General features: G+C 55.8%; 56 protein-coding genes, 4 tRNA genes and 1 other RNA gene (1 of these 61 running past the window's edge). 25 read left to right on the forward strand and 36 right to left on the reverse strand.

Annotated elements, in window-relative coordinates; all coding sequences use genetic code 11:
* Positions 1-177: 177 nt before the first annotated feature.
* Both IEX96_RS02425 and IEX96_RS02430 read right to left on the reverse strand, forming a co-directional pair.
* Positions 178-251 (reverse strand) — tRNA-Gly (locus IEX96_RS02425).
* A 72-nt stretch (positions 252-323) separates the two neighbouring features.
* A tRNA-Tyr gene (locus tag IEX96_RS02430) sits at positions 324-408 on the reverse strand.
* 141 nt (positions 409-549) lie between these two features.
* Here IEX96_RS02430 and rlmB point away from each other — a divergent pair.
* Positions 550-1,461: a 23S rRNA (guanosine(2251)-2'-O)-methyltransferase RlmB gene (gene rlmB, locus IEX96_RS02435; RefSeq protein ID WP_229773481.1), complete on the forward strand. Its 912-nt coding sequence runs from the start codon at positions 550-552 to the stop codon at positions 1,459-1,461.
* Positions 1,462-1,550: 89 nt separating this feature from the next.
* Here rlmB and IEX96_RS14180 read toward each other — a convergent pair whose 3' ends face one another.
* The 4 genes from IEX96_RS14180 to IEX96_RS02450 all read right to left on the reverse strand — a co-directional run bounded on the left by IEX96_RS14180 (position 1,551) and on the right by IEX96_RS02450 (position 3,985).
* Positions 1,551-1,679: a hypothetical protein gene (locus IEX96_RS14180; RefSeq protein ID WP_268238491.1), complete on the reverse strand. Its 129-nt coding sequence runs from the start codon at positions 1,677-1,679 to the stop codon at positions 1,551-1,553.
* A 98-nt stretch (positions 1,680-1,777) separates the two neighbouring features.
* Complete coding sequence (locus IEX96_RS02440; RefSeq protein WP_188873435.1) at positions 1,778-2,737, reverse strand: hypothetical protein; 960 nt, start codon at positions 2,735-2,737, stop codon at positions 1,778-1,780.
* On the reverse strand, positions 2,734-3,615 hold the full coding sequence (locus IEX96_RS02445; protein WP_150004112.1) for an ABC transporter ATP-binding protein: 882 nt from the start codon (positions 3,613-3,615) through the stop codon (positions 2,734-2,736). The genes IEX96_RS02440 and IEX96_RS02445 overlap by 4 nt, the downstream gene beginning before the upstream one ends.
* Positions 3,608-3,985, reverse strand: a complete 378-nt coding sequence (locus IEX96_RS02450) for a GntR family transcriptional regulator (RefSeq protein WP_373293747.1) — start codon at positions 3,983-3,985, stop codon at positions 3,608-3,610. The genes IEX96_RS02445 and IEX96_RS02450 overlap by 8 nt, the downstream gene beginning before the upstream one ends.
* A 527-nt stretch (positions 3,986-4,512) precedes the next feature.
* Between IEX96_RS02450 and IEX96_RS02455 the strand changes: the two genes are divergently transcribed.
* The 4 genes from IEX96_RS02455 to wecB all read left to right on the forward strand — a co-directional run bounded on the left by IEX96_RS02455 (position 4,513) and on the right by wecB (position 9,339).
* Positions 4,513-4,588, forward strand: a tRNA-Thr gene (locus IEX96_RS02455).
* A 248-nt stretch (positions 4,589-4,836) separates the two neighbouring features.
* Positions 4,837-6,198, forward strand: coding sequence for a bifunctional UDP-N-acetylglucosamine diphosphorylase/glucosamine-1-phosphate N-acetyltransferase GlmU (gene glmU / locus IEX96_RS02460; RefSeq protein ID WP_188873436.1), 1,362 nt, complete (start codon positions 4,837-4,839; stop codon positions 6,196-6,198).
* Positions 6,199-6,220: 22 nt separating this feature from the next.
* Positions 6,221-8,044 carry a glutamine--fructose-6-phosphate transaminase (isomerizing) gene (gene glmS, locus IEX96_RS02465; RefSeq protein WP_188873437.1) on the forward strand — a complete coding sequence of 608 codons (1,824 nt, stop codon included), beginning with the start codon at positions 6,221-6,223 and terminating at the stop codon, positions 8,042-8,044.
* A gap of 113 nt (positions 8,045-8,157) precedes the next feature.
* The gene (wecB, locus tag IEX96_RS02470) at positions 8,158-9,339 is read left to right on the forward strand and encodes a non-hydrolyzing UDP-N-acetylglucosamine 2-epimerase (protein ID WP_150004114.1); all 1,182 of its coding nucleotides are present in this window, start codon (positions 8,158-8,160) and stop codon (positions 9,337-9,339) included.
* Between the two features lie 150 nt (positions 9,340-9,489).
* Here the strand turns inward: wecB and IEX96_RS02475 are convergent.
* A tRNA-Ser gene (locus tag IEX96_RS02475) sits at positions 9,490-9,579 on the reverse strand.
* A 268-nt stretch (positions 9,580-9,847) separates the two neighbouring features.
* Here IEX96_RS02475 and IEX96_RS02480 point away from each other — a divergent pair.
* Positions 9,848-10,219 (forward strand): energy transducer TonB, encoded by a 372-nt coding sequence (locus IEX96_RS02480; protein ID WP_150004115.1) that lies wholly within the window; start codon positions 9,848-9,850, stop codon positions 10,217-10,219.
* 86 nt (positions 10,220-10,305) lie between these two features.
* Here IEX96_RS02480 and IEX96_RS02485 read toward each other — a convergent pair whose 3' ends face one another.
* Entirely contained in the window at positions 10,306-10,626 is a 321-nt protein-coding gene (locus tag IEX96_RS02485; RefSeq protein ID WP_188873438.1) for a DMT family transporter, read from the reverse strand.
* A 291-nt stretch (positions 10,627-10,917) separates the two neighbouring features.
* On the opposite strand from IEX96_RS02485, the gene IEX96_RS02490 reads away from it, so the two are divergent.
* Together IEX96_RS02490 and IEX96_RS02495 are read left to right on the forward strand one after the other, a co-directional pair.
* On the forward strand, positions 10,918-13,311 hold the full coding sequence (locus tag IEX96_RS02490) for a DUF8508 domain-containing protein (RefSeq protein ID WP_150004117.1): 2,394 nt from the start codon (positions 10,918-10,920) through the stop codon (positions 13,309-13,311).
* A 79-nt stretch (positions 13,312-13,390) separates the two neighbouring features.
* Positions 13,391-13,984 (forward strand): peptidoglycan-binding domain-containing protein, encoded by a 594-nt coding sequence (locus tag IEX96_RS02495; RefSeq protein WP_150004118.1) that lies wholly within the window; start codon positions 13,391-13,393, stop codon positions 13,982-13,984.
* Between the two features lie 21 nt (positions 13,985-14,005).
* On the opposite strand, the gene IEX96_RS02500 is transcribed toward IEX96_RS02495, so the two are convergent.
* Positions 14,006-14,581: an SRPBCC family protein gene (locus IEX96_RS02500; RefSeq protein ID WP_150004119.1), complete on the reverse strand. Its 576-nt coding sequence runs from the start codon at positions 14,579-14,581 to the stop codon at positions 14,006-14,008.
* Between the two features lie 144 nt (positions 14,582-14,725).
* Here IEX96_RS02500 and ssrA point away from each other — a divergent pair.
* Both ssrA and IEX96_RS02510 read left to right on the forward strand, forming a co-directional pair.
* Positions 14,726-14,801, forward strand: a transfer-messenger RNA (tmRNA) gene (gene ssrA, locus IEX96_RS02505).
* A 298-nt stretch (positions 14,802-15,099) separates the two neighbouring features.
* Entirely contained in the window at positions 15,100-15,648 is a 549-nt protein-coding gene (locus tag IEX96_RS02510) for a DUF1353 domain-containing protein (RefSeq protein WP_150004120.1), read from the forward strand.
* A 66-nt stretch (positions 15,649-15,714) separates the two neighbouring features.
* Here the strand turns inward: IEX96_RS02510 and hmpA are convergent, their stop codons facing one another.
* Positions 15,715-16,968 (reverse strand): NO-inducible flavohemoprotein, encoded by a 1,254-nt coding sequence (gene hmpA / locus IEX96_RS02515; protein WP_150004121.1) that lies wholly within the window; start codon positions 16,966-16,968, stop codon positions 15,715-15,717.
* A 78-nt stretch (positions 16,969-17,046) separates the two neighbouring features.
* On the opposite strand from hmpA, the gene IEX96_RS02520 reads away from it, so the two are divergent.
* Positions 17,047-17,472 (forward strand): Rrf2 family transcriptional regulator, encoded by a 426-nt coding sequence (locus IEX96_RS02520; protein WP_150004122.1) that lies wholly within the window; start codon positions 17,047-17,049, stop codon positions 17,470-17,472.
* A gap of 112 nt (positions 17,473-17,584) precedes the next feature.
* Here the strand turns inward: IEX96_RS02520 and IEX96_RS02525 are convergent, their stop codons facing one another.
* The 4 genes from IEX96_RS02525 to IEX96_RS02540 all read right to left on the reverse strand — a co-directional run bounded on the left by IEX96_RS02525 (position 17,585) and on the right by IEX96_RS02540 (position 23,461).
* A complete protein-coding gene (locus IEX96_RS02525) occupies positions 17,585-19,792 on the reverse strand; it encodes a 3-hydroxyacyl-CoA dehydrogenase NAD-binding domain-containing protein (RefSeq protein ID WP_188873439.1) in 2,208 nt (735 codons plus the stop codon).
* A 23-nt stretch (positions 19,793-19,815) separates the two neighbouring features.
* Positions 19,816-21,024: an acetyl-CoA C-acetyltransferase gene (locus IEX96_RS02530; protein ID WP_188873440.1), complete on the reverse strand. Its 1,209-nt coding sequence runs from the start codon at positions 21,022-21,024 to the stop codon at positions 19,816-19,818.
* 125 nt (positions 21,025-21,149) lie between these two features.
* Positions 21,150-22,940 (reverse strand): acyl-CoA dehydrogenase C-terminal domain-containing protein, encoded by a 1,791-nt coding sequence (locus IEX96_RS02535; protein ID WP_188873441.1) that lies wholly within the window; start codon positions 22,938-22,940, stop codon positions 21,150-21,152.
* Between the two features lie 23 nt (positions 22,941-22,963).
* Positions 22,964-23,461: a MerR family transcriptional regulator gene (locus IEX96_RS02540; RefSeq protein WP_188873442.1), complete on the reverse strand. Its 498-nt coding sequence runs from the start codon at positions 23,459-23,461 to the stop codon at positions 22,964-22,966.
* Between the two features lie 260 nt (positions 23,462-23,721).
* Between IEX96_RS02540 and IEX96_RS02545 the strand changes: the two genes are divergently transcribed.
* Complete coding sequence (locus IEX96_RS02545) at positions 23,722-25,329, forward strand: lysine--tRNA ligase (protein WP_150004123.1); 1,608 nt, start codon at positions 23,722-23,724, stop codon at positions 25,327-25,329.
* 82 nt (positions 25,330-25,411) lie between these two features.
* Here the strand turns inward: IEX96_RS02545 and IEX96_RS02550 are convergent, their stop codons facing one another.
* The 7 genes from IEX96_RS02550 to ubiE form a co-directional block, all read right to left on the reverse strand.
* Positions 25,412-26,014 (reverse strand): carboxymuconolactone decarboxylase family protein, encoded by a 603-nt coding sequence (locus IEX96_RS02550; protein ID WP_150004124.1) that lies wholly within the window; start codon positions 26,012-26,014, stop codon positions 25,412-25,414.
* Positions 26,015-26,070: 56 nt separating this feature from the next.
* Positions 26,071-26,838 (reverse strand): HesA/MoeB/ThiF family protein, encoded by a 768-nt coding sequence (locus IEX96_RS02555; protein WP_150004125.1) that lies wholly within the window; start codon positions 26,836-26,838, stop codon positions 26,071-26,073.
* 176 nt (positions 26,839-27,014) lie between these two features.
* Positions 27,015-27,467, reverse strand: coding sequence for an RrF2 family transcriptional regulator (locus IEX96_RS02560; protein ID WP_150004126.1), 453 nt, complete (start codon positions 27,465-27,467; stop codon positions 27,015-27,017).
* A gap of 99 nt (positions 27,468-27,566) precedes the next feature.
* Positions 27,567-28,031, reverse strand: a complete 465-nt coding sequence (gene dut / locus IEX96_RS02565) for a dUTP diphosphatase (protein ID WP_150004127.1) — start codon at positions 28,029-28,031, stop codon at positions 27,567-27,569.
* 55 nt (positions 28,032-28,086) lie between these two features.
* Positions 28,087-29,310 (reverse strand): bifunctional phosphopantothenoylcysteine decarboxylase/phosphopantothenate--cysteine ligase CoaBC, encoded by a 1,224-nt coding sequence (gene coaBC / locus IEX96_RS02570; protein WP_150004128.1) that lies wholly within the window; start codon positions 29,308-29,310, stop codon positions 28,087-28,089.
* Positions 29,311-29,431: 121 nt separating this feature from the next.
* Positions 29,432-30,988: a 2-polyprenylphenol 6-hydroxylase gene (ubiB, locus tag IEX96_RS02575; protein WP_229773482.1), complete on the reverse strand. Its 1,557-nt coding sequence runs from the start codon at positions 30,986-30,988 to the stop codon at positions 29,432-29,434.
* A gap of 15 nt (positions 30,989-31,003) precedes the next feature.
* Entirely contained in the window at positions 31,004-31,804 is an 801-nt protein-coding gene (gene ubiE / locus IEX96_RS02580) for a bifunctional demethylmenaquinone methyltransferase/2-methoxy-6-polyprenyl-1,4-benzoquinol methylase UbiE (RefSeq protein WP_150004130.1), read from the reverse strand.
* Positions 31,805-31,902: 98 nt separating this feature from the next.
* Between ubiE and mutM the strand changes: the two genes are divergently transcribed.
* The 4 genes from mutM to dnaA all read left to right on the forward strand — a co-directional run bounded on the left by mutM (position 31,903) and on the right by dnaA (position 36,195).
* Positions 31,903-32,745, forward strand: a complete 843-nt coding sequence (gene mutM / locus IEX96_RS02585) for a bifunctional DNA-formamidopyrimidine glycosylase/DNA-(apurinic or apyrimidinic site) lyase (RefSeq protein WP_150004131.1) — start codon at positions 31,903-31,905, stop codon at positions 32,743-32,745.
* A gap of 129 nt (positions 32,746-32,874) precedes the next feature.
* Positions 32,875-33,651, forward strand: a complete 777-nt coding sequence (locus IEX96_RS02590) for an enoyl-CoA hydratase (RefSeq protein WP_150001234.1) — start codon at positions 32,875-32,877, stop codon at positions 33,649-33,651.
* 144 nt (positions 33,652-33,795) lie between these two features.
* On the forward strand, positions 33,796-34,062 hold the full coding sequence (gene rpsT, locus IEX96_RS02595) for a 30S ribosomal protein S20 (protein ID WP_150001233.1): 267 nt from the start codon (positions 33,796-33,798) through the stop codon (positions 34,060-34,062).
* 636 nt (positions 34,063-34,698) lie between these two features.
* Positions 34,699-36,195, forward strand: coding sequence for a chromosomal replication initiator protein DnaA (gene dnaA / locus IEX96_RS02600; protein WP_229773483.1), 1,497 nt, complete (start codon positions 34,699-34,701; stop codon positions 36,193-36,195).
* A 47-nt stretch (positions 36,196-36,242) separates the two neighbouring features.
* On the opposite strand, the gene IEX96_RS02605 is transcribed toward dnaA, so the two are convergent.
* From IEX96_RS02605 to IEX96_RS02615, 3 genes are all read right to left on the reverse strand, one after another.
* The gene (locus IEX96_RS02605; RefSeq protein WP_150004132.1) at positions 36,243-36,539 is read right to left on the reverse strand and encodes a winged helix-turn-helix domain-containing protein; all 297 of its coding nucleotides are present in this window, start codon (positions 36,537-36,539) and stop codon (positions 36,243-36,245) included.
* Between the two features lies 1 nt (position 36,540).
* Positions 36,541-37,116 carry a hypothetical protein gene (locus tag IEX96_RS02610; protein ID WP_188873443.1) on the reverse strand — a complete coding sequence of 192 codons (576 nt, stop codon included), beginning with the start codon at positions 37,114-37,116 and terminating at the stop codon, positions 36,541-36,543.
* 164 nt (positions 37,117-37,280) lie between these two features.
* On the reverse strand, positions 37,281-37,472 hold the full coding sequence (locus IEX96_RS02615) for a hypothetical protein (protein WP_188873444.1): 192 nt from the start codon (positions 37,470-37,472) through the stop codon (positions 37,281-37,283).
* An 82-nt stretch (positions 37,473-37,554) separates the two neighbouring features.
* Here IEX96_RS02615 and dnaN point away from each other — a divergent pair, with 82 nt between their 5' ends.
* Entirely contained in the window at positions 37,555-38,667 is a 1,113-nt protein-coding gene (dnaN, locus tag IEX96_RS02620; RefSeq protein ID WP_150004134.1) for a DNA polymerase III subunit beta, read from the forward strand.
* 128 nt (positions 38,668-38,795) lie between these two features.
* Here the strand turns inward: dnaN and IEX96_RS14185 are convergent, their stop codons facing one another.
* The gene (locus IEX96_RS14185; protein WP_268238492.1) at positions 38,796-38,930 is read right to left on the reverse strand and encodes a hypothetical protein; all 135 of its coding nucleotides are present in this window, start codon (positions 38,928-38,930) and stop codon (positions 38,796-38,798) included.
* Positions 38,931-38,979: 49 nt separating this feature from the next.
* On the opposite strand from IEX96_RS14185, the gene recF reads away from it, so the two are divergent.
* The 3 genes from recF to IEX96_RS02635 all read left to right on the forward strand — a co-directional run bounded on the left by recF (position 38,980) and on the right by IEX96_RS02635 (position 44,599).
* Positions 38,980-40,140: a DNA replication/repair protein RecF gene (gene recF, locus IEX96_RS02625; RefSeq protein WP_229773484.1), complete on the forward strand. Its 1,161-nt coding sequence runs from the start codon at positions 38,980-38,982 to the stop codon at positions 40,138-40,140.
* A 65-nt stretch (positions 40,141-40,205) separates the two neighbouring features.
* Entirely contained in the window at positions 40,206-42,638 is a 2,433-nt protein-coding gene (gene gyrB, locus IEX96_RS02630; RefSeq protein WP_188873553.1) for a DNA topoisomerase (ATP-hydrolyzing) subunit B, read from the forward strand.
* Between the two features lie 311 nt (positions 42,639-42,949).
* The gene (locus IEX96_RS02635) at positions 42,950-44,599 is read left to right on the forward strand and encodes a transglycosylase domain-containing protein (RefSeq protein WP_373293748.1); all 1,650 of its coding nucleotides are present in this window, start codon (positions 42,950-42,952) and stop codon (positions 44,597-44,599) included.
* Here the strand turns inward: IEX96_RS02635 and IEX96_RS02640 are convergent.
* Both IEX96_RS02640 and IEX96_RS02645 read right to left on the reverse strand, forming a co-directional pair.
* Positions 44,596-45,318 carry a M48 family metallopeptidase gene (locus IEX96_RS02640; RefSeq protein WP_150004136.1) on the reverse strand — a complete coding sequence of 241 codons (723 nt, stop codon included), beginning with the start codon at positions 45,316-45,318 and terminating at the stop codon, positions 44,596-44,598. The genes IEX96_RS02635 and IEX96_RS02640 overlap by 4 nt on opposite strands.
* A gap of 60 nt (positions 45,319-45,378) precedes the next feature.
* A complete protein-coding gene (locus IEX96_RS02645; protein WP_150001226.1) occupies positions 45,379-45,597 on the reverse strand; it encodes a DUF3126 family protein in 219 nt (72 codons plus the stop codon).
* Positions 45,598-45,965: 368 nt separating this feature from the next.
* Between IEX96_RS02645 and IEX96_RS02650 the strand changes: the two genes are divergently transcribed.
* The gene (locus IEX96_RS02650; protein WP_150004137.1) at positions 45,966-46,604 is read left to right on the forward strand and encodes a cell wall hydrolase; all 639 of its coding nucleotides are present in this window, start codon (positions 45,966-45,968) and stop codon (positions 46,602-46,604) included.
* A 132-nt stretch (positions 46,605-46,736) separates the two neighbouring features.
* Positions 46,737-48,059, forward strand: coding sequence for a hypothetical protein (locus IEX96_RS02655; protein ID WP_150004138.1), 1,323 nt, complete (start codon positions 46,737-46,739; stop codon positions 48,057-48,059).
* A 7-nt stretch (positions 48,060-48,066) separates the two neighbouring features.
* On the opposite strand, the gene IEX96_RS02660 is transcribed toward IEX96_RS02655, so the two are convergent.
* From IEX96_RS02660 to IEX96_RS02670, 3 genes are all read right to left on the reverse strand, one after another.
* Complete coding sequence (locus IEX96_RS02660) at positions 48,067-48,615, reverse strand: ActR/PrrA/RegA family redox response regulator transcription factor (protein WP_150004139.1); 549 nt, start codon at positions 48,613-48,615, stop codon at positions 48,067-48,069.
* 49 nt (positions 48,616-48,664) lie between these two features.
* Positions 48,665-50,029 (reverse strand): ActS/PrrB/RegB family redox-sensitive histidine kinase, encoded by a 1,365-nt coding sequence (locus IEX96_RS02665; RefSeq protein ID WP_188873446.1) that lies wholly within the window; start codon positions 50,027-50,029, stop codon positions 48,665-48,667.
* Positions 50,030-50,099: 70 nt separating this feature from the next.
* Positions 50,100-50,684, reverse strand: a complete 585-nt coding sequence (locus tag IEX96_RS02670; RefSeq protein WP_188873447.1) for an ankyrin repeat domain-containing protein — start codon at positions 50,682-50,684, stop codon at positions 50,100-50,102.
* A gap of 154 nt (positions 50,685-50,838) precedes the next feature.
* On the opposite strand from IEX96_RS02670, the gene IEX96_RS02675 reads away from it, so the two are divergent.
* From IEX96_RS02675 to IEX96_RS02685, 3 genes are all read left to right on the forward strand, one after another.
* A complete protein-coding gene (locus tag IEX96_RS02675; RefSeq protein ID WP_188873448.1) occupies positions 50,839-51,447 on the forward strand; it encodes an SCO family protein in 609 nt (202 codons plus the stop codon).
* Positions 51,444-51,905 carry a YcgN family cysteine cluster protein gene (locus tag IEX96_RS02680; RefSeq protein ID WP_150004144.1) on the forward strand — a complete coding sequence of 154 codons (462 nt, stop codon included), beginning with the start codon at positions 51,444-51,446 and terminating at the stop codon, positions 51,903-51,905. Before IEX96_RS02675 ends, IEX96_RS02680 begins: the two co-directional genes overlap by 4 nt.
* Positions 51,906-51,980: 75 nt before the next feature.
* On the forward strand, positions 51,981-52,337 hold the full coding sequence (locus tag IEX96_RS02685) for an Mpo1-like protein (protein WP_150004145.1): 357 nt from the start codon (positions 51,981-51,983) through the stop codon (positions 52,335-52,337).
* Here IEX96_RS02685 and IEX96_RS02690 read toward each other — a convergent pair.
* From IEX96_RS02690 to IEX96_RS02715, 6 genes are all read right to left on the reverse strand, one after another.
* Positions 52,328-53,392 (reverse strand): quinone-dependent dihydroorotate dehydrogenase, encoded by a 1,065-nt coding sequence (locus IEX96_RS02690; RefSeq protein ID WP_229773485.1) that lies wholly within the window; start codon positions 53,390-53,392, stop codon positions 52,328-52,330. The genes IEX96_RS02685 and IEX96_RS02690 overlap by 10 nt on opposite strands.
* Positions 53,389-53,748, reverse strand: coding sequence for a DUF952 domain-containing protein (locus IEX96_RS02695; protein WP_188873449.1), 360 nt, complete (start codon positions 53,746-53,748; stop codon positions 53,389-53,391). The genes IEX96_RS02690 and IEX96_RS02695 overlap by 4 nt, the downstream gene beginning before the upstream one ends.
* Positions 53,749-53,904: 156 nt before the next feature.
* Complete coding sequence (locus IEX96_RS02700; protein WP_188873450.1) at positions 53,905-54,654, reverse strand: GNA1162 family protein; 750 nt, start codon at positions 54,652-54,654, stop codon at positions 53,905-53,907.
* A 14-nt stretch (positions 54,655-54,668) separates the two neighbouring features.
* Entirely contained in the window at positions 54,669-55,082 is a 414-nt protein-coding gene (locus tag IEX96_RS02705) for a DUF4810 domain-containing protein (protein WP_150004146.1), read from the reverse strand.
* A 46-nt stretch (positions 55,083-55,128) separates the two neighbouring features.
* Positions 55,129-55,428, reverse strand: a complete 300-nt coding sequence (locus IEX96_RS02710; RefSeq protein ID WP_150004147.1) for a hypothetical protein — start codon at positions 55,426-55,428, stop codon at positions 55,129-55,131.
* A 23-nt stretch (positions 55,429-55,451) separates the two neighbouring features.
* On the reverse strand, positions 55,452-55,769 hold the 3' portion of the coding sequence (locus IEX96_RS02715; protein ID WP_150004148.1) for a CsgG/HfaB family protein. 621 nt of this gene lie beyond the right edge of the window; 318 of the gene's 939 nt are visible here — the last part of the coding sequence; its start codon lies beyond the right edge, outside the window; it ends in the stop codon at positions 55,452-55,454.

Genomic DNA, 55,769 nt, shown 5'->3' on the forward strand with positions numbered 1-55,769 from the left:
GGTCAACATGGCCAATCGTGCCAATGTTCACATGCGGCTTGCTCCGCTCAAACTTTGCCTTCGCCATTGCCCAGTCCTATTAATTCGTTCTCACCGCGCCCATCGGGGCGATTCATTGCGCAAATTCCGACGGATCGGCAGCGACGGGCCCAGAGAGGCATATGTGCCCCCTAAATCTGGAGCGGGTGACGGGAATCGAACCCGCATAACCAGCTTGGAAGGCTGGGGCTCTACCATTGAGCTACACCCGCGAACCCGGCCGGCAACCTGTCCGGCTCCCTCAATGTCTGACCGTTATCTGTCTGAACATTGCGGGAAAAAAGTGGTGGAGGGGGCAGGATTCGAACCTGCGTAGGGAAACCCGGCAGATTTACAGTCTGCTGCCTTTAACCACTCGGCCACCCCTCCAAAACACATGACGGCCCGTTCACTTCCGAGCCGTGTGGGGCCGGACTATCCGCAAATGGAAGGCCTTGTCAACATTCCTCTTCGGGAAATTCATCACCAAAAGCATTTTCCCATGATCCGCAACGGCACCCCCCATGGTGGATGCTTGCGCCCAAAGCCCGTTATGCCTATAGCGAAGCCATGGCACAGCAAAAAAAATCTCGCAGAAAAACACCCGGGCGCGGCCCCGCTCCAGAGGCCAGAAAAGCCCCGGAAAAACGGCGCACCGCCTCCACAGAAGCCAACCGCCCCAGCAAAAGGGCTCCCGGATTATTGCTGTTCGGAAAACACGCGGTTGCCGCAGCGCTTTTGAATCCAAAAAGACAGGCCAAACGGCTTTATGCCACCAAAAACGGCTTGGACGCCTTAACCTCCCTATGCGCCTTACCCACGGGCCTTCCTGTCGAAATCACCGACATGGACAGTCTGAAGTCTTTGGTGTCCGGCCCCAATGCCACCGGCGATTCTCCCACCCAGGGCGTGGTGTTGGAGGTCTTGCCGCTTCCCGGATATTCCGCCCTGGATTTCCCGCCCAAAGCGGCCGAACGCTCGGTGATCATAGTGCTGGATCAGGTAGAAGACCCCCATAATGTAGGCGCTATCTTGCGTTCTGCTGCCGTATTTGGCGCCCAATGCCTTATTACACAGGATCGCCATGCCCCGCCGGAAAGCGGTGTGCTTGCCAAATCGGCGTCTGGTGCTTTGGATGTGGTGCCATGGGTGCGGGTGACCAATATCGCCGCAACGCTGGATGAACTGGCGCAGATGGGCTATTGGCGCGTCGGACTTGCCGGCGAGGGCGAGGCGACACTTGATTCGATCGACCTTGGTCCGGCTTTGGTTCTGGTGCTGGGCGCAGAAGGCCGGGGCCTGCGCCCGCTGGTGCGCAAGCATTGCGATATGCTGGCGAAAATCCCGTTGGCTGCAACGGGCGGGCTGATCGATAGCCTGAATGTATCCAATGCCGCCGCTGTGGCCCTTTATGCCCTGACACAAGGAATGTCAGAGCAATAAGCGCATATAAAAAGGCCACGCCTTGGATAGGCCCGGCCTTTCGCAAACCCGTCTGGGCTTGAAGAATAGCAACCCTCGTCCTGATAAACTCAGGATCGAGCCTCATTCGCATGGACAGCCCGGCGATTATTATAATGACGCTGGGCGTGACGAATCAGTGTCAGGGGAACCGTGCTGTCCGTTTCCGGTGTAACTTTCGCTTGCAGAACGTTTTTCATGGTCTTGTCCTCGTCAGATACTGTCATGGATAGATTGTTTTGTTTTTGAAGGTCTTCACCGCCCTTCCCCAGAGCAGTGAAGACAAGGATTAAGTGCGTCAGAGATTGTAACGGCGGAACCAGATCGCGCCGTAGATGAGACCGGCGGCAATCGCCAAACCGATCCACAAATCCACAGAACCGAGCGTAGAAAACACCGCACCCAGATCGGGTTTGCTCATTTCCTGCATGAAGATTTCAAGGTCAGCCTCGCCTCCCCCGTCATATCGCGCACCGTCCGCGATCGGCTCTCCAATAGAACGGATCACCGGAGCTGCGGACAGATGGGTGCCGATCCATGTAATGAAATAGTTTGAGCGCAAAAACAGGCCCTCAGCCACCGCCACCACCACAGGCGGCAGCACGGCATACATGAAGGGGGCGCGGGGGGCATAAGCACCGCAAAAAAGCACCCAGGCAAAAACCGGTAAAGACCACAGAGCCCACATCATCAACACCAGCGGGGATTGCAGCCAGTTTATCAAAATCACGTCGATTTGCCACACAGTCCACACCGGCCCGCCTTGCACGCCGCCAATGACAGAGATCACCAACAGGGTCAGAACCTGCATAGCCATACTGACGACCAGGAAAACCAGCGGTGCCAGCACCATGCCTGCGGCCACTTTGGCCAGAACTTCTTGCGTATCCGACACCGGCATGGACTTCCAAAACAGGAAACTCCTGTCGCGCCGTTCTTCATAAAGGCTGCCCAGTAGAATGAAAAAAATCACAAAGGGCAAAATCAGCAAGGCTGGAGCGGACATCATGGACAGGAAAGTGACCACCAGCCCGCCCCGCATCAAAGGAGCTTCCGCCGCCAGCCTGTTCAACAAGCCTGCTATGGAGGCATATTCGTTTTCAGAGCCATGCCAATCGGGCACCATGATTCCGGCACCGATGCTCAGTGATGCAACCGCCACGACCAGCATCAATCCCGTAATGATCGCCGGTGCATAAACAATGCCGGTCCGGTGCTCGATCAGTTCGCGCTTGGCCAATGCCAAAAATTTACTCATGCCCCGTCTCCCGACATTTTGGCGACAAAGATATCGGCCAGCGACATCCTGCGAACGTCGCCCAATTGTTTCAACGCGGCGCGATCCGCCCCTTCATAGACAAAGGAGCAGCGCCCCAAAGAGCGGCTTTCTTGGATCGGGTTCAAAGCCCTTGCCGCATCCGCATGATCAGTGTCGGTGATCAGTTCGAAAAACCGCTCATTCAAATCTTCGGCCGGAGCATCCAGCACAATCTCGCCGTCGCGGATGAACATCACATCGCTCAGGATATGTTCAATTTCCTCCACCTGATGGGTGGTGACGATGATGGTGCGCTCTTCATCGAAATATTCTTCTAAAAGATCCCGGTAAAAGGCTTTGCGAAACAAGATGTCCAGGCCCAGGGTCGGCTCGTCCAGCACCAAAAGGCGAGCATCGATGCCCATCACAATGGCCAGATGAAGCTGCGTCACCATGCCTTTGGACAGGGCCTTGATCGCCTTGTTTTGCGGGATTTTCGTGCGCTCCAGAAAATTCAGCGTGGCCGTACGCGAAAAACGCGGATGCACACCCTCCACATAATCCAGAAGCTGCGAGACTTTCATCCAACGGGGCAAAGTGGCCACATCGGCGATAAAGCAGACCTCTTTCATCAGTTCATCGCGCTGACGCCCCGGGTCTTTTCCCAAAACCCGCACATCGCCATCAAAGGGAATCAGCCCCAAAATGGCATTGAGCAAAGTGGTCTTGCCCGCGCCATTGGCACCAATAACGCCATAGATCCGCCCGAGAGGGATGGTAAAATCAACGCCCTTCAAAGCCGTAAATTTCCCATATTGCTTGGCAAGTCCGGTGACTTCGATCACCGGATTTCCGGCATGTATTTTGTGGTCATTCATTACGGCCCCCTGTTTTTTCAGCGCTTGTTGCGAGCAAGTCTTGTGGATCGATTCCCAGTGAGTCTATGCGTTCCAGAATGCGCGGCCAGTCTTCTTCCAAAAACCGGCGGCGCTCATTGGACAAAACCTTGCCGCGCGCACCTTCAATGATGAACATGCCCAGGCCCCGACGTTTTTCCACCAGATCTTCGGCTACCAGCTCCTGATAAGCCTTTGATGCAGTGATCGGATTGATTTGCAGGTCCACGGCGATTGCTCGCACCGAGGGCAGTGGCTCCCCTTCCTTCAGGTCGCCGTCAATGATGGCATTCACCACCTTGTCTCTTAATTGCCGGTAAATCGGCTGATCGTCCGTCCAATCTGACGTGATCATGATGTTTCTTTCTTTGGCATTCTTTCATCTTATCCCCGGTTCGTCCCCATGGCGCCGTTACGATATGCCAAACAGGGTGGGCACAGGGGCGATTCGAAAATCATGCCGCCGTGTGGGAACCAAGCGGTTTATCCGCCGGTTTCCTTTAAAAGAGTCGCTTATCCTCGCTGTCGTGACCATCGGGCCTCTCCTTTTCGGAGTTTATCGCTTGCTGTCGTTGTTTGGCGGGAGGGTCATGCCCATCGCCTTAGTGTGTTACATATGTATAACACCGGAACGCGCATGTCAACAGGTGTTGTACTCTCCTACATCACCACAAAAATCATCCTTATTCTTCAATGAGATAATTTCATTTTTCATGCACCAGGCGATCTCTATCCGGATGTTATTTCGCATTAAACTAAGAAAAAAGAACAGACTCTGCCTTATCAACCGCCCGTACAGGCATTTTTTCAATTGATTCTCGGCGCATCGCCGCATAGGTTCCCAGCCGCGCGGGTGCTTCAGCCCCATATAAGCGCAGGGCCGGCTTAGCTCAGTTGGTAGAGCAGTGGTTTTGTAAACCGAAGGTCGGGGGTTCGAGTCCCTCAGCCGGCACCATTTCCCCCCTTAGTCCCGACCAGTCCGACTCGCACATAACGCTCTCTCGAGCGCTGGACATGATGGGGTAACGCGTGGCTGCCCATACCAGCTCCCCTCTTCCCCCTAAGAGACTGACAGAGAAAAGTGCCCTGCCGTCCATGATTGGGTTTTGAACTGGATCACGCCCTGTGGCACCCTGCGCTTGTTTTTAGACACTATGCTCACCTATCCACGATCGTCGCTCATTAAAAGAGGTCCATTCTTTCATGACCAGCCGCGCCATTGCCGCCGTCATCCTTGCTGCTGGCAAGGGCACCCGGATGAAATCAAGCCAACATAAAGTGCTGCATCCCTTGGCAGGGCAACCGATGATCCATCACCTTTTGGCAACGCTTGATCATGTGCAAACCAGCCGCACAGTGATGGTGGTGGGGGCCGGCCGCGACCAAGTGGAAACGGCGATGGCAGGCCGTGATATCCGCTTTGCCGTACAAGAGCCGCAATTGGGTACAGGGCATGCGGTGATGGCAGCCCTCCCCGAACTGGACGGCCATGAGGGCGATATTTTGGTGCTTTATGGCGATACGCCACTGATTCCTGCTGATATTCTGGCGCAAATGCTCAGCCGTTTGCACAGCACACCCCCAAATGGCAGCGGCAAAACCGGCCTTGTGGTGCTGGGCTTCCGTCCCAAAGACCCGGCACAATATGGCCGACTGGTTCTGGATGACGATGGCGCGCTCGATCGCATTGTCGAATATAAAGACGCCACCCCGTCTGAACGCGCCATATCCTTGTGCAATTCCGGGGTGATGGCTTTTGATGGCGCTTTATTGCCCGACCTGCTGTCACGCCTGACAAATTCCAATGCCAATGGCGAATATTACCTCACCGATACGGTGGCCATCGCTCGCAGCCTGGGGGCAAGCGTGCAAGTGGTCGAGGCTTTGGAAGACGATCTGATCGGGGTCAATTCACGGATGGATCTGGCCAAGGCGGAAGCGGTGATTCAAAAGCGCATGCGGGACGCCGCCATGGCAAATGGAGCCACCTTGATTGACCCCGCGAGCGTTTATTTCAGCCACGATACCAAGCTGGGCCGGGATGTTCTGGTGGAACCCCATGTGGTATTCGGCCCCGGCGTCCATATTGCCGATGGCGCAACCATCCGCGCTTTTTCGCATCTGGAAGGCGCACATGTCGCGGAAAATGCCACAATTGGCCCCTATGCCCGGCTGCGGCCCGGTGCCGAGATCGGCATTGGAGCAAAGGTGGGAAATTTTGTGGAAATCAAAAAGGCCAAAGTGGAAGAGGGCGCCAAGATCAGCCATTTAAGCTATATCGGCGATGCCAGTATTGGGGCCCATGCCAATATCGGCGCGGGCACCATCACGTGCAATTATGACGGCTTTTCAAAATACCATACCAGCATCGGCGCCGGAGCCTTTATCGGCTCCAATTCCGCGTTGGTAGCCCCCGTTACCATCGGGGCCGGGGCCATTATAGGCGCAGGCAGCACCCTTTCCGGGGATGTGGAGGCCGACGATCTGGCGCTCACCCGAGCCGAGCGGCAAACGCGCCCCGGCTGGGCAAAAAAATTCCGCGCCGCCAAGCAACGTAAAAAATAAACAGACGAGGGAGTGGACCATCATGTGCGGCATCATTGGCATTGTCGGGCGCGCGCCTGTTTCAGGCCGGCTGGTGGACGCTTTGCGTCGGCTGGAATATCGCGGCTATGACAGCGCAGGCATCGCCACCTTGTGCAACAGCAGGCTGGACCGCCGCCGGGCCAGCGGCAAATTGCGCAATCTGGAAGCGGTGTTGGAAAAATCTCCGCTAGAGGGCCTGATCGGCATCGGCCACACCCGATGGGCCACCCATGGTGCTCCGACCCAAGCCAATGCCCATCCTCATCTGGGGGCGCATGTTGCGGTGGTCCATAATGGCATTATCGAAAATTTCAAAGAACTGCGCGACGCCCTGATAAACGCCGGACACCGCTTTGCCAGCGACACCGATACGGAAGTCATCGCCCATTTGTTGAGCGACCGCATCGCCCAAGGCCTTTCCCCACATGATGCCGTGAAAGATACCCTCGACCAATTGGAAGGGGCCTTTGCCCTTGCCATTTTGATCAATGGAGAAGACCGCGTGATGTTTGGCGCGCGGCGCGGCAGCCCGCTGGTTGTGGGCTATGGCGAAGGGGAAAGTTATTTGGGCTCTGATGCCATCGCTTTGGCAGGACTAACCAATCGCATTTGTTATCTGGAAGAAGGCGACTGGGTCCAATTATCCAACGACACTGTGCAGATATTCGATATGACCGGCGCTGCGGTTGAACGGCCCGTCACATTGTCCGCCGCCACCGGGGCTTTGGTGGACAAGGGCAATCACCGCCATTTCATGCTCAAGGAAATCTACGAGCAACCCACTGTCGTCGGGCAAACCCTCAGCAGCTATATCGATCCTTTAAACCTACGCATTGTGCTGCAAGATCTATGCTTTGATCCCAAAACCATCTCGCGCGTCACGCTGATAGCATGCGGCACCAGCTATTATGCGGCCATGGTCGCCAAATACTGGATAGAACACTATGCCCACATTCCGGTGGATGTGGATATCGCCTCGGAGTTTCGATATCGCGCGCCGGTTCTTTCCCAAGGCGGCTTGGCGGTGTTTATCTCGCAATCGGGCGAAACGGCAGATACGCTGGCAGCCCTGCGCCATTGCAAACAGGCAGGTCAAACGGTCGCCGCCATCGTGAATGTGCCGGAATCCACCATGGCCCGCGAAGCCGATATGGTGTTTCCCATCCATGCAGGACCGGAAATCGGTGTCGCCAGCACCAAGGCCTTCACCTGCCAACTCAGTGTTCTCGCTGCCCTTGCCATTGGCTTTGGCGTCTTGCGCAAAACCATCGACCGCTCTTTGGAGGCCACATTGGTACAAGCCTTGAGCGAAGTCCCCTCTCGCATGGCAGAGGTTTTGCATCATGATGAAAAGCTGCGCGACATCGCAGCCGATCTGGCAAATGCCCGCGATGTGCTTTATCTGGGCCGTGGAACCGATTATCCCATCGCCCTTGAAGGTGCGCTGAAGCTCAAGGAAATCAGCTATATTCACGCCGAAGGCTATGCGGCAGGGGAATTGAAACACGGCCCCATTGCCCTCATCGATCAAGCCGTCCCCATTGTGGTGATTGCCCCCATGGGGCCTTTGTTTGAAAAAACCGTATCGAATATGGAAGAGGCCATTGCCCGCGGCGGAAAAGTGATTTTGATGAGCTGCAAAGACGGCCTGAAAAATCACAGTGATATGGCTATGGCCAGCATCGAACTGCCGCAGGTCCACCCCATGGCCACGCCTTTGCTTTATGCACTGCCTGTGCAGCTTCTCGCTTATCACACCGCCGTCCATAAAGGCACCGATGTGGACCAACCGCGCAATCTGGCAAAATCGGTAACGGTGGAATGAGCCTCATTCAGTGAAACAACTCTAAATAAACACTGGACAGTTGCACGAATAACTGGAAAGAATACCCGTATCAAGTGTACTTCAAAGGGGCGCTGCATGGTGCTTTGCCCCCAATGCCACGGGTTATATGGATTGTGCACATCCTGTCTGTCATTGGCACGCGCCCAGAAGCTATCAAACTTGCTCCCCTCATTCTGGAGTTCGAGCAAAAACGTGACATCACGCACAGCTTGTGCCTGACGGGGCAACACCGGGATTTGGTGCAGCCGGTGTTGCAACAATTTGGCCTTAAAAGCACATATGACCTGAACCTGATGGCTCCCGAACAAAGCCTTGCCGCGCTCACCGCGGCCATTCTTGACGGGCTGTCGAATATATTGGATGCGGAACAACCCGATTGGCTGGTGGTGCAAGGCGATACCAGCAGCGCCTTTGCAGCAGCATTGGCCGGATTTTATGCGGCCATTCCCGTTTTGCATGTGGAAAGCGGCTTGCGCAGCCACGACCCGCTCAACCCTTGGCCCGAAGAAGCCCATCGGCGCATGATTTCCCCCATCGCAACGCTTCACGCGGCGCCGACGGCGGCGGCGGCCTTGAGTCTGGAGCGGGAAGGCATCGCCAGAGAGAACATTCTGATCAGCGGCAATAGTGGCATTGATGCTTTGCATAAAATGTGCGTGCGGCTGGATCAGGATGCGGATCTTTTAGCCCGGACACAGGCGCAATTGCCGCTTTCCCGGCCAGACAAACGGTTGATTTTTGTCACCTGCCACCGGCGAGAACAGCGGGCAGAACGCTTGCAAGGCTTGGCGCGGGCCTTGATACACCTTGCTGCACGGGGCGATGTGGACATTATCTTGCCCACCCACCCTTCTCCGCAAGTGCACAGCCCGTTGCATTCGGCCTTAGATGGGAAGGCCGGTATAGCTCTGGTGCCGCCTTTGGATTATGCGGCAACAGTCTGCCTGTTGCGTACCTGCCATTTTGTGATCTCGGACAGCGGCGGCTTGCAAGAAGAAGCGCCATCATTGGGCAAGCCGATCCTTGTGCTGCGCGATGTTACAGAACGACAAGAAGCGGTGGATGCCGGCGCGGCAATTCTTGTGGGGCAATCGGAAGAGCGCATTTTGACCCAGGCCAATCGCCTGCTGGATCACCCGACCTATTATGCAGGCATGGCCCGACTGCGCAAATTGTTCGGCGATGGTAAAGCCAGTGCGCGAATCGTCGAGCACCTGATGACGCATCATAAAAATACGCACGTAGCCCAACGCACTCGTCACCACCAATCTTGAAACCCGACCCACGGAAACGATCAGGTGATGGCCGCAAACCATCAACGGTCCACCTGATCTGATTTGTGCTTCTTGATGAAAAAGACGAAAACCGCTTCAAAACAAAAAAGGCCCCCACTGGGACCTTATCTCGGGTTCTTGAATGATAACTGGCGGAGCGGGAGGGATTCGAACCCTCGAGGGGCTTACACCCCAACACGCTTTCCAGGCGTGCGCCTTAAACCGCTCGGCCACCGCTCCGCAAAGCCCGCCAGCGTCTCTCTGCCAGCGGATTGCCGCGCACTATAGTGGTTCATCGCCGCAACGCAAGTCTGCAAATTCACTATTGGTAAATTCCTTGGCCGGAAGGCCCAACAAAGCCCGAAAGGTTAAATTTTATTAAGTATATTCCTTAAATGCAGTTTTACGAATCCTCCTTAATCTAGCTCATGCGTAGGAACAAAAGGGGCAAAATGCCTGACAGAAGCTCCCTTCGCCTAAAAAATGTGCACGAAGAAAGGCAGAAAGCATGAGACCATCATTCAAGGGGCTGATCTTGGGCCTCACCGCGGGAGTTGTGATGGCGGCCGGGGCAACGGGTGCCAATGCTGCAGACGCTACCAGCTGGAAACGATCCATCGCCAAGGTTGTCGCCCAAAAGCAGGTTTATCCACGATCCGCCTTGCGCCGCGAAATTGAAGGCAGCGCCCGTGTGAAAGTAACCATCGACCGCGATGGCAAAATCGCCAATTTTGAAATGTTGGAAGACACCGGCCATGAAGTGTTGAACCGGGAAGTGCCCAAGCTGATGGAGCGAATCAATCCGCTTCCGACCCCTCCCTCTGATCTGAGCGATGCGGAATTGACATTTATTCTGCCGCTATCATGGGTACTGCGCTAAACGCTCTTATCATATAGAATCACTAAAAATGGCACCGTCTTCGGTGCCTTTTTTATTTATGACCGGCGGCCTCATCCGGAACCTGTTCAATTAGGTGAAGACATCTTCATCAGCAGCAGGCCAGAAACAATCAACAAAGCAGCAATAACCCGCCCGGCATTGACCTGTTCACCCAAAACGGTAATGCCAACAAGAAAGGCGCCCACGGCCCCAATGCCTGTCCAGATGGTATAAGCGGTGCTCAGCGGCAAAGCCTTCAAAGACAAGGAAAGAAGCCAGAAGCTGGCAATCATCGAAACAACCATCAAAATGCTGGGAACAAGCAGCGTGAAGCCTTGGGATTGCTTCATAAAATAGGACCACACCACTTCAAACAAACCGGCAAAAAACAAAAAAATCCACGCCATGATGATCCCTTATATAATGCCGGGCTGTCCCGGTCGTTGCGGCCCGAAAATGAAAACGAGCGTGGCCTCTATGCTTTGACCCACCAGCAAAAACAACAGATTTTCGGTAGAAAAGTCCGCATTCCTTGCCGTTGGACTTTATGAGTATCAAGAGCAGCGGCAGACATAAGCGTCCCCGACTCATCCCTTTTTAAAAAGTTAACTAATTATTAAAATTTTAACTTTCTTGGCCATTGGAATTTTGCTAAATAACAAAATATGGCGTTATTAATAAAAGAGGGGATTTGTGCCATGCGTAGACGCTTCAGCCGGTGGGCCACGGCAACTATAGCCATATTTGCGGTGATGCAGCCCGCTTGGGCGACGCCATTTATCAATGAATTCCATTATGACAATGTCGGCACCGATACCGGTGAATTCATTGAAATTGCCGGGCTGGCAGGCACCGACCTGACCGGTTGGACCCTGCAACTATACAATGGCAATGGCGGGGCGCTTTACAACACCTTCAATCTAAGTGGCACTTTAACGGATCAGGCCAATGGTTTTGGCTTTCAAACGGTCAGCGGCCCGTCCAATTCCATCCAGAATGGAAGTCCCGATGGCATCGCTCTTGTGGATAACACCAATACCGTCATCCAATTCCTTAGCTATGAAGGCAGCTTCACTGCGACCAATGGAGCAGCCAATGGCCTTACCAGCACCGATATCGGTGTGCGGGAAACCAGCTCTACGCCGGTCGGTTTTTCCCTGCAATTAACCGGAAATATCACTACCGATTCTTCGGGCAATGTAACCTCTGACTTTACATGGGCCGCTCCGGCAGCGCAAACCGCTGGGGCCGCAAATATCGGCCAAACCTTCAATGGTGCCGGCGGTGGTGATTCCGGCGGTGGCGACACCGGTGGCGGCAATGGCGGAACCGACGCAACAGTCGCCGCAATTTATGAGATCCAGGGCGCAAGCCACGGCTCGGCCTTTGATGGCCAGTTGGTTGAGACCAGCGGCATTGTTACCGCCATCGCCAGCAATGGCTTTTATGTTCAGGATGCAAATGGTGATGGCAATGATGCCACATCCGATGCCATTTTTGTGTTCACTGGCGGCACGCCAACCGTCGCCATTGGCGACGATGTGTCCATCACCGGCACGGTCGATGAATTCACGCCCGGTGGCGCCTCTTCCGGCAATCTCTCCATCACTGAAATCACCTCTCCAACAATCACGGTTGCCTCTTCGGGCAACTCTTTGCCGCCTGCGGTGATTATTGGATCGGCCGGACGGACGCCTCCCACATCAAGCATCGATAGCGACAATTTTGCCGCCTTCAATCCCAATGAAGATGGCATCGATTTTTATGAAAGCCTCGAGGGCATGCGGGTCACCATTTCCGACGCGCAAGCGGTCGCCCCCACCAATAATTTCGGCGAAATTTATGTGGTGGCCGATGCCGGTGCCGATGCCACGGGCATGAATGACCGGGGCGGCATTACCATTTCCGATGGTGATTTGAACCCTGAGCGCTTGCAGATTGATGACAGCTTGTTAACGGGCAATTCTCCTGATGTGCAAATCGGCGACGGTTTGGGGGATGTGACCGGCGTGATCGGCTATAGCTTCGGGAATTTCGAACTTTTGCCAACCGATGCCCCCACCGTAACGGCGGGTGGCCTTGTGGCAGAAACCACCAGCATCCCCGTTGAGGATGATCGTTTGACGGTGGCCAGCTTCAATGTGGAAAATCTGTCGGCCCAAAGCGGGGACGACAAATTCGCAGCCCTTGCCCAGCAGATCGTTGACGGTCTGCGCAGCCCCGACGTGATTGGCCTGCAAGAAATTCAGGATAATAGCGGCCCGACCAATGACGGGGTGACCGATGCCTCCCAGACCTATCAGGCATTAATCGACGCCATTGTGGCTTTGGGCGGTCCGCAATATGCCTTTGCCGATGTTGCCCCTGCTGACGGCACCAGCGGTGGCCAACCGGGCGGCAATATCCGCACAGGCTTCCTTTATAATCCTGATCGCGTCGATCTGGTGCCCGGATCGGTCATGGCCGTGCCCGGTGCCGATACGGATGCCGCCTTCAACAATTCCCGCCAGCCATTGGTTGCCACCTTCGTTTTCAACGGGCAGGAAGTGACCATCGTCAATAATCACTTCCGGTCCAAAGGTGGCTCGGACCCGTTGTTCGGCTCAGTTCAGCCTCCCGCCAATGGTGGAGAAGACGCCCGCACAGCCCAAGCGCAGTTCGTTCATGATTTCATCCAGGGATTGCTGGCCCTCAACCCCACAGCCAATGTCATTGCCTTGGGGGATTTGAACGAGTTCGCTTTCTTGCCACCTTTGCAAGCGCTGGCTGGTTTGGGCCTTGATCAAATCCTGACCGATCTGGCGTCCCTATTGGCGGCCGAGGAGCGCTATAGCTTCATCTTTGAAGGCAATAGCCAATTGCTGGATCATATTTTCGTCACGGACAATCTGCTCAGTGCCGATGTGCTGTTTGATATCGTGCATATGAATGCGGAATTCCTGAATGCCTTCACCGACCATGATCCGCTCTTGGCCAGCTTCTTGCTGCCCGCACTGGCTGTGCCGGTTCCGCCTGCCCTGTTGTTGCTTTTGATGGGTCTGGCGCTGTTTGCAGCCTTACAACGCAAGCGTTTGGTGATGGTAAAAGGCTGACATCTTTTCTCCATTCGCTATTCTTTTGGCAGGAGCGGTTCCGTCGCTCCTGCCCTTTTTTCAATTGCAGGATAGGATCATGGCCCTCTGTCGGATCGCGATATTTACACTCTCTTTTTGCATGCTTGCGCTGGCGCCAAAGGCTCAGGCGGGGGACAGGGACGGCAATTTTGCCATCAAAGGTGTGGGACTGGCCCCGTGCGCCGATTATCTTGTGGCATTGGAAGCCAACGATCCCCGCTTGCCCATGTTTCTGGGCTGGGTATCTGGCTATCTCACCTCGTTCAATCAATATGAACCCAACACCTATGACATCGTCGATTGGCAGTCCGATGCTTATATAATGCAGTCCCTGCGCGGGTTCTGCGCAGCCAATAAAGAGCGCCGGTTTTTCGAAGCCGCATATCAAATGGCGCAAAGCCTGAAAGACACGCGGGTAAACAGCGAAAGCCCCTTGGTGATTGTTGAAGGACCAAGCGGCCCCATCCGGCTTTATCGCTCTACCCTTGATGAGGTACGCGCGGCTTTGGAAAGCCAAGGATTTCTGGATGAGCAAGCCCATGGCCGGGATGCCTTGATGCGGGCTTTGACGGATTATCAAAATGCCAATGGCCTGAAAGCCACCGGCGCACCGGACAATCCCACGCTTTATGCGCTTTTGGTCAATCGTTAAGATATCGGGTCTAAAGGAGGCTCATGGAAAGGCAGCGCATGGGCCGCCGTCGCGGCAGCCCGCCTCCAAATAGCCTTTCAGGCGCCCGCTCAGGAAATGCGCCCACACACCCTTGAGCGCCATATCCCAGCCATCCTGATAGACGCCGGAGACAGAAAGACGGGCTGTCAGTATCGCGCTGTCCTTCGTGTCTCCCGGCTGCAGTTCCCATATGGTGATGATCGTCACCGCATGGCCGTTAAACCCCAGCGGGCCATCCAACACCAGCCGCTTTTCTTCCTCGGCATAGATCACCCGCGCATGCACCACGCCGTTTTGACCCGCTTCATCAAAATATTCGTAAAAGGCTCCGCCGGGCTGCGCCTTGATGAAGAGCCGCGCCGGGGTGTCTGCAAAACTATGATCCCACCACCCACTGATATCATTGGTAATAGCCGCCCACACTTCGGATGTCGATGCAGGCAACTCCACTTGATGGCTCAATGAAAAGGCCCGACTTTCCAGCTTTGTCACACGGGTTTCATCTGCGCCGCTTTGCGCCTTAGCTGTCGTGGCCAAAACACTGAAAAACATCAAGGCAAGAAAGCGATATCGCATGAAATGATCTTTCGCGAGGGAGGAGGACGACACAGCGGCCAATCCAGCTTTTCATATTGGTCGATGAGGTGCAATATCCTCTTGCGAAGAGTAGCTGAGATGCTTATTGTCCGCCCCGCTTCACCTATCGAAGCCATCCTTTAAGGGGCCGTAGCTCAGTTGGGAGAGCGCAGCAATCGCACTGCTGAGGTCAGGGGTTCGATTCCCCTCGGCTCCACCATTCCCTAGCGGGAAAGGCATTTTGGAAAAAAGGCCGTTTCAGGTCAATCCGCTTCCCCCGCTCGTCATTTTTAACTGGTCCCGCTCCGCTCGACCCGAAGCCGTCATGATCGCCGGTGTTGGGGTCGATGCTCACATGGACCGTACTCAAGGCTGTGGGCCCACCGTCATTCCCACACACCCTCGCGTCATTCCCGGACTTGATCCGGGGCTCCAGTTCTTCCTTTATCAAAGGCAGCAACAGGGCCACTCTATACGCTCGAATCATGTCCACCTGAGAAAGGGGAAGGGAGAGAGGCATGTCCGTTGACACGCCGCGCTATGTCACGCCGATCATCGCAGACCCCTATCCAAACGGTCCGTGGCAAGAGATCACCAATTTCCGCTATTTAACGCCTTTGCATCTCTATCGGGCGCGGCGGGGCATCCCTTTCGGAACCGCCATGCGAGGGGCCGATTATGTGGTGGCACAGCCTTATCGCATTGCCATAGATATAGACGGCATCACCAAAAACATCACCGTTCCCGCAGGAATGCTGACCGATCTTGCTTCGGTGCCAAGCTTTGCACGGGCTGTTGCCGGGCGCGTTGGACGGCATCTGGAAGCCTCGATCGTCCATGATTTTCTATATATTGCCTGGCAGGATCTGCCCAACCGGTCACCGGAAAAACGCGACCGGAAATATGCCGACCTGATATTGGATCAAGGCATGAAAGCGGCCCAAAGCCGGGTCCGGATGCCCATTTTCCGGGCGGTGCGCCTGTTTGGTTGGGGCGTTTATAAAAAGCCGGACAATCCGCGCTATATCGACACCGATGATATCGAGCCCGGCCCCGCGATTATATGACGATAGCGCCCTGTCACCCGCGAACATATGTCGAAGATGACAGGGCTGGTGAAACGACTCACCCGTTCAGGCGGCGCGGGAGGTTGCGTCCGGCTTTGAGTCCAGCGCTTGTCTTGGCCCAAAAAACTCGAAATGGATTTGAGCGGGCGGAATATCCCAGTCCAGCAGATCGTGATACACATTCACCATGAATGGCTGCGGGCCGCAGAAATAGAACTCGCCATCATGGCTGGGTAGCAATTGATCCAGCAAGTCCTGATCGATGAAGCCAATGCTGCTATTCTCGCCTTGTGGCGCCGCACCGGCATCAGGCTCGCTATAGCGGTAATGGGTGGTCAGATTGGGATATTTCTGCGCCAACTGGTCGATGGTTTCCTTGAAGGCCTGTGTGCGCTCGTTCAAGCAGCCATGAACAAACAGAATCGGTCGATTCGGCGTTGTTTCAAGGGTTGCCAGCAATATGCTCAGGATCGGCGTGATCCCGACCCCAGCCGCCAAAAGCACCAAAGGACGCTCAACCTCTTTGGTCACATCAAGGAAAAATTCGCCGCAGGGCGGAGCCACCTCGACCACAGCACCGGGCTCGATAGCCTTATGCAAATGATTCGAAACAAAACCACCCGGCACCTCCGCGCCCTTGCCATCTTCCCGTTTCACGCTGATGCGGAACCAGTTCTGGCCGGGCATATCCGACAGGCTGTAATTCCGCATGGTGGTCTGGCCATCGGGTGTCGGCAGGCGCAAGGTGATATATTGCCCGGGCTTGAAATGGGGCAAAGGCGCGCCATCTTTGGGAGCCAGATAAAAGGACGTGATCACATCGCTTTCGCGCTGCTTCTTGATCACCTCGAAAGCTTTGAACCCTTCCCAGCCACCATCTGCCGATGCCAGATCCCGATAGATCTGTGCTTCCCGGTTAATCAGAATATCAGCCAGAAATCCATAAGCCTGCGCCCATGCGTCAATCACCTCATCGGTTGCGCCTTCGCCCAGAACTTCACGGATAGAGGCCAGCAAATTCTCGCCGACAATGGGATAATGCTCTGGCTTAATCTGCAAAGACGCATGCTTTTGGGCGATCAGTTCAACCGCATCCCTAAGCGCCCCCAGATTATCGATATTGGCTGCATAAGCGCAAATCGCACCCGCCAAAGCCCGTTGCTGAAGCCCGGCACTTTGATTGGCGGCATTGAAAAAAGAACGTACTTCGGGATTATGGGAAAACATTCTTTGATAGAAATGGCGGGTCAATGTTTCGCCATGGGTGGCAAGGATGGGTGCGGTGGATTTCACAATGGCGATGGTCTGATCGCTTAGCATATGAGAGACTCCATAATATGTATATCTTCTACATATTATGGCTTATAAGCATTTCAAACGGGCGGGCAAGGAAAATCGATGCAGCTCACGACATTCACGGATTTTGGTATGCGCAGCCTGATGTATCTGGCCTCTTCGCCAGAGAAAAAATGTAGCGTGCGGGAAATCGCCGACCATTACAGCATCTCGCGCAATCATCTGGTGAAGGTGGTCCATAAACTGGCACAGCTTGGCTATATCCTGAGCACCAAAGGCAAAGGCGGCGGCATTGCTCTTGCCCCTCATAGCATAGAGCTGAAATTGGGAGATATCGTGCAAAGCCTGGAGCCATCCATGGATCTGGTGGAATGCTTCGATGCCAGCACCAATAGCTGCAAGATCACGGAATCATGCCAGCTGAAACACTATCTTTTTGAAGCCAATAACGCCTTCATCCAAACTCTAAACAAATATACTTTGGCCGATGCGGTTCAAAACAAGCTGGAGATCGGGTTCAAGGCATAGCGCCTGAAATGAAGGCCATCCCATCTTGAAAGATATATGGCCCAAGGGGCTTTCCCATGAAAAAAGCCGGCGAGAAGATCCCGCCGGCTTTGTATTCAATCGAACGCAGGGATTATTCCGCAGCAGCCGGAATTCCGGCCGGATAATAGCTGGCCCCTTTTTGGGCCATATCGCGCAATTGATCGGGAACCCGGAAACGCTCGCCATATGCTTCGGCCAAACGATCGGCTTCCGCAACGAAAGCAGCCAAGCCGATGAAATCCATATGGCTGAAGGGACCACCGGTCCAAGGCGCAAAGCCCCAGCCGAAAATCGCGCCCAGATCGCCGTCCTCAGGCGTTGTCAGCACATTTTCCGCAAAGCAGCGGGCACATTCCACAATCTGGCGATAAAGAAGGCGGGTTTTGACTTCATCCACCGTGGGCTGTTCTGCAGCGCGGGGGAAGTGATCCGAAATGCCGGGCCAGAGATATTTCTTGCCGCCATCTTCAGGATACACATACATGCCCTTGCCGTTTTTACGGCCAAAGCGTTCAAGCTTTTCAACGAAAGTATCCACCACCACATCGCCGGGTGACGCCTGATAATCGGCCCCAAGGTCTTTCTTGGTCTGGTTCATGATCTTATAGCTAAGATCGATCGCCACCTCATCGCCCACGGCCAGCGGACCAACGGGCATGCCCAGCATCTTTCCGGCATTCTCAATGAGCGCCGGATTGATCCCTTCGGCAACCATGGCATAGCCTTCCATCACATAGGTGCCGAAAGAGCGCGATGTATAGAATCCGCGGCTGTCATTGACGACAATCGGCGTTTTCTTGATTTGCTGCACATAATCCAGCGCCTTGGCGGTGGCTTTATCGCCGGTTTTTTCGCCGGTGATGATTTCCACCAACGGCATTTTCTCAACCGGTGAGAAGAAATGGATGCCGATGAAGTTTTCAGGATTCGACGAAGCTTCAGCCAAAGAGCTGATGGGCAATGTGGAGGTGTTGGACGCGAAGATGATGTCATCGCCGGTAACCGCAAGGGCTTTCTTCGTCACATCCGCTTTCAAGGCACGGTCTTCAAACACCGCTTCGATGATCAGATCGGCATTTTCCAGCTTGGAATAATCATCGGTGGCGGTGATGCGGGCCAAAAGCGCCTCGCCCTCTTCTTTCGACATTTTGCGGCGCGATACCGCTTTTTCCACCAGCTTCACAGAATAGGCCTTGCCCTTATCGGCGCTGGCCTGATCGCGGTCGATCAGCACCACGTCCATGCCCGCCGCAGCAGACACATAGGCAATGCCTGCGCCCATGAGCCCCGCGCCCAACATGCCCAGCTTCTTGGTCGGCATCTTGTCGAAGCCCTTGGGACGGCGCGCGCCTTTTTCAGCCGCCGTTTTGTTCACAAACAGCGTGCGGATCATATTGCCCGCCTGACCTTCCACAATCAGACGCGTGAAGTATTTGCTTTCCACTTCAACAGCCAGATCCATGGGAATGATCGAGCCTTCATAAACCGAAGACAGGATATATTGAACCGCCGGATAATTCCCGTAGGTCTTGTCCTGTGCCATGGCATTGGCCGCCATGAAGGTTTGTACCGAGCCGGGATGCATGGCACCGCCCCCGCCGGGGAAGCGGAAGCCTTTTTCGTCCCAAGGCTGAATGGCTTTGGGATTGGCTTTGGCCAGTTCCTTGGCTTTTTCCACCAGTTCATCGCGCGGGGCGAGGGCTTTCAAAATGCCAAAGCCCAAGCCATCTTTTGCCGACATATTCTTGCCGGTGGTCAGGAATTGAAGCGCCGCCTGAATACCGATCAGACGCGGCAAACGCTGGGTGCCACCACCGCCGGGCAGCAGACCCACCATCACTTCCGGCAGACCCATTTTCACCGAGCCGTCATCGGCGGCAATACGGTAATGGCAGGCCAGCGGGATTTCAAAACCACCGCCCAGCGCCGTGCCATTGATGGCTGCAACGAAAGGCTTGGTTTTGGAGCGCATCAGGTCCTTGGCATTTTTACCGCCGGTTTCCATTTTGCGCAAAATACGGTTCAGCCGCACGGAATTCTGGAAAATCTCGCCCGGTGTGGCGGTTTTCGCCATGGCGGACAAGCCGCCCAGCATGCGCAGATCAGCACCCGCCATAAAGGCCGGTTTTTCCGAACAGATCACAGCGCCCGTAATGGCATCATCGGCCAGCACTTTATCGACGCATTCTTCCAACTCGTTGGTGAATTGCTCGGTGATCACGTTCATCGACTGGCCGGGGACGTCGATCCCAAGGATCGCAATGCCGTCTTCGACGCGGAATTTGATTGTCTTGGTCATTTCACTTGTTCCCTGTCGGTCTGTCAGACGCGTTCAATGATGGTGGCGGTGCCCATGCCCGCGCCGATGCACAAAGTCACAAGCGCTGTTTCCTTGCCCGAGCGTTCCAGCTCATCCACCATGGTGCCAAGAATCATGGCGCCGGTGGCCCCAAGCGGATGGCCCATGGCGATGGCGCCGCCATTCACGTTCATCTTGGAATGATCCACATCCAATGCCTGCATGAAGCGCAAAACCACGGCGGCAAAAGCCTCGTTCAGTTCCCAAAGATCGATATCATTGGGGGTCATGCCTGCACGTTTCAGCGCTTTTTCAGCGGCAAAGGACGGGCCGGTGAGCATGATGGTGGGCTCGGAGCCGATGGACGCATAAGCACGGATGCGGGCGCGCGGTTTCATGCCGCTGCGCTCTCCAACTTCACGATTGCCGATCAGCACCGCTGCCGAGCCATCAACAATGCCCGAAGAATTGCCCGCATGATGCACATGGTTGATCTTTTCAAACTCGGGATAGCGCTGCAATGCCACAGAATTGAAGCCGTAATTGGCTCCCATTTCCGCAAAAGAAGGCTTCAAGGCCCCAAGCGACTGCATGTCCGTTTCAGGGCGCATATGTTCGTCATGATCCAGCACCACTTCACCGATCACGTCTTTCACCGGCAAGATGGATTTGGCAAAGCGCTTGTCATCCCAAGCGGCCTTGGCGCGTTTTTGGCTTTCAATGGCATAGGCATCCACATCATCGCGGCTAAAGCCATATTTGGTGGCGATCAGATCGGCGGAAATCCCCTGCGGCACGAAATGGGTGGGCATGGCAACGGCCGGATCAGTGGCCCAGGCACCGCCATCAGACCCCATGGGAACGCGGCTCATGGCTTCCACACCACCGGCAACCATCAGATCGGCTTGCCCGGCCATCACCTGCGCTGCGGCCATATTGCTGGCTTCTAGGCCCGATGCACAAAAACGGTTCACCTGAACCCCGGCCACCGTTTCCGCATAGCCCGCATTCATCGCCGCAACGCGCGGGATACAAGCCCCTTGTTCGCCCACAGGCGACACACAGCCGAAAATCACATCGTCCACAAGGCCGGTGTCCAGTTCATTGCGGTCACGCAGACCTTCCAGAACCTGGGTTGCCAGCGAAATGGGGGTGATTTCATGCAATTTGCCGTCTTTGCGGCCCTTGCCGCGCGGGGTACGCACGGCGTCATAAATAAATGCCTCGGCCATGGGATCGTCCTTTCCTTGCTCGATGAGCGCTGAAATCTACTAACGAAGATGTTGGGGCTGGGGGCGGAGACAACAATGCCGAACCGTCCCCACCCCCCGTAATTGGCGGTGCGTCTTGCGCGCCGTTAAAACGCGTCAGCGCCAAGCGCCATCATTGGCTCTGCACCCGCTTCGATTTTGGCGAGATGCGCCCCGCTTTCAGGCAATATGCGCTTGGCATAATAGCGGCCGGTGATCAGCTTGTTCTGATAAAACTCGGCATCGCCTTTACCCGCTTCAAGGGCAACAAGCGCCACTTTCGCCATTTGCGCCCACATGAAGCCGATCGCTACAAGGCCCATCAGATGCATATAGCTGGTGGCCGCGGCCCCTGCATTGTCGGGGTTTTTCATGCCATTCTGCATCAACCACATGGTGGCTGCCTGCAAATCCTTCAGCGCCTTCGACAAGGGGGCTGTGAATTCCGCAATATCGCCTTCGGAATTTTCCTTGATGAAACCACCGACGATCTTGAAATAGGTCTGGATGGCACGACCGCCATTCAGCCCCAGCTTGCGGCCCACCAGATCAAGGGCCTGAATACCGTTGGTGCCTTCATAGATCATGGCGATACGGGCATCACGCACGAATTGCTCCATCCCCCATTCGCGGATATAGCCATGGCCACCCAGAACCTGCTGGGAATTGGTGGCATTGAGATAGCCCTGATCTGTGAACACACCCTTGATCACCGGCGTCAGCAAAGACACCAGATCATCGGCCAACTGGCGCTCTTCTTCCGACTGCGCTTTATGGGCCAGATCCACCTGCAAGCCGCCCCAAAGACCAAGGGCACGTGCGCCTTCATTAAAGGCACGGGCTTCCATCAGCATACGCCGCACATCGGGATGCACGATAATGGGATCGGCCTTGGCATCGGGGTTTTTGGTCCCGGTCAAAGACCGGCCCTGAATACGGTCGCGGGCATAATCGGCGGCATTCTGGTAAGAGACTTCCGACAGCGCCAAGCCTTGCAGGCCCACGCCCAGACGCGCTGCATTCATCATGATGAACATGGCGGCCAGACCCTTATTGGCCTCACCCACCAGCCAGCCTTTGGCACCATCATAATTAAGCAGGCAGGTGGAATTGCCGTGGATACCCATCTTTTCTTCGATGGAGCCGCAGGTAACAGGATTGCGCTCTCCTATAGAGCCATCTTCCTTGACCAGATATTTCGGCACCACGAACAGCGAGATACCTTTCACATTGTCCGGGGCATCGGGCAATTTTGCCAGCACCAGATGCACGATATTTTCCGACAGGTCATGCTCACCGGCGGAAATGAAGATCTTGGTGCCGGAAATTTTGTAGCTGCCATCCCCCTCCGGCACGGCCTTGGTGCGGATAAGCCCCAGATCGGTCCCGCAATGAGGCTCGGTCAGGTTCATGGTGCCGGTCCAGCGGCCTTCAACCATTTTCGGCAGATAGATATTCTTGATCTCGTCAGACGCCACAGCACTAAGGGCCGCAATGGCACCGGCCGTAAGACCGGGATACATGGCAAACGCCATATTGGAGCTGATCAGCATTTCTTCAAAGGCAAAGCCCACCACATGGGGCAGGCCCTGTCCGCCATAATCGGGAGACTGGGTCAAACCCATCCAGCCGCCTTCCACATATTTTTCATAGGCTTCCTTGAAGCCCTTGGGCGTTGTCACGGACCCATCATCATGGCGGGTGCAGCCTTCATGGTCGCCGGACGCGTTCAAGGGTTGCAGCTCATTTTCACAGAATTTTGCGCCTTCTTCGAGAACCGCCGCCACAAGATCGGAGGTGGCATCTTCAAAGCCGGGAAGATTGGAAAATTTTTCAAGCTGCAACAGCTCGTTCAAGATAAAGCTCATGTCTTTAACGGGAGCGCGATAGCTGGGCATTGTCGACCCTTTCTAGCTGGTGATTAGTCTAACGGTTCAGAAACAGGATGGGCGGTTTCGATATCGGCAGAGCCAATACCTTCCGAGCCGAGCGCGGCATGAAATTTCGCTTTTGCCATGGCTTCGCGTTCGGGATGGTCAATCAGATCACCGATCAGATCGGTGAAGGCCGTCAACTCAACAATCATCTGTTCGATATCGGCGCGCTGCGCCTTCAGATCGGCAAGGCGGGTCTGGCATTTCTCCAGCGTCACCCGGCGTTGGGCAGCGCGATCATCGCCAAGGCTGTAAAGATCAAGCATTTCGGCGATTTCAGCAAGAGAGAATCCCACCCGTTTGCCGCGCAAGATCCACGCAATGCGGGCCCGATCGGATGCGGAATAGACCCGCGACTGTCCCTCCCGGCGGGGCGAGATCAGGCCCTGATCTTCATAAAAGCGCAAGGCCCGGGGCGTGACACCGAATTCACGGGACAGATCAGCAATGGAATAACTGGCGGTACTATGGAAGGCATTGGCCATATGGTCATCCTCTCGGTTGCCTCTTTATATAATTAACGTTTACGTAAACGTCAAGGCCATGGCCCGCCCCAAAAACATCGACATTCAATCCGGCGAGACAAAAGACAGGGCAAAAAGCGCTTAACGCCAAGACGGCGCTCGCCCCCATAGGCCAAAACCGGCGTGACAAGGAGGCGCAACTGCCCCTATATGAAAGCCGCAACCTGCGCAGAGCCTATGGCTTGCGCGTCAAATTTTTCCCTTAACACAGTGCAAAACCCATGACCGACACCGATCCCTCGCAGACCCCCGCCGCCTTGCGCGCCTTGGCCGAAGCCTCTAACGCCTGGCCGTTTCAAGAAGCCCGCGCTTTGGTCAAACGCTATAAAGACGGGCCGCCGTCCAAGGGATATGTGTTGTTTGAAACCGGCTATGGCCCTTCCGGCTTGCCGCATATGGGCACCTTTGGCGAAGTGGTGCGCACCTCCATGGTGCGGCATGCCTTTTCGCTGTTGTCGGACATTCCCACCAAGCTGATTTGCTTTTCCGATGATATGGACGGCTTGCGTAAAGTGCCGACCAATATCCCCAATCAAGACGCAATGGCCGCCCATCTGGGCAAGCCTTTGTCCATGGTGCCCGATCCTTTTGGCAGCCATGAAAGTTTCGCGGCCCATAACAATGCCCGGCTCTGTGCCTTTCTGGACCAGTTCGGCTTTGATTATGAATTTCGTTCGGCCACCGACTGTTATCGCTCCGGTGCCATGGATGCCACGCTGCTGAAAATTCTGCGCAATTATGAAAAAGTAATCAATGTGGTGCTCCCCACCTTGGGGGAAGAGCGCCGCAAAACCTATTGTCCCTTTTTGCCGCTCAGCCCGAAAACCGGTGCAGTGTTGCAAGTACCGCTGGAAGATATGGATGCCGATGCCGGCACCGTTACCTTCCGCGATGAAGACGGCGCGCTCTTCACCGTTCCTGTTACCGGCGGGCATGTGAAATGTCAGTGGAAGGTGGATTGGGCCATGCGCTGGGATGCGCTGGACGTGGACTATGAAATGGCCGGAAAAGATTTGATCGAGTCGGTGAAATTATCCTCGGCCATTCGTCGTATTCTGGGCAGTCGTCCGCCTGAAGGCTTCAATTACGAGCTTTTTCTCGATGAAAAAGGCGAGAAAATCTCCAAGTCCAAAGGCAATGGCCTGACCATTGAAGAATGGCTGGCCTATGCCTCCCCCGAAAGCCTGTCGCTTTATATGTTTCAGGCCCCCAGAAAGGCGAAAAAGCTGTATTTCGATGTGATCCCCAAAACGGTGGACGAATATTACAGCTTCGTTGAAAAATTTCATGGCGAAGACGCCGAAGCACAGCTTAAAAACCCTGCCTGGCATGTGCATCTGGGGGATGTGCCGCAGTTCAATCTGCCGGTAAGCTTCAGCCTGCTGCTCAATCTGGTATCCGCCAGCCATGCCCATGACAAAGCGGCATTATGGGGATTCGTATCGCGCTATGCGCCCGGCGCCTCCGCCCAAAGCCATCCCGAACTGGACCGGCTGATGGGCTATGCGCTGCGCTATTACAAAGATTTCGTGGCCCCCACCAAATCTTTCCGCGCCCCAACGGATATGGAACGGGCCGCCTTATGTGATCTGCTTGAACGCTTGGGCAGACTGCCCCTTGATGCGGATGCGCAGACCATTCAGACCGAGGTATATGAATCGGGCAAAAGCCAACCATTCGACACTCTGCGCGATTGGTTCAAAGCGCTTTATGAAACGCTTTTGGGGCAAAGCCAGGGACCGCGCTTTGGCGGCTTCGTGGCGCTTTATGGCCTTGAAAATACCAAAACGCTCATCGCTGATGTGCTGGCGGGAAAATCCCCGTCCTGACTGAAAAGCACCGTCATCAATAGAAAAGGGGCCCTATTAGGCCCCTTTTGTCGTTGCAGAACAAAAGGCTACGCGCCGATCTTCAGTCTTTTATAATACCCAATTGCTTACCATAATTGCGGTAATGCTGGGTATTGAGCGCAGTTTCATTGGCGGACACCCGCTCTTCCATGGGTTTTTTGCGCACAGCGGCAAGACGACGACCATAGAAATCGTCGAAATCATCCACACCCATACCAAGAATGACGCGGTTCATGAAATTGAACAAAGCGGCTGATTTATTGGCATCCGCCACCGCCTGATCCGACCAGCCCGCATCCAGAATCGCCTGGACATCGGCTTCGGTGATATTGCCCGGCTCCAAGGTAAGCTTGCGTACATAAGCAAGAATGGGGCGCATGGCCTCATCCACAGGAGCGCTATCCGGATTGGACAGCAAGGGGCCGATCACATCTTCGCCAATGCCAAAATCTTCCGCATAAACCGTGTGGGCATTCAGGCAAAAATGGCAGTTGTTCAGCCCCGACACATAAGCGGCAATCAGCTCGCGTTGGGCGATGCTCAAGGGGCTGTCCCCACGCAATACCACATCATGGAAATCCATCATGGGCTCCCATGCCTGCGGAAAGGTTTTTATGACATCGGAAAGATTGGTCTTCTTCGGCAAGGACGGCAGAAATGACATTATTTGACCCCTGAATTGTAAGTATTTCCAACGAAGCTAATGTGCGGGCATATGGATTACAAGCAAAGTGGTGCGGCACAGACCGGACAGGCAGGATCTTTACGCAAACCAACGGTGCGGGTGCGGGTGCTTTTGGCATCAAACAGCAAAAGCCGCCCTGCAAGGCTTTCCCCCACGCCGGTAATTTCCCGCAACACCTCCAGGGCAGCCCAGCTTCCCATCACCCCGGCCACGGCCCCTAAAATCCCGAGCGCGGTGCAGCTTTGCGCTTCTTCATCGGGGGGGATAGACGGCACAAGGCATTGATAGCAAGGGAGAGCGGGATCATGGCCTTTGAACACGGAAAGCTGGCCTTCAAAGGGGCCAAGGGCAGCAGATACCAAAGGAATCCCCAAAGCCACCGCCGCCCGATTGACCGCCAGCCGGGTTTTATAGCTATCTGAACCATCCAGAACCAGATCATGGCCAGCCAGCAAGTCGGCGGCATTGTCATCGGTCAACCGAACGGGACGGGCGCTGATCTCTATATCGGGATTAAGCGCTTTTAGCCGCGTGGCCGCCACCGTCCCCTTCGCCAGGCCCACATCTTTTGTGCTGTATAAAACTTGCCGCTGCAAATTGGACAATGCCACATGATCATCATCAAGGATGGTCAGATGCCCCACCCCGGCAGCGGCCAGATAAAGCCCGGCGGGCGAACCGATACCACCCGCCCCCACAAGCGCCACACGCGCGTTCAAAAGCCGCATCTGGCCCGTACCGCCCACATCGTGAAGCACAATATGGCGGGCATATCGGTCCAGTTGATCGTTTGAAAGCCCCATGATGTCTGGCCATCCTTTCCCGCTGCGCTGGTCGCCGCTTCGGGTGCCGGGCGTAGCCTATTCTGCACCATAAGAGCAAGGCGCAAAGGCCACAGAAAGGGCCGATGCGCCTTTATCTAGATAACGCGGCGAGGCAATCATGGGGATGGACCGCGCCTTGTGCCCAAGCCGGATGCTTAGGCGCTTTCCATAACCCGCGCCATAATCGGGGCGCTTTCAGGCAAAACGGCATTTTGCGCCAGTTCCGCAACGCTGACCCGATCAAGACGTTCCATCAGCTCGGTATCAAGAGCGCGGAAAATCGGCAACACAACTTTCTGGCCGATATCCGACCCACTGTCTTCCGCGATACCGTCTTCGGCCCCTTCCATATTGCGGATAACCGCAACGATTTCGCCCACGGAAATCCGCTCCGCAGACCGGGACAAACGATAGCCGCCGCGCGGACCACGCACACCCTTCAAAATACCGACCCGCACCAGACGTTGGAGAACCTGCTCCAGATAGCGCTCAGGAATATTTTGCAGATGAGTAATGGCACGCGATTGAACCGGCGCTTGCTTGCCATGAACGGCAACATACACCACAGCTTCGACAGCGTAGATCATCTTTTTGGAGAATTTGAACATATACTCGAACCCGTTTCTCGTGGCTTTCGGACACAAAACTTATGTAATTTGGGTGACAGAAAGCCGACTTCGCGTCCAATCACGCTGGCGCACAGGGCTTCACATTCCCGTGGATCCAAATCCTCCTGCACCGCGCTGCGTGACACTAAGGTCTTGGACTTCTTGCAACATCACCCGAGTTACCGGAGCCACGATCATTTGGGCAATGCGGTCGCCACGCTCAATACTTTTTGGCGCATCACCCAAATTGATCAAGATAACTTTCACTTCACCCCGATAATCCGCATCAATAGTACCGGGAGAATTGAGCACCGTAATGCCACATTTTGCCGCAAGGCCCGAACGGGGACGGATCTGCGCTTCAAATCCAAAGGGCAAAGCCAGGGCAAAGCCGGTGGGAATCAAGGCCCGTGCACCGGGGGCAAGGGTTATCGGGCTGGTGAGTGCTGCCACCAAATCCATCCCGGCACTGTGCGGGGTCGCATAGTGGGGAAGGTCCAGATCTTGTGCATGAGGCAAGCGCTTGACGGGAACCTGTAAAGGGATATTGGCGGCGATGGTCATAAGGCGGCCTTTTCTTGATAAGTGGGTCTTGATAAGCAGGAAAACGATATGCGGATCAGGAGTCTTTGCGGCGGTGATCGAACCAATCGGCAATGCGTGTCGCCAATTGCCGGGCAACGGCATGTTTATCCGCCTTCGCCCATTGTTCGGCCCCGTCGGCACTGATCAAGGTGACAAGATTTTCATCACCGCCCATGATCCCCGTCTGGTGAGATACATCATTGGCAATGATCCAGTCGCATCCCTTGCGTTGGCGCTTGCGGGTGGCATGATCCAGCACATGTTCGGTTTCGGCGGCAAAGCCCACCACAAGGGCCGGACGCCGTGTGGGATGCTGGCTCAACGTCGCCAGAATATCGGGATTTTCCGCGAATCTGATGCTGGGCGGCGCACCGCTTGCCTCTTTCTTTATTTTCTGGCCGTTCTCGCCCGCCACATGCCAATCAGCCACCGCCGCCACGCAAACGGCGATATCGGCGGGCAACGCCTTTTCAACAGCGGACAGCATATCAACGGCCTGTTCCACATCCACCCGATCCACATCTTTCGGGGTGGGAAGATGGGTGGGACCGGAAACCAATGTCACCCGCGCCCCCAAAGCGGCCAACGCCCCGGCAATGGCATAGCCTTGCTTTCCCGAGGACCGGTTGGCGATATATCGCACCGGATCAATGGGTTCATGGGTGGGGCCAGCCGTCACCACCGCATGGAGGCCCGATAAAGGCCGGCCAAGCGGACCGCTGAAATGGGTTTTGACGGCGGCAATGATATCGGCCACGTCGCTCATGCGCCCCGCCCCCACTTCACCACAGGCCATCACACCGCTTTCCGGCCCAACCACCGCAATGCCATCCGCTTGCAAAAGCGCCATATTCCGCTGTGTTGCCCGATGCGCCCACATTTCCACATTCATGGCAGGCACCACCATCACCGGCTTGTCGGTGGCCAATAAGGCCGTGGTGGCCAGATCATTGGCAAGGCCATGCGCCATTTTGGCCATCAAATCCGCTGTTGCAGGAGCCACAAGCACCAGATCCGCTTCCCGCGACAGACGGATATGGCCCATTTCCGCTTCATCGGTCAGGGAAAAAAGATCCGTATAGCATTTGTCCTGGCTAAGGCTGGACACCGCAAGCGGGGTAACGAACTGCGCCCCGGCTTTGGTGAGGATACAACGCACCTGCGCCCCTTCATCTTGCAAGCGGCGGATAAGATCGAGCGATTTATAAGCCGCGATGCCACCGCCGATAATCAGCAATATCCGTTTTGCCTGAAGCATGGCGTTGTCGATCCTTCCTTCCGGTCGGGGCGCTATGTCCCTTTGATCCGTATCGCTTTGTTCGTAAAATGACAGTCTAGCCTATAGCCGGGTGCGCGCGGGGCGGCAATCGGCGCCGGCTTTAATGTGACAGTACAAGGCCGATCACAAGCCCGGCGACAGACCCGACAAGGCCCATAAGTGTAAACCCTATCCACATCCGCGCCGAACGGGCTCTGGCCATTTTCTGCGGGGCCTTATGGTCAAAATCCTGCTCCAGCTTTTCCAGCAGGTTATTGGCGCGGACGATCATGCCGGGAAGCTGCTTCATCCCATCCACCACCTCCACAATCCCGTCGGCCAACGCCACTTCGGGGCTAAGCTGGTCGCGCATCCAGTCGGCAATCACCGGACGGGACAAGGCCCACATATTGGCGTCCCGATCCAGATGCAGGGCCATGCCCTCCACCATCACCATAGAGCGCTGCAACAGCAGCAATTGCGGCTGGGTTTCCATGCCGAAGGCTTCCGTGGTGGCAAAAAGCTGCCCCAAAAGCCGCCCGGCGGAAACCGCACGCACCGGCCGTCCGAAAATCGGCTCGGCCACCGCCCGCATGGCCTGGGCAAAGGTTTCTTCCGACCGGTCTTTGGGCACATAGCCTGCCGAGAAGTGCCAACGCGCCACCCTTCGATAATCCTTTTGCAAAAACCCGTAGAGGATTTCCGCCAGATAGCGACGGGATTCCCGGTCCAGCCGCCCGACAATACCGAAATCCAACGCAACCACCGTGCCATCGGCCTGAACAAACAGATTGCCCTGATGCAAGTCGGCGTGAAAAAAGCCATCCCGCATCGCCTGCAGCAAAAAGGCCCGCACAATGGTCGAGGCCAGCGCCGCACGATCAAATCCCGCCGCTTCCAGCCCTTCATTGTCGCTCAAGGGGATGCCATCCACCCATTCCATGGTCATCATCCGACCTGTGGTGAATTCCCAATCAATGGCCGGGATACGGTAACCCGGCGTTCCCGCCATATTTTCCGCCAATTCCGATGCGGCGGCGGCTTCCAGCCGCAAATTCAGCTCATTGGCCACGCTGTCCTTGATGGTGTCCACCACCGCCACCGGACGCAAACGCCGGGCCTTGGGGATCGAGCGTTCGGCGATTCCGGCAAACCAGGAAAACGCCGCCAGATCCCGCTCGAAAGCGGCGCGCACGCCGGGCCGCAAAATCTTCACTGCCACCCATGCGCCATCATGCTTACGGGCTTTATGCACCTGCGCGATGGACGCCGCCGCCACCGGCTGCGGAGAAAATTCCGCAAAAACCGTGTCCAGCGGGCAGCCCAGCTCGCTTTCAACCCGTGCGCGTGCGATCCCGGCGGAAAAAGGCGGCAGGCGATCTTGCAAAGAGCTGAGATCACGGGCGATGGCATCGCCCATCAGATCGGGTCGGGTGGCCAACATCTGGCCCAGCTTGATATAGGCGGGACCCAGTTCCCGCAATGCAGCGGCCAGCCGCGCACCCGGCTCTTGGGGCAGGTCTTTCTTCCGGAAAACCAGCCCGGTCATCAGCCGGATGGCGGTTTTTATGCCCGCAGGCGCACGGCCCAGATCATCCACCCAGAACAACGCATCATGGCGCGCCAATTCATGGATAACCGATAAAAACCGGAAGCTGTGGCGAATAGCGTCACGCACGATCAGACCCTTTGTTCACAATTTCCAGCCACTATGGAGAGCGCACACCCCGCCCGACATCAGCCGATGGGTGACGGTTTCAAAGCCCGCGTCACGCATCATCTGGGCAAATGTCTCCGGAGCGGGAAAGCGGCGAATACTCTCGACCAGATACCGATAAGACGGCTCGTCCTTGGCCACCAGACCACCAAGCCGGGGGATCACCGCATCAGAATACCGCGCATAAAGCCGGTCAAAAAACGGCACGGCCAAATGCGGGCAGAATTCAAGGCACAAAAACCGTCCGCCAAATTTCAAAACCCGATGGGCTTCCGCCAATGCCAGCGGAATTTTCGTCACATTACGGATGCCAAAGGCGATGCTATAGGCATCCACCGTGCGATCAGGCAAAGGCAGGGATTGCGCATCGCCGCAGGTCCAGTCAATGCGGCCCACAAGCCCTTGCTTTTCCGCCCGGTCGCGCCCCACCGCCAACATATGATCGTTGATATCCAGAATGGTCACATGGCCTTCGCCCTTGGCCCCTTTCAAAAAGCGAAAGGCAATGTCACCGGTGCCACCCGCCACATCCAGCAAGTGCATGCCGGGGCGGGGATTAAGCGTATCGATCAGGCTGGATTTCCACAGCCGATGCAGCCCGCCGCTCATGAAATCATTCATCAAATCATAACGGCTGGCCACCTTGGCGAACACATCATGTACCCGGCGCGCTTTCTCCGCTTCTGCCACCCGTTCGTTTCCGAACCATGCGGTGGCGACTTCGGTGCCGGTTTCATTTGTTTGCGGGTCTAAAGCGTGGTCTGTGGTGCTTGACATGCTCTTTGGTCCATGTGATTGCGCGGCGGACCATAGCGGAGCTTTTTCCCCGATACTAGTGGGACGCCACACGGCCTTTTGCCTGTTTGAGAAAAGATATGCCGGAATTGCCAGAAGTTGAAACCGTCTGTCGTGGATTACGGCCCTATCTGGAAGGCATCCGCATCCGCCGCGTCGAGACAAGGCGGCGTGGATTGCGTGTGCCATTTCCGGTGGATTTGTCCCAAAGGCTGGTGGGCCGCACCGTGGCACATGTGGATCGGCGGTCCAAATATGCGCTGATAAGAACCGAAGGCGGGCCCGATGCCGCGGTGATGATCCTGCATTTGGGAATGTCGGGGCGGGTGAGGGTGGATCTGCCCGGCGCATGGCCCGACCTTTTAAAGCACGACCATTTGGTGCTGGAAATGGAAACCGGGGCGCGGGTGGTTCTGAATGATGCCCGGCGGTTTGGCATGGTGATGCTTGCCAACGAAGCCGATCTGCCCCTTCACCCCCTGTTGCGCGATCTGGGGCCGGAGCCATTGGGCGAGCATTTCGATGCGCCTTATCTGTTGAACAGATTGAAGGGCCGCAAAAGTCCGCTCAAAACCGCCTTGATGAATCAGCAATTAGTGGCCGGACTGGGCAATATCTATGTGTGCGAATCGCTGTTTCGTGCCCGTCTGTCTCCCCGCCGTCTGGCATCCAGCCTGACCCCCGATCGCGCGGGCAGGTTGGTAGAGGCCGTGCAAACTGTTTTAAAAGATGCCATCGCGGCAGGCGGCTCTACATTGCAAGACCATGCACAGGTGTCTGGCGAACTGGGATATTTCCAGCATCGATTCCGTGTTTATGGCCGGGAAGGAGAGCCATGCCTGACACCGGGCTGCGAGTCGGCGGTGCAAAAGCTGGTACAGGCGGGGCGCTCCACTTTTTTCTGCGGCCATTGTCAGCGCTAAGCCGCTTGGGCCTTTGCTTCCCGGCTGGTATGGAAACATCTTTTGCAAAACCCACAGCTTGGAGCTAAGCAAGGGCGCTTGAGCCGATGGACGGGCTTCGGGCAATGAAGCGACAAAATGAGGTACGCCATGTCCTATGAGACAATTCTCCTTGATAAGCGTGAGGCCGTGGGGGTTATCACTCTCAATCGCCCAAAAGCGCTGAATGCGCTGAACAATCAGCTTATGGACGAGCTAACGGCGGCCTTACGTGATCTGGAAGCCGATGACGAAATCGGCTGCATCGTCATCACCGGCAGCGAAAAAGCTTTCGCCGCAGGGGCCGATATCAAGCAAATGGCGGAAAAAGACTATACGGATGTCTTCATGGAAGACTTCATCACCGCCAATTGGGAAGAAGCCACCCGCGTCAGAAAACCGATCATTGCCGCGGTAGCCGGCTTTGCCCTTGGGGGCGGCTGTGAGCTGGCCATGATGTGCGATTTCATCATCGCTGCGGAAAATGCCAAATTCGGCCAACCGGAAATCACCATCGGTGTCATCCCCGGGGGCGGCGGAACCCAGCGCCTCACCCGCTTTGTGGGGAAATCAAAGGCCATGGATATGGTGCTGACCGGACGCCATATGGATGCCGCCGAAGCGCTGGCCTCGGGCCTTGTATCACGGGTGGTGCCAACAGAAGACCTGCTGGATGAAGCCCTGGATACGGCGGAAAAGATCACGACCTATTCGCGTCCGGCGGTGATGCTGGCAAAAGAATCGGTCAATCGCGCTTATGAAACCACATTGGCAGAAGGCGTTCGCTTTGAACGCCGGGTGTTTCATTCGCTGTTTGCTTTTGAAGATCAAAGCGAAGGAATGGCGGCTTTCATCGAAAAACGGCGGCCGCAATTCAAAAATCGCTGAAAAGCGATGGGAAATCCATGAACGGCGGTTGACCTCGTCAATCGCTGCCTATATAGAGCGCATCTTAGTTTTGAGAGGCAGTGCCGCCGGGCGCAGAGAAAAAACCGGATGGCCGCTGCCCTTCGACCGGAGAAGGTTAGAAAAATGGCAAATTCGCCACAGTCCAAAAAGCGTGTCCGCCGCAATGATCGTCGTGCCGAGATTAATACGGCCCGTCGGTCGCGCATTCGCACATTCATCAAAAAGGTAGAGCTTGCCCTTGAATCGGGCGATCAAAGCGCTGCTGCCGACGCGTTCAAGGCCGCCGAGCCTGAAATCAAGCGCGGCGTTTCCAAAGGTGTTTTGCACAAAAACACCGCATCCCGCAAAGTGTCGCGTTTGGCACGCCGCGTGAATGCGCTGAGCGCCTGATATAATCAGGACAGGCTTTTGGCCCTGAGTCGGGCCCGGCCTTCTATCCTGAGATGAATGCATTGAAAGCCACATGGAATACGTGTGGCTTTTTTGCTGTTGTTTTTCTTTTGCCCGTGCCTTTTTCAGGCGGCTGTCGTACGACCCTCAACATCTAGTGCCTCGTTCCGGGTTAACCACTTTTTCCTCAAAAACTTGAAGCCCCGATGATGGAATCGGTTGCGGGGCACTTGGGGGGGATGTAGTTTCATCATCCACGTTGGACGAAGCTGAATATGGCGTCTTTTCGGGTAAGCGGCGATAAGACCCGCTTTAAGGGGAGACGGATGAAAATTCGGCGATTTTTCCCCTTCGTCCCTAAATTCGTGAGCGATTGTATAAACATGGCGGACTGCCATGTTTTTTAGATATGGCTTTGTTTTTGTTGTTGGATCAGAGTCCCCGAAACAAGGGGAAAAGCAGGAGTATGGCCGCAGGATTGCCGCTTATTCACGCATGAATCAGGAATACCGGGGTGGTGCATAAACAGATCTACCGGCAGAACCACCGACATAAAGAAGCGCGGTCAAAGCGGCAAAAAGTCCAGCAACAGGCTGATACAGGGAGGCGGAGACGTACACAGATGGGGACGTGGGCGTGACAATAAAACAAAGCCAGATAAAACAGGCGCCATCCAATATACAGGCGGATGGGGGCCAGCATTGGCGCTGGGTGCAAACCCAGTTGCGCCAGGAATATGGTCAGGCGCAGTTTGACCGCTGGTTACGGCCTTTGCGCTTGTCCAACATCCACGGCGGCGTGGCGCATTTGAGTGTCCCCACCGATTTTATCCGCGATTGGGTTGAGCGTAATTATCTGACCCGCATTCGCTCATTGATGGCGGCCGGGCCGGAACAGGTCGCCGATGTGCAGGTTGAAGTATCAAAGCGCGAACTTTGCGAGGATACCGACTCCGACGGGGCTTTGAATGTGGCGGAAAGCCCGGCAGCCCATGCCAATGCCACCCTTGGCTCGGCCATGCCCGATTATGCCCAGCCCGGCTCCACACCCTCGCCGCTTCCCGCACAGGCCCGCACCATGCAAGGGCAAGGCGATGGCGTTGAAGGCATGGGTGGCCGGTTGGAACCGCGCTATACCTTCGACAGCTTTGTTGTGGGCAAATCCAATGCCTTTGCCCATGCGGCAGCGCGGCGGGTATCGGAAGCGCAAACCATTCCCTTCAATCCGCTATTTTTGCATGGCGGCGTCGGTTTGGGGAAAACCCATTTGATGAACGCCATCGCCTGGGAATATTCCACCCGCTATCCCGGCCGCCGCGTGCTGTATATTTCCGCTGAAAAATTCATGTATCAGTTCATCGCTTCGGTGCGATACCGCGATACCATGTCGTTCAAGCAACAATTTCGGTCTGTTGATCTGCTGATGCTGGATGATTTCCAGTTCATCGCCAACAAAGACTCAACGCAGGAAGAATTTTTCCACACTTTCAATGCCCTGATCGAAAGCCAAAAGCAGCTGATCATCTCGGCAGACCGGTCCCCCACCGATCTGGAAGGGTTCCAGGAACGAATCGTCTCCCGCCTAGGCTGGGGGCTGGTGGCGGATATCCACCCCACCGATTATGAATTGCGTCTGGGCATTTTGCAAAGCAAGGCGGAAGCCGCGTCAGCTGTGGATATCCCCATGGATATTCTTGATTTTCTGGCTCGCAAGATCACCTCCAATGTGCGTGAACTGGAAGGCGCTTTGAACCGCGTCGTGGCCTATGCCCAGCTGGTGGGGCGCGCGATTACCGTGGATGTGGTGCGGGAAGTGCTGGCGGATCTGTTGCGGGCCAATGACCGTAAAATCAATATCGATGAAATCCAGAAAGCCGTGGCGGATCATTATAATTTGCGGGTAACGGAAATGCTGTCGGAGCGACGGGCGCGCAATATTGCCCGGCCCCGACAAGTGGCCATGTATCTGGCCAAGCAATTGACCCAGCGCTCGTTACCGGAAATCGGCCGCAAATTCAGTGGCCGCGATCATACCACGGTGATCCATGCGGTGAAGAAGATCGAGGATCTACGGCGTTCGGATTCCACACTTGATGAAGACATCACCCGCCTGATGCGCAAACTGCAAGGCTAAGGCCCAAACCCCATAGATCGGAAGCGTTTGCGGCCCAAGGGCCGATCTCAGGCATCAAGGAGCGTGCGCAAATAAGACCGATAAGCATCGAAAGCCGCATGGCCCTCTTCGGTCATCCCCACCCGGGTGCGCGGGCGCTTGCCGTGGAAATCTTTGCTGATGCGCACATATCCGGCGGTTTCCAATGCGGTGAGATGCGCCCCCAAATTGCCGTCGGTGGCTTCCGTCAGGGTTTTGAGATCCCGAAATTCCAGAAGGCTACCGCGTGCCAATGAGGCCAGCGCCGCCATGATACGGGTGCGGATTGGCTGATGGATCAGACGGTCGGGTTGTGTGTTCTTCATCTTACCACCTCCGCATCCACAAGCCGCCAAGAAGCAACGCGCCCCCGCCGCCCAAGGCCAAAACGAGCTCGAATCCGTTGGGGACCATGAAATAGCCAAATACTGTCAACAGCCCCACCACCAATCCGGTGAGCCCCAATTTCACTTGGCCCGACCAGATACCGATGCCGCCATAAAGCGCCGCCACCACCAGCGGAAAAATACTGCCCACTTGATAGGAATTAAGGGGTGGCAAAATGGCAAACAACGCCGTGAAAAACACGACCCCCAAAGCGGCCGAGGCCAAATACCGAACGGCCAAAAGATAGGATGCCGTGCTTGGCCCATTATGCGCCATACGCTTCGGGGCATAGTGGATACCGGCCATGGTGCTTCCAAGAATACCAAGACCAACCAGCACCAACCAATGCCAGCCCAGGTCGGGGCTAAAGAAAGACAGCCCATATCCCAGACACCAGATCACGCCCCAGATCATCAAATGCGGTGCAGCCGCGCGATACCCAAGACCGCGGCTGGTGCGACCCATGGTGCGGTCGATGTCTTTCAGGGCTTTGTCTGCTTCATCTTGACTGATCATTTTATTCTCCAAATTAGATAACTCTGAAAAACAGAGTAATTTGCGTTTATGCATTCCGTCAAGAGATTTTGGTCGCCACATGATTTAAGGTGCCCTTTGAAGGGGCGTGTTTGATGGAGAGCGTTTCGGCACCGAACCGGGCTGGCGGTTGCCAGATGGGGTGCCTATCCCGATGGCGACAGCCCTTGAAACAACCGACAGAATCGCGCCATCATGAAGCGAAAAAGCATGCAAAAAGCATCTTCTAAAAGCATGCGAAAACCGATGTTAGGATCACCCTTGGCATTCGTGCCAGAATTTGTTTTTAAATCAACGACTTGATCGCTAGGTTTTTGAAGAAAAAAAGTGCTGCTCATGCGGCCATTTCTGCTATGGTTGCCTCCCGGTGCTGATCAGTGCCGGGGATCGTTCAACAGTCATAAGAAACAAGTGCCCCTCATGAAACTCACCATCGAACGTAGTGCGCTCCTGAAGGCACTCAGCCATGTTCAAAGTGTCGTGGAAAAGCGCAACACCATCCCCATTCTGTCCAATGTGCAGATCGAAGCGGCAGATGGCCAGCTTGCTTTGACCGCAACCGATCTGGATCTCGCCATTGTCGAGCATACGGGGGCGGATATCGCGCAGGACGGGGCCACCACCGTGCCCGCCCACACCCTGCATGATATCGTCCGCAAATTGCCTGATGGGGCACAGGTAGGGCTATCCTTAAACGACCGCACCCTGACGCTGAATGCCGGCCGGTCGCGCTTTACCCTTGCTTGCCTGCCCCGCGAAGATTTCCCGGTGATGAGCGCTGGCGAACTGCCGCACCGTTTCACCCTGCCTGCCCCCCAGATGAAGCGGCTGATCGACAAAACCCGCTTTGCCATCTCTACAGAAGAAACCCGTTATTATCTGAACGGCATTTATCTGCATGTGGCCGAGGGTGAAAAAGGCTCGACCTTGCGCGCTGTGGCAACCGATGGTCACCGCTTGGCGCAGGTGGAAGTGGCTTTGCCCGATGGGGCCGCCGGAATGCCGGGAATTATTATCCCGCGCAAAACCGTGCAGGAAATTCGCAAGCATCTCGATGAATTTGAAGGCGAGATCGGCATTGAATTGTCGGATACCAAAATTCTTTTCCGCTTTGCCCATGCCGTCGTCACATCCAAGCTGATCGATGGCACCTTCCCCGACTATTCCCGCGTGATCCCCGAAGGCAATGACCGCCTTTTGAAGATCAGTTGCGAGGAATTTTCCGAAGCGGTGGATCGCGTCTCTACCATCAGTTCCGATAAATCCCGCTCGGTGAAGCTGGCGTTGGAAACGGACAAGATCATGCTGTCTGTCACCAGCCCGGAAAATGGCACCGCCACCGAAGAACTGGCCGCAGACTATAGCGCTGAAGCCATGGAGATCGGCTTCAATTCCCGTTATTTGCTTGATATTCTTGATCAGGTGGAAGGCGATGAAGTGGAAGCCCGCCTGGCCGATTCGGCATCGCCCACAGTGATGCGGGATGGAGCCGATGAAAGCGCGCTTTATGTGCTGATGCCCATGCGGGTCTGAGCATAGGGGAGCAAAACAATATGGCTTGGCACCCCGATCATGCGGGGGGCGTTTTTGCTCCCGTACAGCTTTTGAATCGTCGCGGCCTGTGATCGATGCCTTTGGAGGCTTTGGCCGCTTGCAAGGTCTTATCCGCTTTGGATGAAAATGGTCTGCTTGGAATAAACGCGGGCCGAATCGATAAAAGGAATATTGGCCATCAGCACATTGCCCCGATCCATCGAGCCTGATGCAGGTTCCTTCGACGCCGGATCGTCTGACACTCGGTCGCCCTCTCTCCAGAGATCGGCGCCGGCGGGTGCGTGCTGCCATGTGACCAGATTGAAGCTGGCCAATTTTCGCTCCTATCCGGCCACGACATTGTCGCTGGAGGGAACGCGATCACGGCCCGTGGTTCTGGTGGGGGACAATGGTGCGGGCAAAACCAATCTGTTGGAAGCGCTGTCGTGCTTTGCACCGGGGCGAGGGCTGCGCGGGGCGGCACTCACCGAAATGACCCGGATCGGTGCCACAGCCCCATGGGCCGTACATGTACAACTGCAAAAGGGCGATGACCGGCTGGAGATCGGCACCGGCATGGCCCCGAACAGCATCGATGCCGATGGCGAGGAAGACGGCGCGGGCCGCAGACTGGTGCGCATAGATGGCGTATCCACAAACGGACCGGGGATTTTGAGCCAGCATCTGGCGGTTTTATGGCTAACGCCGGCGATGGACCGCTTGTTTGTGGAATCCGCTTCAGGGCGGCGGCGCTTTCTGGATCGCATCGTTTTGGCGCTGCATGCGGATCATGGCCGACAAGTCACGGCCTATGAACGGGCAATGCGTGAACGCAACCGATTGTTTGCCGAACGTGGTGCGCAAGCCGACAGTGCATGGCTTTCGGCATTGGAAACGCGGATGGCCGAACATGCGGTGGCCATTGCGGCGGCCCGGCTGGAAACCGTTCGCCATTTGGATATGCGGTTGCGCGCCGCCCCGCCCGGCCCGTTCCCGCGGGGCGAGATCCGGCTGGATGGCTGGGTGGAAGACCATCTGACACTTGGCAGTGCCTTGGAAACAGAAGAGGCTTTTCGTGCCCATCTGGCCTCGATGCGCAAGCGTGATGCCGCCGCAGGGCGCACCCTGGATGGCCCGCACCGCTCTGATCTGATTGTGTATCATTGCGGCAAGGCGATGCCGGCATCCCTATGCTCCACCGGAGAGCAAAAAGGGCTCTTGATCGGCATGATTCTGGCCCATGCGGATCTGGTTCTGGATCAAACCGGCCAGCGCCCTATTCTGTTGATGGATGAAGTGGCCGCCCATCTGGACCCTGATCGCCGCGCCGATCTGTTTGAACGATTGATAGCTTTGGGCTGCCAAGCCTGGATGACCGGCACCGATCCGGCCTTGTTTCACCCCCTTGATGGGCAGGCCGATGCGTTTCATGTGATGGATGGCGTGCTTGCCCCCTGTCCCTTGCGGAATTGACCGGGAAAGCGGCTTTTCCCCTTTGTTTTTGACCCTTATCGAGACCGAGAAAAACCATGAGCGATATGAAGAAAAGTGAAAGAGATCAAGCCGTTGAGGATTATGGTGCCGACTCGATCAAGGTTCTGAAGGGGTTGGATGCCGTACGCAAACGGCCCGGCATGTATATCGGCGATACCGAAGACGGCTCAGGCCTGCACCATATGGTGTTCGAAGTGACCGACAATGCCATCGATGAATCCTTGGCAGGCTATTGCGATCAGGTCACTGTCACCCTTAATTCCGACGGCTCCTGCACCGTGTCCGATAACGGGCGCGGCATCCCCACCGCCATCCATGAAGAAGAAGGCGTGTCGGCGGCGCAGGTGATCATGACGCAGCTTCATGCAGGCGGCAAATTCGACCAGAATTCCTACAAGGTATCCGGTGGCTTGCATGGTGTTGGTGTGTCGGTGGTGAACGCCCTGTCCGATTGGTTGGAACTGACCATTTGGCGCAATGACAAAGAATACTGGATGCGCTTTGAAAAAGGCGAACCGCAAGGCGACCTTGTGGTGCGCGGCGAGGCCAATGGCCAAAGCGGCAGCCGCATCACCTTCCTGCCATCAGCTGATACCTTCGTACACACGGAGTTTGATTTTGGCCGTCTGGAACACCGCTTCCGTGAGCTGGCCTTCCTCAATTCCGGTGTGCGCATCCGGCTGGAAGACCGCCGCCATATAGAACCCAAAGCTGTCGATCTTTATTATGAAGGGGGCATCACTGCCTTCGTGAAATATATCGATCGCACCCGCAATTCGGTGATTGGCGAGCCGGTAACCATTATCGGTGAACGCGACGGGATCACCGTCGAAATATCGATGCAATGGAACGACAGCTATCACGAGAACGTCTTTTGCTTCACCAACAATATCCCGCAACGGGATGGCGGCACCCATCTGGCAGCCTTCCGCGCAGCCCTCACCCGTACGGTCAACAATTATGCCAATGAATCGGGGCTGGCCAAACGCATGAAAGTCACCCTATCTGGCGATGATGCCCGTGAAGGGCTGTCCACTGTGCTCAGTGTCAAAGTACCGGACCCGAAATTCTCCAGTCAGACCAAAGACAAGCTGGTGTCGTCTGAAGTGCGTCCGGTGGTAGAATCCGTCGTTGCCGATAAATTGGGCCAATGGTTTGAAGAGCATCCCAATGAGGCCCGCTCGGTGGTGCAAAAGATCGTCGATGCCGCCTCGGCCCGCGAAGCCGCCCGTAAAGCACGGGAGCTGACCCGGCGCAAAGGCGCACTGGATATTGCCTCCTTGCCCGGTAAATTGGCGGATTGCCAAGAGCGCGATCCATCAAAATCGGAATTGTTTATCGTCGAGGGCGACAGCGCCGGCGGCTCGGCCAAACAGGGTCGCCACCGTAAATTCCAGGCTATTTTGCCCTTGCGCGGCAAGATCTTGAATGTGGAACGTGCCCGCTTCGACCGTATGCTGGCCTCCAATGAAATCGGAACATTGATCACCGCTTTGGGCACAGGCATCGGCCGCGACGATTTCAATATCGAAAAGCTGCGCTATCACAAGATCATCATCATGACCGATGCCGATGTGGATGGTGCCCATATCCGCACATTGTTGCTCACATTCTTTTATCGGCAGATGCCGGAATTGGTCGAGCGCGGCCATCTCTATATCGCCCAGCCGCCTCTTTATAAGGTGAGCCGTGGCAAGTCCGAGGTGTATCTGAAAGACGATAAAGCGCTGGATGATTATCTGATGGGCAATGGACTGGTGGACGCCATGCTTGAAGATGCGGAAGGCACCCAGAGAACCGGCGACGATCTGTCCGATCTGGTGGGACAAGGGCGGCAGATTCGCTCTTTGCTGAATGCCATTCCCAGCCGCTATAATACCGTACTCCTTGAAACGCTGGCCCTTGTGGGCGGCCTGAACGCCCAAACATTGAACGATCCGGAAAAGGTCGATGCGGCCGCCACAGAAGCGGCAGAGTTGTTGAACCGCGTTGCCAGCACCGAAGACCAAGCGGGGTGGAGCGGCAGCCGGGCAGCCGATGGCGGCTATCATTTCACCCAGGATGTGCGTGGCATCAAGGATCATCATGTGATCGATGCCGCCTTGATCGATTCGGCAGAAGCCCGCCGCCTTGATGAGCGTGTCCGGCCTTTGGCCCCATTATTCAGCCGGGCTGTGACCTTGCGGCGCAAGGAAGGTGTGGTGGAAGCCATGCGGCCCACAGACCTGTTCGATGGCGTCCTGGCCTTTGGTCGCAAGGGCTTGTCGATCCAGCGCTATAAGGGCTTGGGCGAGATGAACCCCAACCAGCTATGGGAAACCACGCTTGATCCCGAAGTTCGATCCTTGTTGCAAGTTCGGGTCAATCAAGCCGATCAGGCCGATGAAATGTTCACCCGCCTGATGGGCGATCTGGTAGAACCGCGCCGCAATTTCATTCAGGACAATGCGCTGAATGTGGCCAATCTGGACATTTAATGCGCCGAGGATGACGCCATCACGGGGCTGCCGCAATTATCCCCAAGGATGGCGCCATCATGGCTAAAAAACGCACATCTGCACGGCAGAAGCCTTCGGGTCACTCCAAAGGCTCCAAGCCTTCCGCGCCCGGTGCCGGAAAATCCGGCTCTACACGCAGCCTTGTCCGCCGCCTTTTTTATTGGGGGCTGGTGGGTAGCGTGTGGGCGTTTGTGCTGGGCATTGTCGGCTTTATCTGGCTGGCCCATGATCTACCCGATGTGTCCGATCTGCCGCCGCCAGGCCGGGAAGCCACCATAACCGTGAAGGCAGTGAATGGTGCCACATTGGCCAATTACGGGCCGGTGCGCGGCCAATGGCTGTCTTATGAAAATGTGCCTGAAGTGATGATTCTGGCGCTGCTGGCCGTTGAAGACCGACGGTTCTTCCAGCATGGGGGCGTCGATTATCTGGGCATCGGGCGGGCGATGCTGGCCAATTTGCGGGCGGGCGGTGTGTCGCAAGGCGGCTCCACCCTGACCCAGCAATTGGCAAAGAATTTGTTTCTCAGCTCGGAACGGCGGCTCAAACGTAAAATTCAGGAATTGTTGCTGGCCTATTGGCTGGAACGCGAATTCAGTAAAGAGCAAATCCTGACGCTCTATCTCAATCGTGTTTATTTCGGAGCCGGAACATATGGCATCGATGCAGCATCTGAAACCTATTTTGGCCATAGCGCCCAACGGTTGAGCCTGCCAGAAGCGGCCATGCTGGCAGGGTTGGTGAAGGCCCCCTCCCGCTTGGCACCATCCCATAATTATGAAGGGGCGCTCGCCCGGTCCCGGCAGGTTTTGGCAGCCATGGTAGATGCGGGCTTTTTAACCCCGCAAGCCATGCAACGGGCCAAAAACAATCCGCCCGCCATGGCCCGCGATGCAGCGGGACCGGATGTGCGCTATTTCACCGATTGGGTCCGTACACGCGCAGACACCTTGATCGGAAAACAATACGGCCCCGTAACAATTTTGACAACACTTGATACAACGGCCCAAATGGCGGGTGAGGCGGTGTTACAGCATCATCTGTCGTCAGAGGGCAAGGCGCTGCATGTGGACCAAGGAGCCTTGGTGGCGCTGGCACCGGATGGGGCCGTGATGGCCATGATGGGCGGGCGCTCTTATGGAAGCAGTCAATTTAACCGGGCGACCCAAGCACGCCGCCAACCCGGCTCTGCATTCAAGCCCTTTGTCTATCTGGCAGGGCTGGAAGCGGGCCTGTCACCTCAGACGGTGCTTGTGGATGGTCCGGTGACAATAGATGGCTGGACCCCGCAGAATTTTTCCCAAGGATATGCGGGGCCGGTAAGCCTGCGTCAGGCCTTTTCCCGCTCGCTCAACACGGTGGCCGTTCGGGTATCACAGCAGGCAGGTCCTGCCGCCGTCGCCGCATTAGCCAAACGATTGGGCATCGAAAGCCCGATGATGCCGGTGCCCAGCATCGCCCTTGGCGCGTCGGGCACATCGCTTCTGGAACTGACCGCAGGCTATGCGGCGCTGGCCTCGGGCGGGGAAAAAGTGCAGCCCTATGCCATCATTGAAATCCAGAACCGACAAGGGCAGGTGCTTTATCGGTATCGGCCAAAAGCCCGCCCACGGGTGGCCCGCCCCGATCATGTGGCTGCTCTGGTATCGATGATGGTGGATACCATCACCCAAGGCACCGGACGAGCGGCACAAATCGATCGTCCGGCGGCAGGGAAAACCGGCACCAGCCAGGATTATCGGGATGCGCTTTTCGTGGGATTCACCAGCGATCTGGTGGCGGGCATATGGGTTGGCAATGACAATGACAGCCCCACCAACAAAGTAACGGGCGGGGCTTTGCCCGCGCGGATCTGGCACGATTTTATGATTGATGCCCATGTGGGACGGCCCGTGCGGCCATTGCCAGCCCTCAGCCTGCTTATAGAAAACCGCCGCTAGTCTGCAGCACTTTCACCGCCCGGCGGCGGGCCGATCCGCATCAAGCCATCGCCATGACGACGCAACCATTGTCGTGCGGCGGACCTGTTGGCGCATAAGCGATCCACCTCAGCCCAAAAGCGCGGGCTGTGATTCATCTCGACCCGATGGGCCACTTCATGGGCGGCCACATAATCCAGAATGGCATCGGGGGCGAGAATCAGGCGCCAGCTGAAGTTCAGATTTCCGGTTGCGGTGCAACTGCCCCAACGGCTTTTGGTATCGCGCACGCTGATCCGCCCGATCGACACCCCAAGGCTTTGCGCATGATATGTCGCCCGCTCCACAAGGCGGGTGCGGGCGCATCTGCGCAGCCAACGCAACACTCTTGGCTCCACATGATCCACCGGCCCGCCCAGCCGCACCTCGCCCTCACAGGCAAGGGGCTCTCTGGGAAAGCCGGCCTCATGGCGGATAATATGGGGGGCGCCCCGAAAGGGAAAGGCGGCATCGGGGACAAGACGGATGCCTTCCGGCAGAGCCGCCACCCGATCCGCGATCCATCCTTTGTGCTTATCTAGAAACGACTGTATCTGCCCCATGGAAATGCCCTTTGGAACGGTGAGCACCGGCACGGCATGATGTTTGTCGATTCGCAAAGTCAGGCGTTTGGCGCGGGGGTTCTGGCGGATCTCCACCGATGGGACCGTGGCCACATTCCGGGGGATTATATCTGCCATCGCGATCCCCCTTGTTTCTTGATCCGCCTATGAACCCACGTCCTGTCTGCCAGCCAGAAATCAATCCAGTTCCGGCAGATCCATATCCAGAATGGCCATATTGAAGGCATAAGACACTTCACCTTCTTCATCATCTTTATAGATGACGCCGATGAATTCTTCTTCCAACAAAACTTCTACCGAATCCGTATTTTTGCTGCGACGTTTCAGATTGATGCGGTTGTTGTCAAAAGTCTCACGCAGATATTTTTGAACACGGGCGATTTCAGTCGGGGTCACGGGGGCCCTCCTCCACTAAACTGGGATATTGATTGGTTCATCGGTGTAGCGGACAGGGGCGGCTTGGTCCAGACCATAGGCCGCTCTTGCTACAAAAGAACCCCATGCCCTTCATGCCTCATTATTGTCTTAATTTTAGATAGAATGCGCGCCTGTCGAACCGTTCGACGCTCGAACGGAGCGAAGAGCGTACGAAAAAAGCGCGCCAAAGCGCGTTGGCGGACAAGGGAACCGCCATCAAAGCCAGCCATTGTGACGCAGGATGTATGAGCGCACAGGGCAAAACGGGCAAAGCGGAATAACCGCCCCCACAGAATAAACACAGGTCGTATCGTCAGGCACTTTAACTGTCTTTCAAAGGGAAAGTCATGAGCCGCTTTCATCTGCTTGCCGGACTGGTCGTTTTGCTTTTGCCTGCAATCTTGCCAGCACCCGGTTCGCACAGCGCCGTAACGCCGCCGTCCCACCTGCCGGTCATGGCAATGGAGGGACCGGTCGAGCCAACCCCGCAAAAAGCCCCCGCAAGCTTGCTGGAGGCCATCGCGCTGGTGGAACGCCGCCTTCCCCCCAAACTTGAAGGGGAAGCCCGGTGTCTGGCGCAAGCGGTGTATTTTGAAGCCCGGTCCGAGCCGGTGAAAGGGCAGCTTGCCGTGGCGCAGGTGGTGCTCAACCGGGTAGAAAGCCCGCTTTGGCCCAATTCCATTTGTACTGTGGTGTTCCAAAATGAACATCGCCCAAACCGATGCCAGTTTTCTTTCGCCTGTGATGGCCTGTCGGATAATCCGCACAATCAGGTTGCATGGCAAGAATCACGCTTGGTGGCCGCCGTGGCTCTGGAACGGATGTGGCACGATATGTCGGATCAGGCCACCCATTATCATGCGGATTATGTAGCCCCTTACTGGAAAGACCATATGCGCAAGACCGCGCAATATGGCCGCCATGTCTTCTACCAGGATCAACGGCAAGCCAGTTTGATGATCCATGCGGCAACCGGAGGCAACTGACCGGATCAAGCGATCGGCCTTGCGTTTCAAAGCCGGAAAGATTTTATTAAAGGGCGATGGATTATCCTGCCGGACGGATCGTTTCCAAGCGCAGATGCGCCCACCTTCTTTCCCTGTAACACCCGGATGAGTATGCCTAAGTCATCAGGTGCCGCTTTCTCCAAAGCTTCCGTAGAAGAGCGCTTGCTGGAATATGCACGCCGGCTAAACCGGCATCGCAAGGACCGCCATGCCTTGCGCTTGCCCCTGTCTGCATTAGAGCCAGCGTCACGCAGCCCTGCGGTTCTACGATCTGTGGAGCAACCCTTGCGGGCGATCTTGAAAACCCATGAGGGAGAGCTGTTTCGGCTAAAACGGGGCGATATTATCTGCATTGCCCGCGCTCCCAAAAGCCTGTTCGATGAAGCGCTATTGAAAATCGCATTTCTGCTGCGCGACGATCCGGTCTTGAAACAAGCCATTGATGACGGCACCGAAGATCGCCTGCTGCGCGATTTTTATGTGTTGTCCTCGGCAAGCGATTATGACCGCTTCCTTGAAATGGCACAGACAGCCCATGATACGAATAAGAACCCACAACCCGCACAAGACCGGCATTTTTCCAGCTTTGCGCTCACCCCGCCGCTTGGCGATAATTCAAAAACAGCCCCGCCAAAGCCACAGATGATCACCCCCTTGCCCGAAGGGGGCATCATCACGCCACGGGAAAAACCGGCCCCGCCGCCGAAATCCATGGACGCATCGGCCTTTTCGCAGCTTGAACGGGCCCTTTTGGTGACGGATGTGGGGCGCTTCGTGCTGCCCAGTCCGGTGCGGATGCTGCGAAAAAACGGGATGGGGCCTGCTTTGATGCGCCTTTATCGCGTGGACCGCGCCCAATTGGCAAAAGCGCTTGTGCCCGACCATGATCTTGTCACCGCATCGTGGTTTTCCACCAGATTATCCGATCTATTGGCCCGGCGCTTATTTGCCTGCGATCTGAATCTGGAAGGGCGCGATCTGCAAGCGGTTATTCTGAGCGCCAGCATCGGCAGTCTGAAGGCTGGCGGCGTGGCACATATTCTCAATACCGTCCCGGCTTTACGGAAGCTCAGTGCCTGTCGATTGGTTTTTGCCATCGATGCAGCCGATGCCTTCGCCGATCCCTTTGAATATTTTCAGGTCCATCAAGCCTTGCACGACCATAATCTGGGTTGTGCCCTGACAGGCTATGATCCTTTGATCTATGCCATGCGCGATCCGCAACTTTTCCCAAGCGATTTTGACAGCATCGATTGGCGGCTATTGCGCCTGTGGGAAGAAAGCTATCCGGAAAAAATGGATGCCATCGCCCATGCCATCAATACCAACGACCCCGCACAGTTGATCCTGGACCATTGCGATGGACCCGATGCCCTTAATCTGGGAACCGGGCTTGGCTTTCGTTTGTTTTGTGGGCCGGCGCTGACATCTTAGCGGCGGATCAACGCGGAGCCCGTTTGGCCAAAATACGCTGCAAGGTGCGTCGGTGCATATTCAAGCGACGCGCCGTTTCCGACACATTACGCCCGCATAATTCATAGACCCGTTGAATATGCTCCCACCGGACCCGGTCGGCGGACATGGGATTCTCGGGCGGCGGCGGCGGTGCCGAATCCTCATGCGCCAAAAGAGCATTGGCCACCGCTTCCGCATCGGCGGGTTTGGCCAGATAATCCACAACACCGGTTTTAACAGCCGACACAGCACTGGCGATATTGCCATAACCGGTCAGGATCACCACCCGCATATCGGGGCGCACATCGCGCAATTGCGGTACCAGATCCAGCCCGTTGCCATCTTCAAGGCGCATATCCACAACCGCATAGCCCGGCTTATGCAGATGAGCCAATCGGAGCGCGTCTTCAATCCCTTCGGCCAGCTGCACCTGAAAGCCATAGCCTTCCATGGCCCGGCCCAAGCGAGCGCGAAAAGGCGGATCATCATCCACCACCAAAAGTTTTCTCTCAGCGATTGCAGACAAGTCACCCATATTGGTCAATCCTTTTTCTTGTCGGGTATCGTGGCTCTTATAACCCAAATCAAGTTGTAGCTCCCAATGGATCGCGCCGCCAGACAATCCGCACAGATGCACCACCCTGAGGAGCATTGATGAACTGAACACGCGCCCCTGTGCGCTCTAGCAGAGTTTTGGCGATAAACACCCCCAGACCAAGGCCCGTATCGCCGGTGGCATTGACATGGGCATCATCCTCATCCCCTTGGCCACGTTGGCGGGTAGTCACATAAGGCTCCCCCAGTTTTTTCTGCACCGTGGGATCAAAACCGGGGCCGTCATCGGAGATCACCACCTGAATCCGCTCTGCGGACCAGCCGATGCTCACATCCACCCGCGTGCGGGCAAATCCCACCGCATTTTCGATGAAATTGGTCAGCGCATGCAACACTTCGGCCCGCCGGGTAATCACCGGTTGCTTCGTCTCGCTGTTTTCCAAAGGATGGGCCCGCACATGGATCACCACATCGGTCAAAAACTCGAATGGCCGCGCCGCTTCATTGGCCAATGCCTCGATGGTTTGAATGGCAAAGGGGTGCGGTGCATCGCCCAGATCCGAATGGGACAAACGCTCCAGAATTTGCCGACAGCGCGAAACCTGATCATTGATCAAAGCCACATCATCATAACGAGCGTCTTGTTTTGGCGTTTCGCGCAATAATTCACGGGCGGCCAAGGTGATGGTGCCTAAAGGTGTTCCCAGTTCATGGGCGGCGGCGGCGGCCAAGGTGCCCAATTCCGCCAGCTTGTGCTCCCGTTCCAGCGCTGCTTCGGTGGCCGCCAAAGCCTTTGAGCGTCGCCGGGCATCGGCAGAAACCGTTGCCGCATAAATGGCTAAAAACACCATCGACACCACAAGGCCGATCCATGAGCCTATCAAATAGGTGGTGGGGATCTGAAGGGGCACATGTCCCCAAGGCAAGGGAAGATGCCAGCGGGCCAGAATCAAGCAAGAAACCAAAGCCAGTGCCAGCAAAACCCATGTGCTTTTACGCGACAGCACCGTGGCGGAAATGGTCACCGGCACCACAAGAAGAAAAGCAAAAGGGTTGGTCCAGCCACCGGTTAGCGATAAAAGCAGCGCCAATTGCACCAAATCAAAGCCCAGATGAACGGTGGCTTCATAGTCGGTAAGCTGTTTTGCCCGTGGATAGCGAATGCTGAGATAAAGATTGAGCGCCGCCGAGGCGGAAATCGCCATGATCGCCCAATGCGCCTCGAAACGAAAACCCAAGACCCAATGAACGATAGCCAGCGTTAAAAGCTGCCCGGCAATGGCCATCCAGCGGATGGTGATCAGCGACCCCAACCGCACATAGCTGCCATATCCCGCCGATTGATCGGCAGCGGTTTCTTGCGGGTTTGACACAGGTGGAGAGAGGCGCATCATGGGGCTGTCTCTATGGTGGGCACATCCGGGAAAATCCAGGAGTCGCCACCTCACCCCCGGCTTTTATATATTAGCTTGCATCCATCAACAGGCGTTCCAGATCACGCAAGCGCATGGAGCGGGCGACATCCAGCGCCGTTTGGCCTTGATAATCGGGCATATCCACATTGGCCCCGGCATCCAATAGCGCCTTGACAGCGCGCGCCTGACGGGATCGCACCGCAATCATCAAAGCCGTTTGCCCCGAATCATTCCCCGCATCCAGATCCACATTGCGGGCCAACAGCATATTCAGGCCCGCCACATCACCCCTACGGGCAAATTCCATCAAAGGTGTCATCTTGCTGGTGCGGTCGGCGGCATTTGGATTGGCCCCGGATTCCAGCAAATATTCGACAATTTGTTTATCGGCATTGCGGGCTGCGATCACCAGAACCGGCACATCATCAATCGTCCGCACATTGGGGCAACGGCATTTCAGCATTTGCGTGCGCAATTCGGCATAATCTTGCTCTTCCACAGCCTTGATCAGCTCATAGGCTGCGGAAAACTGTGCAGATGCCGGGCTGGCTGTAAAAAATACGCCTAAAAAGGCAACCATCGGCATCCATCCAAGGGCAATAAGACGGGCGGCAGAATTTAAAAACACACGCATCTCTCTTCTTTCTTAATGGCAAAGCCAAAATGATGTCAGTTCGTCTCATCGACAAGACCAATGATGGCCCTTATATCATGAGCCAAGTCCATATGCTCCCAAAGTGGAGCGTGAAAGACATTCCATCAAGAGCCATTGATTGAGGTAGAACAAAATGACGCTTCCCCGTATCCTTAGCGCAGCCTTGCTGGTTTGTCTCAGCGCTCTCGGACTTTTGTACTGGGCGTCACCGGACAGGCAGGCCCCGGCCCCATCGGACCCCGTGCCCATCGGGGGGCCTTTCAGCCTTGTCTCCCATGAAGGAAAAACCGTAACGGATCAGGATTTCCAGGGCCGCTATATGCTGATCTATTTCGGCTATACATTTTGTCCCGATGTCTGCCCGACCGAACTAGCAAAAATGACCCGTGCATTGGAACAACTTGAAAAAGAAGGTGTTTCTCTAAAGGCCGTGCAGCCTTTGTTCATCACCGTGGACCCCGAACGGGATGATGTGGAGCAGATGGCACGTTATGTGTCCTTGTTCCATCCCAGCCTGATGGGGCTGACCGGCTCTCCTGAACAGATCAAAACCGCCACCGATGCTTATCGGGTTTATGCCCAGAAAAGCGGGGATGTTTCGAGTGATGCCTATCTGGTGGATCATGCCTCGATGATTTTGCTGATGGACCCCGATGGGCAGTTTGTGGATTTCTTTTCGTCGCGGGAAACGCCCGATGATATGGTGGCGGTGATGCGACCCTTATTGAAAGCTGCCAAATGAGCGACAGCACCGACAGTCAGGCCGATGCCCCATTCTGGAAGACTGTGGCATTGAAAGACATGACCCACGCCCAATGGGAATCCTTATGCAATGGCTGCGGAAAGTGCTGCCTGCATAAGCTGGAAGATGCCGATAGCGGCCATATTTATTATACCAATGTGGCCTGCCGCTTGCTGGATCATGACAGCATGCGCTGCAGCCGCTATGCCACGCGCACCCGCTGGGTGCCCGATTGCACGGTGCTAAAACCCCATCAGATTGCGGATTTCAAGTGGCTGCCGAAAAGTTGCGGCTACCGGCTTGTCCATGAAGGAAAAGATCTCCCCCAATGGCATCCGCTGATTTCCGGCCGCCCTGAAAGCGTGCATGAAGCCCATCAATCCATGCGCCACCGCTGGCTTTTGGACGAACGCGAGGCAGGGGCGCTGGAAGATCATATCATAAACGAAGACTTCTGAGCGGCGACCGGATCGGGCAGGTCGCATCAACGCGCTGCCATGCTATATTGGCATCCTTATCAAGCGGAGACGATCATGTCCGAACGCATCGAAACCTATAGCGAATTCTTCCTGTATTATCTGCGGGAACATGCCCGGCCCACAACACGCGCCCTTCATTATCTGGCGGCCTTTTCCGCCTTGGGTGTTTTATTATACGGCCTGATCTTCGGGCCTTTATGGATTGCGTTGCTGATGCCTGTTGCGGGCTATGGTCCGGCATGGATTGCGCATTTTTTCATCGAAAAAAACCGCCCCGCCACCTTCACCTATCCCGGCTGGTCGCTGATTTCCGATTATGTGATGACCGCCTTGTGGCTAACCGGCAAACTGGGCCGCTGGCTGGACAAGGCCGGGGTTCCGCGCAAGGGTCGCATGGCCGCTCAACGGTGATCGGCCCCCACCGCTTCCCCAATATGGCTAAAGCCGTCACGTTGCATAAAAGCAATCAGATCGCGCTTGATCTGTTTTATCAGGCCGGGCCCTTGATAGATAAGCGCCGTATAAAGCTGCACGAGGCTGGCACCCGCGCGGATTTTTGCATAGGCATCGGCACCAGACGCAACGCCGCCCACCCCGATCAACACCAGCTTGCCGCCCGTTAGCCTATAGAAATCGGCCAGGATCTCTGTGGACAAAGCCATGAGCGGTGCCCCGGACAAGCCCCCGGCCTGGCCTTTCTGGTCCGAAAGCAAGCTGGCAGGGCGGCTTAATGTGGTGTTGGAAACAATCAATCCCTCAATGCCCGCCGTCAAAGCCACTTCGGCAATATCATGGCGATCGCCTTCGGTCAGATCGGGCGCGACCTTGAGAAAAATGGGCACCTGCCTTTGCTGTTGGGCGCGCCTTTCAACCAAGCGGTCCAGCAAGTTCTGCAAGGCGGCCCGGCTTTGCAAGGCCCGTAAACCCGGCGTATTGGGGGACGAGATATTGATGGCGAAATAATCCGCCAAGGGCGAGAAACGCGCGATGCCCGTCAAATAATCCGCCACCCGGTCAGAAGAGGCTTTATTGGCCCCAAGATTGACCCCGACCGGCCCAACGCCGCGGGCTTTTGCAGCGGCCAATCGCGTGAAAGCACGGTCATGGCCGGCATTGTTGAATCCCAGCCGATTGATCACCGCCCGGTCTTTTTCCAACCGAAACAAACGTGGCTGTGGGTTGCCGCTTTGGGGCTGCGGCGTAACGGTACCGATTTCCGCAAAGCCAAAGCCAAGGGCGCGGATGGCACCGGGAACCCGTGCATCCTTGTCAAAGCCTGCCGCCACCCCCAAAGGGTTCGAAAAAGAAAGCCCTAAACCGTTGGGACAAATGGCCAAAGAGGCCGCATCCGGCTCGGGTTTTTTGGTATTGCGCAAGGCCAAAGCACGCACTGTCACATCATGTGCCGTTTCAGGATCAAGCCGGAACAAAGCCTTACGGAAAAGTGGCCAGATATAACCGCTCACGCCAAATGCTCTGGTAGTGTTGGAAGACTATGGCGGCCCTTTTCATCCAGTTCCAGAACGCTGTGGGCAATCACCGCATGAAGAGGCAAGGGCGCATAAAGGTGGGGGAATTTCTGCCCGCCGCGTGCGGCTTCCCAGCGCAAGGCATCCCCGTCAAGGGATGCCACATCAACGCTTAACAGCACAAGGTCGGGCACGGCTTTATAATGGCGGTCCAGCGTTTCAGCCACCTGCTCCCGGGTGGAGAAGTGAATATACCCATCGGCAAGATCAACCTCCGATCCTTTGAAATGCCCGCTTTCCTTGAAGGCCTGCCATTGGGCGGTGCTCATGATCTTGTAAATTGGTGCGCGCATGCCAAGGTCCACTACCGTGCCGGGTTGCCTGACGGTTGATCTACCCTGTTGCGGCAAAAGACGCAATTACAGCGCCATGACATAAGCAAGATTTTATGCCACATCTCACGCACCCCTTATCGGCAGGAGTGCGCAAGATGAGTGGCTTTGATTTTCTCACTCGTTGATCTGGTCATCGGCGGGTTGCAAAGACACAGGATAAGAGACGGCCATTTCGGTGGCATCGCTGAAATGCCCGCTTCCCGTTGCAGCGTAAAGCTCATTGTCCGTGCCGTAATCCGGGCTATAGGGGCCGAATGGTAACCCCTGACCCGGGGGAGCCATTGCCATCGCATTTGCCATATGAGCCGCCGGCGTATAATCGGATTTCGCATTATCGACACCTGCGGTGATAGCCGCGGCAATCATATCTGCAATGATATTCCCCGAGCTCCCCCCCTTTTGTTGTATAAACTGCTGCTGATCTTGCCACAGCAAAGCCCCTGTCCGAGCGTCTTTCAACGTATAGAGAAATTCCACCACAATGGAGGAGGATAAGAGAGCATATTGCGATTTCCAGTCGAGGATCTCTACATAAAGGATCGCATCCGCCCCGAACAACGACCCAAGAATCGGCGTTTCCGTGCTATGCACCAAATGGGCATCGGCAAGGCCATCCTCTTCCATCATGCTTCTCACCATATTGGTGGGAAACACATAATAGCCGCGTTCAGCAAGCGGAATCGCCAGCGTTGTAAGAAACAGATCCGCGGCTTCCGCTTCTTGGGAATGGTTGATCACAGGGACGATCACCACAGACCGGGGATTGGCCTCTCGGAAAAGCGAATAATCTTTTGGTTGCAACGAAGAGGCACAGGCCGACAAAAGAATAGCGATCAGCGCCAGAAAAATTGTGTTCTTAAACATATTGGCGTCCCCCTTTATTGCCCGGCCGCATTCGTCTGCGCTGTGTCATCCGTTGATGGATTCTCGTCCAATGACGCGGTAGCGCCCCCCAGCCGATCAATGACCTTGGACATCAGATAAGCAGATTCCGGCCAGCGATCCCGTTCCTTGGCAAAATAGGCAAGGGCTTCGTTCGTTTTGCCTATTTGCAAAAGCACATAGCCATATTCGGCATATATACCGGGCGGAACCCGATCATTTTGCTCCGCCAGTTCAATATTTGCATAAAGCTGTTCGGAAAAAGCCTGATTTTCCTGCGGGTTCTTATAATAGGCCAGCAATTCCCCTTGATAGCCGTTCCAATCATAAAGACCGCTATTCTCCTTTGAGGCACAAGCACCCAAGCCAAGCGCCATCACAACGGCAATCGCAGTTGTTCCTCTTTTCATTCCCAAGCCCCCCCTTTTTTGACAATCCTACTTGAATGCCAAGCCCTTATTGGCCGATTTGAATGTTTCTCGTTGTTCCATCCTGAATGAAGATGTCACGATCAAACAAAATCTGTGTTCCTGTGCGCACAACCAGTTTGTGAGACCCGGCCCCCACTTCAAAACGTGTCGTTTTTCCCGACGTTTGGCCAAGAATGGCGCCATTCCACAAAACACTGGCCCCTTCCGGTGCGCCGATCACCTGAACGATTGCCGGCTCATCGCTCCGCACATTGGCGTGTTTGGGCATACTGCCACAGGCTGCTAACAGCAGGCTGGCGGCCAGTGCCACGAAAAATTTTGTCATCGATAGTCCCCTATATCTTTGGCTCATTGTCCCGTGGTCACGAACAGATCGGAAAAGCCATCTTCCGCGACAGTGCCAGACAACAGCTGGGTGACGGCCCCTTCGTTGACTTCGCTTTCACCAAATAATTGGACCACTTTCACCGTCCCCACCTTTTCGGCAGGAAGCGTGATATCGAAGCCGGTTTGGGCACTTTCGATGGTTTCGCCTTTGCGCATGACCTGAAGGATATCGCCCATTTTCAAGCCTTGGCTTTTGCCACCGGAAATGAAGAGCGTTTCGCCGCGCACCTGCAAAATATCGGTCTTCCAGGGCCGGGCGGAGATCGTATTGACAAGCTC

Origin of the sequence: Iodidimonas muriae, from assembly GCF_014647255.1 — a bacterium.
GTDB lineage: Bacteria > Pseudomonadota > Alphaproteobacteria > Sphingomonadales > Rhodothalassiaceae > Iodidimonas > Iodidimonas muriae.

Bases quoted from the DNA above. Each gene is read 5' to 3' on its own strand.
- rlmB (WP_229773481.1), top strand. From the start codon at position 550: ATGCTTGCGCCCAAAGCCCGTTATGCCTATAGCGAAGCCATGGCACAG.
- IEX96_RS14180 (WP_268238491.1), bottom strand. From the start codon at position 1,679: ATGAAAAACGTTCTGCAAGCGAAAGTTACACCGGAAACGGACAGCACG.
- IEX96_RS02440 (WP_188873435.1), bottom strand. From the start codon at position 2,737: ATGAGTAAATTTTTGGCATTGGCCAAGCGCGAACTGATCGAGCACCGG.
- IEX96_RS02445 (WP_150004112.1), bottom strand. From the start codon at position 3,615: ATGAATGACCACAAAATACATGCCGGAAATCCGGTGATCGAAGTCACC.
- glmU (WP_188873436.1), top strand. From the start codon at position 4,837: ATGACCAGCCGCGCCATTGCCGCCGTCATCCTTGCTGCTGGCAAGGGC.
- glmS (WP_188873437.1), top strand. From the start codon at position 6,221: ATGTGCGGCATCATTGGCATTGTCGGGCGCGCGCCTGTTTCAGGCCGG.
- wecB (WP_150004114.1), top strand. From the start codon at position 8,158: ATGCCACGGGTTATATGGATTGTGCACATCCTGTCTGTCATTGGCACG.
- IEX96_RS02480 (WP_150004115.1), top strand. From the start codon at position 9,848: ATGAGACCATCATTCAAGGGGCTGATCTTGGGCCTCACCGCGGGAGTT.
- IEX96_RS02485 (WP_188873438.1), bottom strand. From the start codon at position 10,626: ATGGCGTGGATTTTTTTGTTTTTTGCCGGTTTGTTTGAAGTGGTGTGG.
- IEX96_RS02490 (WP_150004117.1), top strand. From the start codon at position 10,918: ATGCGTAGACGCTTCAGCCGGTGGGCCACGGCAACTATAGCCATATTT.
- IEX96_RS02495 (WP_150004118.1), top strand. From the start codon at position 13,391: ATGGCCCTCTGTCGGATCGCGATATTTACACTCTCTTTTTGCATGCTT.
- IEX96_RS02500 (WP_150004119.1), bottom strand. From the start codon at position 14,581: ATGCGATATCGCTTTCTTGCCTTGATGTTTTTCAGTGTTTTGGCCACG.
- IEX96_RS02510 (WP_150004120.1), top strand. From the start codon at position 15,100: ATGTCCGTTGACACGCCGCGCTATGTCACGCCGATCATCGCAGACCCC.
- hmpA (WP_150004121.1), bottom strand. From the start codon at position 16,968: ATGCTAAGCGATCAGACCATCGCCATTGTGAAATCCACCGCACCCATC.
- IEX96_RS02520 (WP_150004122.1), top strand. From the start codon at position 17,047: ATGCAGCTCACGACATTCACGGATTTTGGTATGCGCAGCCTGATGTAT.
- IEX96_RS02525 (WP_188873439.1), bottom strand. From the start codon at position 19,792: ATGACCAAGACAATCAAATTCCGCGTCGAAGACGGCATTGCGATCCTT.
- IEX96_RS02530 (WP_188873440.1), bottom strand. From the start codon at position 21,024: ATGGCCGAGGCATTTATTTATGACGCCGTGCGTACCCCGCGCGGCAAG.
- IEX96_RS02535 (WP_188873441.1), bottom strand. From the start codon at position 22,940: ATGCCCAGCTATCGCGCTCCCGTTAAAGACATGAGCTTTATCTTGAAC.
- IEX96_RS02540 (WP_188873442.1), bottom strand. From the start codon at position 23,461: ATGGCCAATGCCTTCCATAGTACCGCCAGTTATTCCATTGCTGATCTG.
- IEX96_RS02545 (WP_150004123.1), top strand. From the start codon at position 23,722: ATGACCGACACCGATCCCTCGCAGACCCCCGCCGCCTTGCGCGCCTTG.
- IEX96_RS02550 (WP_150004124.1), bottom strand. From the start codon at position 26,014: ATGTCATTTCTGCCGTCCTTGCCGAAGAAGACCAATCTTTCCGATGTC.
- IEX96_RS02555 (WP_150004125.1), bottom strand. From the start codon at position 26,838: ATGGGGCTTTCAAACGATCAACTGGACCGATATGCCCGCCATATTGTG.
- IEX96_RS02560 (WP_150004126.1), bottom strand. From the start codon at position 27,467: ATGTTCAAATTCTCCAAAAAGATGATCTACGCTGTCGAAGCTGTGGTG.
- dut (WP_150004127.1), bottom strand. From the start codon at position 28,031: ATGACCATCGCCGCCAATATCCCTTTACAGGTTCCCGTCAAGCGCTTG.
- coaBC (WP_150004128.1), bottom strand. From the start codon at position 29,310: ATGCTTCAGGCAAAACGGATATTGCTGATTATCGGCGGTGGCATCGCG.
- ubiE (WP_150004130.1), bottom strand. From the start codon at position 31,804: ATGTCAAGCACCACAGACCACGCTTTAGACCCGCAAACAAATGAAACC.
- mutM (WP_150004131.1), top strand. From the start codon at position 31,903: ATGCCGGAATTGCCAGAAGTTGAAACCGTCTGTCGTGGATTACGGCCC.
- IEX96_RS02590 (WP_150001234.1), top strand. From the start codon at position 32,875: ATGTCCTATGAGACAATTCTCCTTGATAAGCGTGAGGCCGTGGGGGTT.
- rpsT (WP_150001233.1), top strand. From the start codon at position 33,796: ATGGCAAATTCGCCACAGTCCAAAAAGCGTGTCCGCCGCAATGATCGT.
- IEX96_RS02605 (WP_150004132.1), bottom strand. From the start codon at position 36,539: ATGAAGAACACACAACCCGACCGTCTGATCCATCAGCCAATCCGCACC.
- IEX96_RS02610 (WP_188873443.1), bottom strand. From the start codon at position 37,116: ATGATCAGTCAAGATGAAGCAGACAAAGCCCTGAAAGACATCGACCGC.
- IEX96_RS02615 (WP_188873444.1), bottom strand. From the start codon at position 37,472: ATGAGCAGCACTTTTTTTCTTCAAAAACCTAGCGATCAAGTCGTTGAT.
- dnaN (WP_150004134.1), top strand. From the start codon at position 37,555: ATGAAACTCACCATCGAACGTAGTGCGCTCCTGAAGGCACTCAGCCAT.
- gyrB (WP_188873553.1), top strand. From the start codon at position 40,206: ATGAAGAAAAGTGAAAGAGATCAAGCCGTTGAGGATTATGGTGCCGAC.
- IEX96_RS02640 (WP_150004136.1), bottom strand. From the start codon at position 45,318: ATGGCAGATATAATCCCCCGGAATGTGGCCACGGTCCCATCGGTGGAG.
- IEX96_RS02650 (WP_150004137.1), top strand. From the start codon at position 45,966: ATGAGCCGCTTTCATCTGCTTGCCGGACTGGTCGTTTTGCTTTTGCCT.
- IEX96_RS02655 (WP_150004138.1), top strand. From the start codon at position 46,737: ATGCCTAAGTCATCAGGTGCCGCTTTCTCCAAAGCTTCCGTAGAAGAG.
- IEX96_RS02660 (WP_150004139.1), bottom strand. From the start codon at position 48,615: ATGGGTGACTTGTCTGCAATCGCTGAGAGAAAACTTTTGGTGGTGGAT.
- IEX96_RS02665 (WP_188873446.1), bottom strand. From the start codon at position 50,029: ATGATGCGCCTCTCTCCACCTGTGTCAAACCCGCAAGAAACCGCTGCC.
- IEX96_RS02670 (WP_188873447.1), bottom strand. From the start codon at position 50,684: ATGCGTGTGTTTTTAAATTCTGCCGCCCGTCTTATTGCCCTTGGATGG.
- IEX96_RS02675 (WP_188873448.1), top strand. From the start codon at position 50,839: ATGACGCTTCCCCGTATCCTTAGCGCAGCCTTGCTGGTTTGTCTCAGC.
- IEX96_RS02680 (WP_150004144.1), top strand. From the start codon at position 51,444: ATGAGCGACAGCACCGACAGTCAGGCCGATGCCCCATTCTGGAAGACT.
- IEX96_RS02685 (WP_150004145.1), top strand. From the start codon at position 51,981: ATGTCCGAACGCATCGAAACCTATAGCGAATTCTTCCTGTATTATCTG.
- IEX96_RS02695 (WP_188873449.1), bottom strand. From the start codon at position 53,748: ATGCGCGCACCAATTTACAAGATCATGAGCACCGCCCAATGGCAGGCC.
- IEX96_RS02700 (WP_188873450.1), bottom strand. From the start codon at position 54,654: ATGTTTAAGAACACAATTTTTCTGGCGCTGATCGCTATTCTTTTGTCG.
- IEX96_RS02705 (WP_150004146.1), bottom strand. From the start codon at position 55,082: ATGAAAAGAGGAACAACTGCGATTGCCGTTGTGATGGCGCTTGGCTTG.
- IEX96_RS02710 (WP_150004147.1), bottom strand. From the start codon at position 55,428: ATGACAAAATTTTTCGTGGCACTGGCCGCCAGCCTGCTGTTAGCAGCC.